At 65.8% G+C, this 56,424-nt stretch carries 52 protein-coding genes and 2 tRNA genes (2 of these 54 running past the window's edge); 21 read left to right on the top strand and 33 right to left on the bottom strand.

Annotated features, from left to right (window positions below; all coding sequences use genetic code 11):
• Positions 1-138 carry the final stretch of a DUF2971 domain-containing protein gene (locus tag ATO6_RS12305; protein ID WP_088624312.1) on the top strand. 819 nt of this gene lie to the left of the window's left edge, so only the last 138 of its 957 coding nucleotides appear in the window; its start codon lies beyond the left edge, outside the window; its stop codon occupies positions 136-138.
• 11 nt (positions 139-149) lie between these two features.
• Here the strand turns inward: ATO6_RS12305 and ATO6_RS12300 are convergent, their stop codons facing one another.
• Together ATO6_RS12300 and ATO6_RS12295 are read right to left on the bottom strand one after the other, a co-directional pair.
• Positions 150-1,730 carry a site-specific integrase gene (locus ATO6_RS12300; RefSeq protein ID WP_176440912.1) on the bottom strand — a complete coding sequence of 527 codons (1,581 nt, stop codon included), beginning with the start codon at positions 1,728-1,730 and terminating at the stop codon, positions 150-152.
• Between the two features lie 90 nt (positions 1,731-1,820).
• A tRNA-Val gene (locus ATO6_RS12295) sits at positions 1,821-1,896 on the bottom strand.
• A 47-nt stretch (positions 1,897-1,943) separates the two neighbouring features.
• Between ATO6_RS12295 and ATO6_RS12290 the strand changes: the two genes are divergently transcribed.
• Both ATO6_RS12290 and ATO6_RS12285 read left to right on the top strand, forming a co-directional pair.
• Positions 1,944-2,741: a mannosyl-3-phosphoglycerate phosphatase gene (locus tag ATO6_RS12290; protein WP_088624311.1), complete on the top strand. Its 798-nt coding sequence runs from the start codon at positions 1,944-1,946 to the stop codon at positions 2,739-2,741.
• Positions 2,742-2,759: 18 nt separating this feature from the next.
• Entirely contained in the window at positions 2,760-3,989 is a 1,230-nt protein-coding gene (locus tag ATO6_RS12285) for a glycosyl transferase (protein ID WP_088624310.1), read from the top strand.
• A 46-nt stretch (positions 3,990-4,035) separates the two neighbouring features.
• Here ATO6_RS12285 and ATO6_RS12280 read toward each other — a convergent pair whose 3' ends face one another.
• Together ATO6_RS12280 and ATO6_RS12275 are read right to left on the bottom strand one after the other, a co-directional pair.
• Entirely contained in the window at positions 4,036-5,127 is a 1,092-nt protein-coding gene (locus tag ATO6_RS12280; protein WP_176440911.1) for a C4-dicarboxylate TRAP transporter substrate-binding protein, read from the bottom strand.
• Between the two features lie 80 nt (positions 5,128-5,207).
• Entirely contained in the window at positions 5,208-6,482 is a 1,275-nt protein-coding gene (locus tag ATO6_RS12275) for a cytochrome P450 (protein ID WP_088624308.1), read from the bottom strand.
• A 174-nt stretch (positions 6,483-6,656) separates the two neighbouring features.
• On the opposite strand from ATO6_RS12275, the gene ATO6_RS12270 reads away from it, so the two are divergent.
• On the top strand, positions 6,657-6,977 hold the full coding sequence (locus tag ATO6_RS12270; protein ID WP_088624307.1) for a 2Fe-2S iron-sulfur cluster-binding protein: 321 nt from the start codon (positions 6,657-6,659) through the stop codon (positions 6,975-6,977).
• Between the two features lie 102 nt (positions 6,978-7,079).
• Positions 7,080-7,661: a TetR/AcrR family transcriptional regulator gene (locus ATO6_RS12265; RefSeq protein ID WP_088624306.1), complete on the top strand. Its 582-nt coding sequence runs from the start codon at positions 7,080-7,082 to the stop codon at positions 7,659-7,661.
• Here ATO6_RS12265 and ATO6_RS12260 read toward each other — a convergent pair.
• Positions 7,658-9,403 carry a sugar phosphorylase gene (locus tag ATO6_RS12260; protein ID WP_088624305.1) on the bottom strand — a complete coding sequence of 582 codons (1,746 nt, stop codon included), beginning with the start codon at positions 9,401-9,403 and terminating at the stop codon, positions 7,658-7,660. The genes ATO6_RS12265 and ATO6_RS12260 overlap by 4 nt on opposite strands.
• Positions 9,404-9,723: 320 nt before the next feature.
• Complete coding sequence (locus ATO6_RS25070; RefSeq protein WP_176440910.1) at positions 9,724-10,299, bottom strand: histidine phosphatase family protein; 576 nt, start codon at positions 10,297-10,299, stop codon at positions 9,724-9,726.
• 636 nt (positions 10,300-10,935) lie between these two features.
• On the opposite strand from ATO6_RS25070, the gene ATO6_RS12250 reads away from it, so the two are divergent.
• Genes ATO6_RS12250 through ATO6_RS12230 form a run of 5 tightly spaced genes read left to right on the top strand, consistent with a single transcriptional unit; the run spans position 10,936 to position 15,911 of the window.
• Complete coding sequence (locus ATO6_RS12250) at positions 10,936-11,748, top strand: glycosyltransferase family A protein (protein ID WP_088624303.1); 813 nt, start codon at positions 10,936-10,938, stop codon at positions 11,746-11,748.
• Positions 11,745-12,929 (top strand): glycosyltransferase family 4 protein, encoded by a 1,185-nt coding sequence (locus ATO6_RS12245; protein WP_088624302.1) that lies wholly within the window; start codon positions 11,745-11,747, stop codon positions 12,927-12,929. Before ATO6_RS12250 ends, ATO6_RS12245 begins: the two co-directional genes overlap by 4 nt.
• On the top strand, positions 12,926-13,885 hold the full coding sequence (locus ATO6_RS12240; protein ID WP_088624301.1) for an NAD-dependent epimerase/dehydratase family protein: 960 nt from the start codon (positions 12,926-12,928) through the stop codon (positions 13,883-13,885). The genes ATO6_RS12245 and ATO6_RS12240 overlap by 4 nt, the downstream gene beginning before the upstream one ends.
• Positions 13,885-15,129: a glycosyltransferase family 4 protein gene (locus ATO6_RS12235; RefSeq protein ID WP_088624300.1), complete on the top strand. Its 1,245-nt coding sequence runs from the start codon at positions 13,885-13,887 to the stop codon at positions 15,127-15,129. Before ATO6_RS12240 ends, ATO6_RS12235 begins: the two co-directional genes overlap by 1 nt.
• A gap of 2 nt (positions 15,130-15,131) precedes the next feature.
• Positions 15,132-15,911: a hypothetical protein gene (locus ATO6_RS12230; RefSeq protein WP_088624299.1), complete on the top strand. Its 780-nt coding sequence runs from the start codon at positions 15,132-15,134 to the stop codon at positions 15,909-15,911.
• On the opposite strand, the gene ATO6_RS12225 is transcribed toward ATO6_RS12230, so the two are convergent.
• The 6 genes from ATO6_RS12225 to tgt form a co-directional block, all read right to left on the bottom strand.
• The gene (locus ATO6_RS12225) at positions 15,845-17,665 is read right to left on the bottom strand and encodes a DUF2194 domain-containing protein (RefSeq protein ID WP_088624298.1); all 1,821 of its coding nucleotides are present in this window, start codon (positions 17,663-17,665) and stop codon (positions 15,845-15,847) included. The two genes, ATO6_RS12230 and ATO6_RS12225, sit on opposite strands and share 67 nt — an antisense overlap.
• Positions 17,666-18,063: 398 nt before the next feature.
• A tRNA-Val gene (locus tag ATO6_RS12220) sits at positions 18,064-18,138 on the bottom strand.
• A 19-nt stretch (positions 18,139-18,157) separates the two neighbouring features.
• Positions 18,158-18,583: an HU family DNA-binding protein gene (locus tag ATO6_RS12215; RefSeq protein ID WP_254919135.1), complete on the bottom strand. Its 426-nt coding sequence runs from the start codon at positions 18,581-18,583 to the stop codon at positions 18,158-18,160.
• Between the two features lie 205 nt (positions 18,584-18,788).
• Positions 18,789-21,200: an endopeptidase La gene (gene lon / locus ATO6_RS12210; protein ID WP_088624297.1), complete on the bottom strand. Its 2,412-nt coding sequence runs from the start codon at positions 21,198-21,200 to the stop codon at positions 18,789-18,791.
• 201 nt (positions 21,201-21,401) lie between these two features.
• Positions 21,402-23,576 carry a transglycosylase domain-containing protein gene (locus ATO6_RS12205; RefSeq protein ID WP_088624296.1) on the bottom strand — a complete coding sequence of 725 codons (2,175 nt, stop codon included), beginning with the start codon at positions 23,574-23,576 and terminating at the stop codon, positions 21,402-21,404.
• A 71-nt stretch (positions 23,577-23,647) separates the two neighbouring features.
• Positions 23,648-24,778, bottom strand: a complete 1,131-nt coding sequence (gene tgt / locus ATO6_RS12200; protein WP_088624535.1) for a tRNA guanosine(34) transglycosylase Tgt — start codon at positions 24,776-24,778, stop codon at positions 23,648-23,650.
• 105 nt (positions 24,779-24,883) lie between these two features.
• On the opposite strand from tgt, the gene ATO6_RS12195 reads away from it, so the two are divergent.
• From ATO6_RS12195 to ATO6_RS12150, 10 genes are all read left to right on the top strand, one after another.
• Positions 24,884-25,672, top strand: a complete 789-nt coding sequence (locus ATO6_RS12195; RefSeq protein ID WP_088624295.1) for an enoyl-CoA hydratase-related protein — start codon at positions 24,884-24,886, stop codon at positions 25,670-25,672.
• A 76-nt stretch (positions 25,673-25,748) separates the two neighbouring features.
• Complete coding sequence (locus ATO6_RS12190; RefSeq protein ID WP_088624294.1) at positions 25,749-26,639, top strand: SPFH domain-containing protein; 891 nt, start codon at positions 25,749-25,751, stop codon at positions 26,637-26,639.
• Positions 26,640-26,643: 4 nt separating this feature from the next.
• Positions 26,644-26,919 carry an NfeD family protein gene (locus tag ATO6_RS12185; protein ID WP_088624293.1) on the top strand — a complete coding sequence of 92 codons (276 nt, stop codon included), beginning with the start codon at positions 26,644-26,646 and terminating at the stop codon, positions 26,917-26,919.
• A 66-nt stretch (positions 26,920-26,985) separates the two neighbouring features.
• Complete coding sequence (locus ATO6_RS12180) at positions 26,986-27,348, top strand: SUF system Fe-S cluster assembly protein (protein ID WP_088624292.1); 363 nt, start codon at positions 26,986-26,988, stop codon at positions 27,346-27,348.
• A gap of 163 nt (positions 27,349-27,511) precedes the next feature.
• Positions 27,512-29,092 (top strand): mechanosensitive ion channel family protein, encoded by a 1,581-nt coding sequence (locus ATO6_RS12175; protein WP_217898996.1) that lies wholly within the window; start codon positions 27,512-27,514, stop codon positions 29,090-29,092.
• Between the two features lie 83 nt (positions 29,093-29,175).
• A complete protein-coding gene (locus tag ATO6_RS12170) occupies positions 29,176-29,550 on the top strand; it encodes a hypothetical protein (RefSeq protein ID WP_088624290.1) in 375 nt (124 codons plus the stop codon).
• Between the two features lie 79 nt (positions 29,551-29,629).
• Positions 29,630-29,980 (top strand): iron-sulfur cluster assembly accessory protein, encoded by a 351-nt coding sequence (locus tag ATO6_RS12165; protein ID WP_088624289.1) that lies wholly within the window; start codon positions 29,630-29,632, stop codon positions 29,978-29,980.
• Complete coding sequence (locus ATO6_RS12160) at positions 29,980-30,378, top strand: TfoX/Sxy family protein (RefSeq protein WP_088624288.1); 399 nt, start codon at positions 29,980-29,982, stop codon at positions 30,376-30,378. The genes ATO6_RS12165 and ATO6_RS12160 overlap by 1 nt, the downstream gene beginning before the upstream one ends.
• A 69-nt stretch (positions 30,379-30,447) precedes the next feature.
• On the top strand, positions 30,448-31,197 hold the full coding sequence (tpiA, locus tag ATO6_RS12155; protein WP_088624287.1) for a triose-phosphate isomerase: 750 nt from the start codon (positions 30,448-30,450) through the stop codon (positions 31,195-31,197).
• Between the two features lie 13 nt (positions 31,198-31,210).
• Positions 31,211-32,548, top strand: a complete 1,338-nt coding sequence (locus tag ATO6_RS12150; protein ID WP_254919134.1) for a phospholipase D-like domain-containing protein — start codon at positions 31,211-31,213, stop codon at positions 32,546-32,548.
• Positions 32,549-32,606: 58 nt separating this feature from the next.
• On the opposite strand, the gene ATO6_RS12145 is transcribed toward ATO6_RS12150, so the two are convergent.
• The 5 genes from ATO6_RS12145 to ATO6_RS12125 all read right to left on the bottom strand — a co-directional run bounded on the left by ATO6_RS12145 (position 32,607) and on the right by ATO6_RS12125 (position 38,974).
• Positions 32,607-34,001 carry a TRAP transporter large permease gene (locus ATO6_RS12145; protein WP_088624286.1) on the bottom strand — a complete coding sequence of 465 codons (1,395 nt, stop codon included), beginning with the start codon at positions 33,999-34,001 and terminating at the stop codon, positions 32,607-32,609.
• Between the two features lie 3 nt (positions 34,002-34,004).
• Entirely contained in the window at positions 34,005-34,673 is a 669-nt protein-coding gene (locus ATO6_RS12140; RefSeq protein ID WP_088624285.1) for a TRAP transporter small permease, read from the bottom strand.
• Between the two features lie 106 nt (positions 34,674-34,779).
• Positions 34,780-35,781: a DctP family TRAP transporter solute-binding subunit gene (locus ATO6_RS12135; protein WP_088624284.1), complete on the bottom strand. Its 1,002-nt coding sequence runs from the start codon at positions 35,779-35,781 to the stop codon at positions 34,780-34,782.
• A 233-nt stretch (positions 35,782-36,014) separates the two neighbouring features.
• The gene (locus tag ATO6_RS12130) at positions 36,015-37,244 is read right to left on the bottom strand and encodes a sigma-54 dependent transcriptional regulator (RefSeq protein ID WP_088624283.1); all 1,230 of its coding nucleotides are present in this window, start codon (positions 37,242-37,244) and stop codon (positions 36,015-36,017) included.
• Entirely contained in the window at positions 37,241-38,974 is a 1,734-nt protein-coding gene (locus ATO6_RS12125; RefSeq protein ID WP_088624282.1) for an ATP-binding protein, read from the bottom strand. The genes ATO6_RS12130 and ATO6_RS12125 overlap by 4 nt, the downstream gene beginning before the upstream one ends.
• 58 nt (positions 38,975-39,032) lie before the next feature.
• On the opposite strand from ATO6_RS12125, the gene ATO6_RS12120 reads away from it, so the two are divergent.
• Entirely contained in the window at positions 39,033-40,223 is a 1,191-nt protein-coding gene (locus tag ATO6_RS12120) for a cytochrome P450 (protein WP_088624281.1), read from the top strand.
• A gap of 99 nt (positions 40,224-40,322) precedes the next feature.
• On the opposite strand, the gene ribD is transcribed toward ATO6_RS12120, so the two are convergent.
• The 16 genes from ribD to ATO6_RS12040 form a co-directional block, all read right to left on the bottom strand.
• A complete protein-coding gene (gene ribD / locus ATO6_RS12115) occupies positions 40,323-41,420 on the bottom strand; it encodes a bifunctional diaminohydroxyphosphoribosylaminopyrimidine deaminase/5-amino-6-(5-phosphoribosylamino)uracil reductase RibD (protein ID WP_088624280.1) in 1,098 nt (365 codons plus the stop codon).
• Between the two features lie 10 nt (positions 41,421-41,430).
• Positions 41,431-41,907, bottom strand: a complete 477-nt coding sequence (nrdR, locus tag ATO6_RS12110; protein WP_088624279.1) for a transcriptional regulator NrdR — start codon at positions 41,905-41,907, stop codon at positions 41,431-41,433.
• Between the two features lie 94 nt (positions 41,908-42,001).
• Complete coding sequence (locus ATO6_RS12105; RefSeq protein ID WP_088624278.1) at positions 42,002-42,424, bottom strand: secondary thiamine-phosphate synthase enzyme YjbQ; 423 nt, start codon at positions 42,422-42,424, stop codon at positions 42,002-42,004.
• Between the two features lie 73 nt (positions 42,425-42,497).
• A complete protein-coding gene (locus ATO6_RS12100) occupies positions 42,498-42,800 on the bottom strand; it encodes a hypothetical protein (RefSeq protein ID WP_088624277.1) in 303 nt (100 codons plus the stop codon).
• Between the two features lie 95 nt (positions 42,801-42,895).
• Positions 42,896-43,168, bottom strand: coding sequence for a hypothetical protein (locus ATO6_RS12095; protein ID WP_088624276.1), 273 nt, complete (start codon positions 43,166-43,168; stop codon positions 42,896-42,898).
• 105 nt (positions 43,169-43,273) lie between these two features.
• A complete protein-coding gene (locus tag ATO6_RS12090) occupies positions 43,274-43,888 on the bottom strand; it encodes a DUF4166 domain-containing protein (RefSeq protein ID WP_176440909.1) in 615 nt (204 codons plus the stop codon).
• Positions 43,885-44,349: a thiol-disulfide oxidoreductase DCC family protein gene (locus tag ATO6_RS12085; RefSeq protein WP_088624274.1), complete on the bottom strand. Its 465-nt coding sequence runs from the start codon at positions 44,347-44,349 to the stop codon at positions 43,885-43,887. Before ATO6_RS12085 ends, ATO6_RS12090 begins: the two co-directional genes overlap by 4 nt.
• Before the next feature lie 237 nt (positions 44,350-44,586).
• Positions 44,587-46,557 carry an RNA polymerase sigma factor RpoD gene (gene rpoD / locus ATO6_RS12080; RefSeq protein ID WP_088624273.1) on the bottom strand — a complete coding sequence of 657 codons (1,971 nt, stop codon included), beginning with the start codon at positions 46,555-46,557 and terminating at the stop codon, positions 44,587-44,589.
• A gap of 136 nt (positions 46,558-46,693) precedes the next feature.
• Positions 46,694-48,637 carry a DNA primase gene (dnaG, locus tag ATO6_RS12075; protein WP_088624272.1) on the bottom strand — a complete coding sequence of 648 codons (1,944 nt, stop codon included), beginning with the start codon at positions 48,635-48,637 and terminating at the stop codon, positions 46,694-46,696.
• A 136-nt stretch (positions 48,638-48,773) separates the two neighbouring features.
• The gene (locus ATO6_RS12070; RefSeq protein WP_088624271.1) at positions 48,774-49,325 is read right to left on the bottom strand and encodes a sarcosine oxidase subunit gamma; all 552 of its coding nucleotides are present in this window, start codon (positions 49,323-49,325) and stop codon (positions 48,774-48,776) included.
• Complete coding sequence (locus ATO6_RS12065; RefSeq protein ID WP_088624270.1) at positions 49,318-52,251, bottom strand: sarcosine oxidase subunit alpha family protein; 2,934 nt, start codon at positions 52,249-52,251, stop codon at positions 49,318-49,320. The genes ATO6_RS12070 and ATO6_RS12065 overlap by 8 nt, the downstream gene beginning before the upstream one ends.
• Positions 52,248-52,505: a sarcosine oxidase subunit delta gene (locus ATO6_RS12060; RefSeq protein WP_088624269.1), complete on the bottom strand. Its 258-nt coding sequence runs from the start codon at positions 52,503-52,505 to the stop codon at positions 52,248-52,250. The genes ATO6_RS12065 and ATO6_RS12060 overlap by 4 nt, the downstream gene beginning before the upstream one ends.
• Positions 52,506-52,650: 145 nt before the next feature.
• A complete protein-coding gene (locus ATO6_RS12055; RefSeq protein WP_088624268.1) occupies positions 52,651-53,904 on the bottom strand; it encodes a sarcosine oxidase subunit beta family protein in 1,254 nt (417 codons plus the stop codon).
• 203 nt (positions 53,905-54,107) lie between these two features.
• Positions 54,108-55,358: a multidrug effflux MFS transporter gene (locus ATO6_RS12050; RefSeq protein ID WP_088624267.1), complete on the bottom strand. Its 1,251-nt coding sequence runs from the start codon at positions 55,356-55,358 to the stop codon at positions 54,108-54,110.
• A gap of 115 nt (positions 55,359-55,473) precedes the next feature.
• On the bottom strand, positions 55,474-55,692 hold the full coding sequence (locus ATO6_RS12045) for a DUF2842 domain-containing protein (protein WP_088624266.1): 219 nt from the start codon (positions 55,690-55,692) through the stop codon (positions 55,474-55,476).
• Positions 55,693-55,782: 90 nt separating this feature from the next.
• A protein-coding gene (locus ATO6_RS12040; protein WP_088624265.1) for an adenylosuccinate synthase crosses the window boundary here: on the bottom strand, positions 55,783-56,424 show its final stretch. Its footprint extends 651 nt past the window's final position; 642 of the gene's 1,293 nt are visible here — the last part of the coding sequence; its start codon lies off the right edge, out of view; its stop codon occupies positions 55,783-55,785.

The following is a 56,424-nucleotide window of genomic DNA, read 5'->3' as shown; positions in this document are numbered from 1 at the left end:
GACCGCATTATTGTTGGCCCCACTGAATATCCATACATGAGCTACAAAGCATTTGCGGACGTTTTGGAAGCAGCCGGCGTTGAGAACGCCGCGAGCAAGGTCATCCTCTCTGACATACCGTTGCGCGTCAGCACGTAAAGTTCCCTCTATTAAGGCTCAAGTGTTCTTATCGAAAATTCGTAAAACTTTAGCTTTTTGACAGCATCCGCTTTCGTCTTGAGCGTCACATCCCCATAACTGTCCCCGGCAGTCTTACCAGTGTGCCCTTGGATCGCATCCACTACGCGATCCGAGACACCCAGCTCACGGCACTGCGTCTTGAACCGGTGCCGCCACGCATGACTAGGCTGCAACCCTTCCGGACAGAGCCCGTTCACGCGCAACCACGTCGCCAGTCGGTTCGAAATCTGCGTCGCAACTGCGGCGAACCGGTCGGGGTTCTTCTCTTCGTGAAACAACGGCCCATCGGGCGCGACCTTCACGAACTCGATAAAGCCCTCTTCCACGATCTGCCGATGCATTGGCACGTCACGAAAGCCCCCGGCCTTCACTGAGCCCGCTTCCGGGGTGATCCTGATCACCCATCGGCCATCCACTTCGCGCACGTCCTCTTTTCGAAGCTGCGTAATTTCGGTGATCCGCGCCCCGGTGAAAGCGCAGATGATCGGCGCCCACCGCTTTGCCGCCGTCATCCCCGGCTTCTCGCGCACCCTGCCCTTCTCATCCCTGTGCGGCTGGTAGGCGCGTGAAGCTGCAATGACCTTCCGGGCTTCCTCATCGGTGTAACCCTGTTCCCGCGCATGCTGCTTCCGTGGCTTCCTCTGCCGGACATGTGCCGCGACATTCTCGGTCAGAAGATCGTTCTCGACTGCCCATCCCAACAAGGTCCGGATCGTGGACAGGTAAACATCGCTCACCGTTTTGGCGGACAGGGTCTTCATCAGGTTGTCACGCCACTGCGTGATATCCTTCTTGGTCAGGCGCGCGGCGTCGTCGTGTTTGACGAACTTCCGCAGCCCATCCACCACCGTGTTCTGACGCCTCCCCTCAGTGCGCATGAAGCCGGCTTCCATCCGGTTGGCCTTGTAGTCCTCCCATAGCCGGGACAGGCTGACGCGCTTCTTGGGTTCCTCTGGCGGCGTGGCCTCCACGATCACCGGTGCAGTAGCCGCACCGGCGAAGTCGCCTTCATCGCGCTCAGCAACCCGCGCCAGCGCTTCCAGCTCGGCCACGCAGAGCGCACGGGCGATCACGCGCCACTCATCCGTGCCGGGCGCGGCATCGACGTTCCCTAGCGCCCTGAAGCGCTCTAGCTGCCCGCCTACCAGCTCCACCAGCTCTTCGTTCGTCGCCCTGCCCGCGACGGCCTCACGCAGCCGTTTCACCAGCACATCGTCTATCCCGACGCTGGCATAACGAGGATCGTTTCTGAGCGCGTCATCGAACGCCAGACGCTGCATGTAGTGACTGTGTGCGATCTGATCAGGCGCCAGAGGATAGCGCGCCTGCGCGGCCCGTGTGGCCGGGGCGACTTTGCGCTCTGCTAGGGCAATCTCGTGCTGAAGCTCTGCAACCGCTCCGGGTAGCAGGCGCAGTGCCTGCCGATAGTCACCACCCAACGGCTTCCTCAGCTCGGTCTTGCCCACGATCTGTTGCAGGTCTCGGGGCACCACAAGCCGGGCATGATACCTGCCCGAACGGTTCACCAGATGCCGAATCTTTCCAGCCATGTCACGCTTCAGTTTGTAACCAAAAGTGTAACCATAGAACGGTCGAACCCCCTGTGACGCAAGGGTTTTCTGAAATATCAAAGGCTTGGATGGTGGGTGATGAGAGACTCGAACTCCCGACATCTTCGGTGTAAACGAAGCGCTCTACCAACTGAGCTAATCACCCGCGACGGTTCGTCTACCCCATGACCGGCTGACGGGGCAAGAGGCGACATGAGCACACCGCCATTCATCGTGTTCAGCGATCTGGACGGCACCCTTCTCGACCACGAGGATTATTCGTGGGGGGCGGCGCTGCCGGCTCTGGCGCAGCTGCGCGGGCTGGGGGTTCCGGTGGTGCTGGCCAGTTCCAAGACCGCCGCCGAGATCGCCCGCCTGCGTGCCGACATGCGCCTCGCGCATTGTCCTGCCATCGTCGAAAACGGCGCGGGGCTGCTGGGGCCGCGCGAAACGCCGTTGGAACGTGGCGACGACTACATCCGTCTGCGTGCCTGTCTGGACGCGGTGCCGGGGCGGCTGCGCAACCACTTCGTCGGCTTCGGCGACTGGGACACATCCGAGGTGGCGCTGCAGACCGGCCTGCCCCCGGAACAGGCGCGGCTGGCAAAGCAACGGGCCTTTTCAGAACCCGGCCTTTGGTCGGGCACCGCCGAGGAACGCGACGCGTTCCTGGACGCGCTGGCCGAACAGGGTGTCAGCGCACGGCGTGGCGGGCGGTTCCTGACGCTGTCCTTCGGAGGCACCAAGGCAGACCGCATGGCCGAGGTGGTGCGGCAGTATTCCGGTGACGGCGCCGCATCGCTGCGGACGATCGCCCTTGGCGATGCCCCGAACGATGTCGAGATGCTGGAGGCCGCGGATTACGGCGTGGTGATCGAGAACCCGGCCTCGCCCGAAATGCCGACTCTGGCCGGGGAACGCGCGGGGCGCATCCGCCGCAGCACGAAACCCGGTCCCGCGGGTTGGAACGAAACGATCCTCGCGCTAGTTTCGGAACTGGCAGGGAATTAGCGGCATAGGGATCGTAACTTGGCGGACTTTCATCAGAACGGCAACATTGCCACGATCCACAATCTCCGCACCACGACGAACGAAGATCTGACCCGCGAACTGGTCACATTCGCAACCACGCGAAAGATCTCGCTGATCCTTCCGTCGCTCTATTCCGAACTCGAAGGCGACGCGCTGCCGAACATCCTCAATGAACTGGCACAGGTGCCCTATGTGCACCGGATCGTCATCGGCCTGGATCAGGCGGACGAGGCGCAGTATCGCCATGCGCGCGACTTCTTCTCGGTCCTGCCGCAGAACCACGTTGTGATCTGGAACGACAGCCCCCGGATGCTGGAGATCCAGAAGCGGCTTGAGGGTCTGGGGCTGGCGCCGGTCGAGCCGGGCAAGGGCAAGAACGTCTGGTCCTGCCTCGGCTTCCTGATCGCCTGTGCGGACAGTGCCGTGGTGGCGATCCATGATTGCGACATCGTCACCTACGACAAGGAGATGCTGGCGCGACTGGTCTATCCGGTGGCGAACCCGAACTTCCCCTATCAGGTGGCCAAGGGCTATTACGCCCGCATCGGCGGCGGCAAGATCAACGGCCGGGTCAGCCGCAACCTCGTCTCGCCCCTGCTGATCGCGCTCAAGAAGGTGATCGGCGACCGCGACTACATCGACTACCTGCGCGCCTTCCGCTACCCGCTGTCGGGCGAATTCGCGATGCGGACCTCGATCCTGCCGGACCTGCGGATCCCGTCCGACTGGGGGCTGGAAATCGGCGTGCTGTCCGAGGCGTGGCGCAACCTCGCGCCCAAGTCGGTCTGTCAGGTCGAGATCAGCGACGCCTACGACCACAAGCACCAGGACCTGTCGCCCGAGGACAAGTCAAAGGGCCTGAGCCGGATGTCGATCGACATCTGCAAGGCGATCTACCGCAAGCTGGCCGCAGACGGGACGGTGTTCAACGAAGAGGTCTTCCGCACGCTCAAGGCGACCTACTATCGCTCGGCGCTCGACCTGCTGGACAGCTACTACAACGACGCGCGGATGAACGGGCTCTACGTCGACCGGCACGTCGAGGAGGCGTCAATCGAGATGTTCGCCGAGAACATCATCGAAGCCGGGCGCGTGTTCCTCGACAACCCCGCGGAGACACCCTTCATCCCGACGTGGAACCGCGTGCATTCCGCCGACCCGGACCTGATGGCCGACATGCTTAAGGCCGTGGCGGCCGACCTGCGGGAATTCGGCGACCCGGCATGAGAAAGGGCGCGGTTTCCCGCGCCCTTCGTCCGGTCCGGAGAGCCGGTCAGAGCTTGTCGAAGATCTCGCGCTGAAGGGCAGCGATGTAGTGGTCTTTGGAGCCCTCGCCGTCGGCGACGATGCCCTTCCACTTCTCGGCCAGTTCCATGAACTTCCGCACGTTCGCTTCGGCATTCGGCACGCCGTCCTTGACGCCCTTGTCGATGGCGGCCTGCACGGCGACGGCCTTCTGCTCGTTCCAAGCGTCCTTGAAGGCCTGATCCGGCGTGGTGGCCGGGCCGTTCTTCGCCTCGAAATTGGCGATGGCCTCGCGGTCGTCCTCTTCATAGCCCCACATCACATCGCCGATCTGCTGGGCGAGGTTGTCGTGGAAGATCTGCTTTTCCTTTTCCGACAGGTCTGCCCAGAGGTCCTTGTTCAGGGTCCAGTTCATCACCCCGAAATAGGACCCGAGCGGCGTGTCCCAGAGGCCTTTCGAGAAATCGCCCAGGCTGTAGGTGTCGAGCCAGGCGATGGAGCCCACCGAACAGTCGGCCTGACCGCGGTTCATCGCCTCGTACATCTCGGCCGTGGTGATCGAGACCGGCGTCGCGCCGATGGCCTGCAGCGCGATTCCGAGACCGGAAGGCCCGATCACCTTCTTGCCCTGCAGATCGGCAAGGCCGGAGATCGGGTCGCGGCAGATCATGTGCACCGGCGCGATGCCGGTCCAGGACAGACCCACGACGTTGTTGCGTTCCAGCTCGTCCTTGCACTCGGGGCAGTTCAGCAGCTGCATCTCGTTCATCGCGCCGACCATCACCTTGGGATCGTCGCCCACCACCAGCAGGGAGCTGAGCATCGACGAGGTCGGGATCTGCGAGCTGACGTAGATGCCCACCACCGACGCCGCATCGAGGATGCCGGAGCCGACGTTGCCCAGCAGTTCCTTCGGTCCGCCCATGGACCCGCCGGTGAACAGCTCGAAGGTCAACTCGCCACCGCTTTGCTCGGTCATTCGCTTGGTGCCGGGGAACAGGCCGTGGGTGTTCGGCGTGCTCTGCGGCGAGGTATAGGCGCCGACGGTGATTTCACGGGCCATCGCCGGGGCGGCGACGCACATGGACACGGCGCAGAGTGCGCCGGCAAGGTATTTCATGATTTCCTCCTCCGTTGAAATTCGGCGCGCCCTCCTCGACGCACCACGGGGGCAGTCTTTCGACCGCCCCCGCATTGGTCTTACAGACGTTCCGGAATGATCACCGGCAGCGTCTCGTATCCCTTGATGAAACAGGAATAGGTCCGCTCGGGCTCTTCCAGCAGTTCGATGGTGGGGAACCTCTTGAGGATTTCTTCCCACAGGATCGTCAGTTGCAGTTCCGCCAGACGGTTGCCCACGCAGCGGTGGATGCCGAAGCCGAATGACAGGTGGTTGCGCACCTTGGGCCGGTCGATCCAGTAGTCGTTGGGCCGTTCGATCTGGTCATCGTCCCGGTTGCCCGAGATGTACCACATCACCACCCAGTCGCCCTTGCGGATCGTCTTGCCGTGCATCTCGACGTCGCGGGTCGCGGTCCGCGCCATATGCGCCAGCGGGGTCTGCCAGCGGATCGTCTCGGACACCATCGACGGGATGAGCGAGGGGTTCGCGCGCAGCTTGTCGTATTCGCCGGGGAATTTGTTCAACGCGTAGACCGAGCCCGACAGCGTATTCCGGGTCGTGTCGTTGCCGCCGATGATCAGCAGGCCCAGGTTCCCGTTAAACGTCTGCCGGTCCATGTTCCGCGTCATCGGGTTGTGCGCCAGCATCGACACGAGGTCGATCCCAGGCTCCGCGTTCACCCGCTGGTTCCAGAGCTCGGCGAAGGCGTCGAAACACTTCGTCGTTTCCTCCAGCTTCTGGTCCCAGCTCGTCACCGGGCCGTGGCCGGGGACGTTGGTAAAGATGTCGGACCAGTAGGTCAGCATCCGCCGGTCCTCGAACGGGAAGTCGAAGAGCGTGGCGAGGGTCATCGCCGTGAACTCCTTCGACACCCGGTCGACCCAGTCGAACTTCTCGCCGATCGGCAGGTCGTCCAGCAGCTTCTGCGCGCGCTCGCGCAGGATCGGCTCCATGTTGCGCAGGTTCGTCGGCGCGACCGCCGGGCTGACCGCCTTGCGCTGGACGTCGTGTTCGGGCGGGTCCATCGCGATAAAGCTGTTCTTCGCCGGCCGCCGGTTACGGATGAAGTCGAGGCTTTCCGGCGTCTGGAGCGAGATGCCCTCGGCGCTGGAGAACGTCTCGAAATCGCTGTCGACGGCGACGATGTCCTTGTAGCGGGTGATCGACCAGTGCGGTACGAAGTCCCCCGTGTCGCACCAGTGGACCGGCGACTCGGCCCGCAGGCGGTCGAAATACGGCCACATGGTGTTGTCGACGAACCGTTCGCGCACGGCCACGTTCAACCCGTCCAGCGGCTCGGACCACGCCGCGTGGCGCGCCTCGTCCAGCTTGGGATCGGTGATGTCTTTCATCGCGGTCTCCTCCCTTGTGCCCATCGGGCAATGCTGATCGAACCGGCCCGAACAGCGTTCCGCAAGTCCGCAGAACGGAATAACCAGGCTCGCGCAAACTTGCGCCGGGGGCTTTTAGAACAGCGTTCGGGCGGTCCACGCTGCGTTTCCGTTCAGGAGGAGAGCAAGACCACAATGCCCAGGATCATCTACCAGACATTCGACGGCACCCGGCACGAGATCGAGGTCGCGGAGGGAACAAGCGTGATGGAGGGCGCCGTTCAGAACGGCATTCAGGGCATCGACGGCGACTGCGGCGGCTCTTGCGCCTGCGCCACCTGCCACGTGCAGGTGCCCGATGAATGGCTCGCCAAGCTCAACCCGCAATCCGACATGGAACTGTCGATGCTCGACTTCGCCGAAGGCGTCACCGACAACTCGCGCCTCGGCTGCCAGATTTCGGTCACCGGATCGCTGGACGGTATCGAGGTCATGCTGCCCGAAAACCAGCACTGACGCTTGCCGGGACAATCCCCGGTGTTATCCTCATCTTCGCGGCGGGCCCTCCCCGTCGCGCAGCGGGAGGAGAGCGGGGTCATCGACCCCCGATAATCGCTCATGGCGACGGATCACGACATGCGGATCGGAGCCGGTGACGGCGTGCGCGGGCGGGCGCTGTCTGCCGCAAGCCATCTGCTGATGGAATACGGTGCGGACGAGATGAGCCTGCGCGGCATAGCCGAGCGGGCGGGCATCGGTCTGGCGTCGATCTATCACCATTTCTCCAGCAAGGAAGATCTGCTGCTTCACCTTGCTTTGAAAGGCTTTTCCGAACTGCGCCGCGATCTGGAGATCAGCCGCACAGCACAGGCCGACGTCGGCCCGATGCGCCGCGCCGCCCGTGCCTATCTGACCTTCGCCGACAAGCGCGCGCCGCTGTTCGCACTGATGTTCGACCCCCGCCTGCTCTCGCGCCACGAAACCCTGCGCGAGGCCGAGCGCAGCGCCTACGCCGTGTATGAGGCCGCGGTGCAGGACGATACCCGGATCGACGCCGACCACCGCGCGCAGACCGCCACGGCGATCTGGACACTGGGGCGCGGCATTTCGGCGTCGAACGCGTCCTATCCAGGCGGGCGGATGCCCGACGACATGCAGGAACGGCTGGCACAGGGCATCGCCTGGCTGCTGGACCGTTAACCCCGGTTGGTGATCCAGCGGCACTGGTAGGGGCCGAAGGCAATTGGCGGCCCCGCCGGGTCGATCGCCTCGCCCGTCAGCAGGTCGGTCCATTCCTCGCCCTCGATCAGGTTGATCGCCAGCGGGTCGATTTCCAGCGCCTCGGCGCTAACGTTGTGCAGGGCGAATATCGACTGGTCGCGGTCAAGGCTCTGCCGCCACAGGCCGAAGATGCGGTCGTCCAGCTGCAGCGTGAACTGCGTCGCGTTCGGATGGAACGCCCGCTGCCGCCGCCGGACACCGATCCGCCGCAGCATCTCGCCCAGCACCTGCGCCTGCGGCGTGGCCGGATCGTCCAGCAGCGCCTGCAGCCGGTCATAGTCCCACCGGTGCCGGTTGATCGCGCGATTGTGACCGCTCTTCTCCACCCCTTCCCGGTCGTTCGGGGTCGCCAGAAGCGAATGGATGTAGAAGGCGGGAATCCCCTCCAGCGCCATGACGAGGGTCTGGCTGCACAGGAATCGCGGGATCTGGTGCCCGTCCGGTCCGGCGAAAGTGCCCTTCATCGCCTCGAACCACGTGATGTTCAACTCATAGGGCGACTGCCGCCCGTCCGGAAGCGCGCGCATGGACACGGCCCCGCCGAAGTCGCGGATCGTGCGGATGACCTCTTCGGTATCCTCGATCTTGAGGATACCCTCGGCCGGCCGCATCCCGATGCCGTCATGGCTGGCGGTAAAGTTCAGATAGGCGCAACCGAGCTGCGCCGGCGGCATCGCCCCCTGCCATCGGATCAGCTTCTTCGCGGTGCCCGACAGCATCGCGTGCAGCACCAGCGGCGGCAGCGAGAAGTTGTAGACCGCATGCGCCTCGTTCCGGTTGCCGAAGTAACTCAGGTTCTCGGCGTTCGGCACGTTGGTCTCGGTCAGCAGGATCAGCGGCTCGACCGCGTAATCCGCGAAATGCCGCATCAGCCGGACGATGGCGTGGGTCTGCGGCATGTGGATCGACTTGGTCCCGATCTCCTTCCAGATGAAGGCGACGGCATCGAGACGCAGGATACGGACCCCGTTGTCGACATGCAGCCGCATGATGCGCAGGAATTCCAGCAGCACCTCGGGATTGCGGAAGTCGAGATCCACCTGATCGTGGCTGAAGGTGCACCAGACGTGACGGATGCCGCGCGACGTCTCGACCTCGCGCAGCAGAGGATGCGTGCGGGGTCGCACGACGTCGGACAGGTCATCCTCGGGCGAGGCCTCGAAGAAGAAGCCGTCGTAGGGTTCATGCCCCTGCAGGTATTCGTTGAACCACGTCGACTGCGACGACACGTGGTTCAGCACCAGGTCGGACATCAGCAGGAATTCCGACCCGATCCGCTGGATGTCGGCCCAGTCCCCCAGCACAGGGTTCACCGCGCGGTAGTCCGTCACCGCGAAGCCGTCGTCCGAGGTGTAGGGAAAGAACGGCAGGATATGCACGCCGTTGATCGCGCCGAGGAAATGGCTGTGCAGGAAGTCGCGCAGCAGGTCCAGCGGCTTGTGTTGTCCGTCGACGATGGAATTCCCGTAGGTGATGCACACCGCGTCGCGTTCCGACCACTGCCGGTTGCCGGGCACCCTGCCCCGCTTGCGCATGGTGCTGCCCTCGGGCCAGAACGCCCCGACCATCCGCTGCCCGAGGTCGGCGGCATTGGCATCCGGGTATATCTGCTGGATCAGGCCATTGAGTTTGGCCCAGAAAGGCGATCCGGCGTCTAACATGTGGGGGCACCTTGTGGTTTCCCGGAAATGTCCCGGATCGGCCGCCGGGATTCAACCCTTGGCACCGATCCGGCTGTGCGCGCCCGGTGAGTGGGTATCGCCGCGGCTACTTGCTGGTCAGTTTCCCGCGCAAACTCGGCTCAACCGCCATGCATGGGGACCAGCCCTATGGCACCCGACACAGGCCCTAACGCAACCCTGCGCGGCTAACGACGCCATATCCCGATACCGGTCTGCCGCGAGAGTGCAGACCGACGCACGCCGCATCCTGCCATCGGTCTTGGCCTTGAGGCGAACTAAGCGAGCAACGCCCCGCAGGCTCAGAGATGTGCCCTTTCGCCGCCATCCGACAACTCGGTGACGATGCCCTGCCCCCTGTCCAGAGCCCGCATTCCGTCCCGGTCCAGACCGAGAGCCAGCCCTCGGATCATGCTCAGTGCGATGCCGTGCGACACGACGATTGCCGGTCCGGTCATGTCATTCAGGAATGACAGACACCTCGCCCGCAGCTCTGCCTCGGATTCGCCCGGACTTTCGAGGCACAGGTCAAAGACATCCGCGGCCTCCGCGACTTGCCCCATCCGGGTGCGCAGATCGGTCCAGGACCCGCCTTCCCACGTCCCCAGTGCGATCTCTTTCAGCCGGTCGTCGAAGAACGCCGGCACGTCCAGAGGCGCCACCGCCAGCGCGGCAGTCTGGCGGGTGCGGCGCAGCGGGCTGACAAAGGCGCGAATCCCGTCCGGCAGCAGCAGCGTTGCCAGGATCTCGCCCTGCCTCCGCGCCTGCGCCTGCCCCTTCTCGGTCAGGTCTGATTCCGTCTGGCCCTGGATACGGCGGTCGCGGTTCCAGTCGGTCTGACCGTGACGGAGCAGGTAAAGCGGCGGAAGCGTCATCATGGCAGTGTCCCCGTCTGCAGGGGCCCAAGCCCCCAGGCTGTTGGTGAGAGGCCAGAAAGATACCGCGCTGCTGTGTTCGTCAAGCCTGAGCCGTGTCGCGACCGCGGCCAGTGATCGGCACCGACGGCAACCCCGGACGGTCAAGGTTCCGGCCGTTTTCGATTTCCGGTCTGACAGGGTGGCCATCACAAAGGACGAATTGCCGATCAACGATGGGTTGTGGGATGCACCCACCTGTCCCATACGCAGCCCCATCCCGCTGACCATTTTTGACACGCCCCACAAAAGGCAGGCCGCGCCGAAAGCGCCGGGCTGTTGCGAAGGCATTTTCTTGGCCGGCGTCATGCGGCGCAGCTTCTCGACGGAGGTTGTCAGCGAAGAGCACCCGGTCGCCGGAGTTTGTGAGCTTGATCGGGATGTTTCGCCCGGACAATCGGCTCTGCGGTCGCGCCGGCTTGACCAGCCGAAAGGTATCCGTCGTCGGTGTCGCACAGTTTGGCCGCGGGCCTGAAAGCCGTAGCGGGAAATGTACCAAACGGATTCTGCGGACTTGACCGAACCCGCGAAACCGAGTCACCTTACGTTAGTTTTTTTGACTTTTTTTAATATGATATTTGGACGGATGAGTTTGATGTCATGGACCTTATCACTTGCGGATCGACGCGGGCCCAGGCCCCTTTGATCACGACCATAATCCCTTGCTTCAATTCGGCTGATACGCTTCGTCGAACACTGCAATCCGTCCACATACAGTCAACGCCCACACAGATCGTGATCGTCGATGACGGGTCCGAACCGGGTCAGGCACGCCAAATTCTGCGTCTTGGCCAAAAAGCCGGAGCAAAGGTTTTGCGCATTCCGGACCGGCAGGGACCCGCGGCAGCTCGGAATGCGGGCATTGAGAACAGCGATACGAAGTATGTCGCGTTCCTGGATTCCGACGATGTCTGGCTTCCCGGCAAACTGGCGATACAGGTCTCGGAAATGGAGCGGAAGGAGCTGGATTTCACATATCTTCCCTATGCGAACGTCTCCAGGGACCGCGTGTCGCGGATGCCAGTGCGCGATGCGATCCGGCGAAAGGAACTGCTGGGCAATACGGTGATCGGGTGCTCCACCGTCATGCTTCGCCGGGACTTCATCGGCGACCGGCGATTTGCCGACGCGCCGTGCGAAGACCTCGCCTTCTGGGCCGAATTGCTGGGCGGGGATGGCCAGGCGCATCTTGCGACAGACGAGGTGATGGTGTTGCGCCACGCCGGCGGGCGTTCGCGGAACAAGTTCAAAGCTGCATTCCGCTATTGGCGAACCCTGCGCCGGTCCATGAGGCTGAGCCTTGCGGAGACAACCAGGCACTTCATCCCTTATGCCGTGCACGCGATGCTGAAGCACTGGGGTCCGCCGAACAGGCGCCCGGTTCTGCCTGAATCGGACAAGATTCCAGCATGATCGCGAACCCGCACATCGCCTTGTTCTACGATATCCCGAACTGGGCATTTCACAACGTGGCACGGAATGTTGCGCGGATCGGCGCACGCAATACGCGGTATACATTGCTGGGGCGCGACGACTGGTTCGGAAAACCCGGCGTCGCTTCGAGCGTGGCACGAAACGCGGACGTCCTCGTCTTCCTGTGGCGGTTCGACCTGCTGGCTTTCCTCGATACACTGGATCACGCCGCACGACGCCACATGACCGGGAGCGATCGTCCGGGGATCGTCACCATAGTCTACGACCATATTTTTCAAAGCCCCGCCGAGCTGAGCGAAATGGGCAATCCCTTCCATTATTCCGACGCAGTGGGTGCGGCTTCGAGCCGCCTGAAACGTATCTATGACCGGGCCGCACATCTTCCCGACGTGGACGCGGTCCTGCCTGATGGCGTGGACCTGACTGAGTTCCCCGCGGTCGAGGACACGTCTGCCCGGTGCGGACCCATTCGCATCGGTTGGGTCGGCAACAGCGCGTGGGGCAGCACGGTGGGCCGTGACCTCAAGGGCAAGGCGACGATCTTTGACCCGGCGGTTGAGACACTGAAGGCAGCGGGAGCGGCCATTGATATCCGCGTCGCCGACCGTGCGAGGGCCTTTGTTCCCAAAGCCGAAATGCCGGCCTTTTACGCCGATCTCGACGTCCTTGTCTGCAGTTCCGCGATGGAGGGAACGCCCAATCCGGTGCTCGAAGCGATGGCCACGGGCGTTGCCGTGGTCAGCACCGATGTCGGGATCGTGCCCGATGTCCTCGGACCGCTTCAGAAACGGTTCATTCTGCCTGAGAGAAGCGCCCACGCCTTGGCCAGGGCCCTGAATACGCTGGTTGATGCGCCTGAGGTGTTGGCAGAATTGAAGGCCGAGAACCTGAGCCGTCGCAACGATTTGTCATGGGGCCATCGCGCGCCGGTCTGGGATGCGCTCTTTGAACAGGCTCGCAAGGACCGCCTTGCATCGGCCGGACAGAAGCGCACCGCGCTCATCCAAGAGCGATATTCGCGAAAGGGCACGGCCACGGAACGCGCGCGCCGGTGGATCGCCAGAAATCGTTTGGCCTATCGCCTCTATTCCATTTCACTTGAAAGGTTTCCTGCCTTGATCCGGTTTTCAAAGTACCTGCTTGCGCGGAGCGCCCGATGAGCCCGCGCTGGCTGGTGACAGGCGGCGCCGGTTTTATCGGCGGGCATCTGGTGCGCCGGCTTGCCGATCTGGACGTACAGATCACGGTGTTGGACGACTTCTCGACGGGAAGCCGCTCCAATCTTCCGCGAAACAGTCAGGTGCGCCTGATCACCGGAGACGTGGCCGATCCGATCACGCTGGGACGCGCGATGGAGGGCGCTTCGGGTGTATTCCACTGTGCAGCTACGGTCAGCGTTCAGAGGTGCATCACCGATTGGTCGGAGGCTCATCGGGTGAATGCTTTTGGCACGGTTCAGGTCTTCGATGCCGCCCGCCGACACGGACGCCTCCCGGTCGTGTATGCGTCGTCCGCTGCGGTGTATGGCGATCGGTCAGGCGAGGCCTGCCACGAGGACCTGGCGGAACGGCCGCTGTCGCCATATGGCGCCGACAAATTGCTGTGCGAACATCAGGCGCGGGCCTTTTGGCAGATCCATCGCCTGCCCAGTGCCGGCCTACGGCTGTTCAATGTCTACGGACCCGGCCAGCGCGCGGATTCCCCGTATTCCGGCGTCATCGCCCGCTTCCTGCGCAACGTGGAGGAAGGCAGGCCGCATGTCATTTTCGGGGACGGCAAACAGTCGCGGGATTTCATCCACGTCGACGACATTGTGACGGCGATGACGGCCGCGATGGTGCGGTTGAACGATCGGCCGGACGCGCTGTTGAGCAATGTCTGTACGGGCCGCTCAGTGTCATTGCTTCAGCTCGCCGCGCTTGTGGACAAGCTGGCGGGTCGACCAGTGCGCAAGACTGACTTTCAGGCCGCACGGCACGGCGACATCCGACATTCTGCGGGCGATACCTCCCGCATGCGTGAGTTGCTTGGCCTGACCCGCATGACCCGGCTGGAAGACGGACTGCTCCACTATTACTCCGCGTCGCCAGCACTCGAAAGGATTGGGCAGGTCTGATGACCAAACCGCGGGTTCTCCTGTGCCTCGACACGCCGAACTGGGCCTACGACAATATCTGCGACCAGATCGAGCGCTTTCATGGCCATGATTTCGAGTTCGAGCGCTACTACATGGCCGGCGTGGTTGGCTATCCGCAGGTCTTTCTGAACCAAATCTTCAACCTCAAGCCGCCTTTCGATCTGATCCATTTCTTCTGGCGCGAGGATGTGCAGCATCTTCTGAACCCGGAGGCACTCTATACCGCGGCGACCCGGTTCCGCATTCGTCCCGAGGATCTCTTTGACCGGATCAGCAGGCCGGTCATCACGGCCTCGGTCTATGACCACCTGCATCTTGAGCCCGAGGCCTTCCCATGGCGCGAGCGGGCGTTCTGGTTCACCGATGGATATGCGGTCTCGTCCTCACTGCTCGAAGGCATCTACAGGGACATCGACTCGTTCCCGGACCCGATCACGATCCTGACCGATGGTGTCGATCTGGACCGGTTCGGGCCGGTGGGGCTGGAGCGGCTGACCGACCACAACCGCCCCTTGCGCGTCGGCTGGGTCGGGAATTCTGCCTGGGGCGCCGAAGTCAGGGACGATCCCAAGGGCCTGCATTCAATCCTTAATCCGGCAATCGAAGCGCTGGCCGCAGAGGGTGTCACGGTCGAGCCGTATTACGCCGACAGTTCGGTTGCGCGCCGCACACGGGACGAGATGGTGGCCTATTACGGCGACATCGACGTACTCGTCTGCTCTTCCGAAATCGAGGGCACACCGAACCCGGTTCTGGAGGCTATGGCGTCGGGCGTGCCGGTCATCTCGACCCGCGTGGGAATAGTGCCTGAAATCTTCGGACCGAAACAGCAGGGCTACATTCTGCCCGAACGGTCGGTCGAAGAGATGGCTGCCGCCCTGCGGCGTCTGGCCATGGACCGCGCGAAACTGGCCGAGCTCTCGGCCGAGAACCTGATCGAAATCCGAAAGTTCTCATGGGAGAAGACGACGGCCGGCTGGCCGGACTTCTGGCATGCCGCGACGGTCCGAAACAGGGAAGGCCAACGCACGCCGCTGAAACGCTACATGCTGCAGGAACGCTATGCCGCGTGGTATTCGGACACGGTCAAACAGACTGCGAAATGGCGCGTGGCGTCCGGGCCGGCCCGGATCAGGCGGTCCCTCCATCAAAGTGCCGTCGACTGGATCTACCGCACGCCTGAACGCGCGGCGTTCATCAACCGGCTGCGCGGACGGGCTTGACCGTGAACAGCGCCGAAGATGACAAGTCGCCCGTGCGTTTCCTGTTGCTGATGCCCTGGGGCCGGGTGGGCAGCAACCTCGTCTCGGCCGCGCTTTCGCGCACCCAAGGGATCATGATCGAGAATGAACCGACGACGGCCATTCGCACAATCGGCCACCGCAACGGGTTGTCAAAGGACCAGATAGGAGAGGCGCAGATCGCACAACTCGATGCCTTCCTATCTCGCCCGGTCGAGGGAGTTGCCGCGGGATTGAAACTGTCCTTCCGCTCGCTCATCACGCCTGAAACCTACCTTGCAAGACTGGCGGCGGCGAACACGCGGCCTGTCCTGATAACACGCGAAAACGTGCTGAAGTGTGCAGTGTCCCAGTTGCGGGCCCGCGCATTGGCCGTGGGGAGTGCGCCCGAGTCCGGCCATTGGCGCAGCCCCTGGGCGGTCCGAAGGAACGAGCCGAAACCCGGTGCCATGCCCATAGACGTCGCGGACGCGATCCGTCTGGCCGGCGTCTTTCAGGACGCCGAAGATCAGATGATGGACCTGGCGCACCGCGTGTTCCCCGGCGGCTGGCACAGGGTGGAGTACCGCGATCTCGCGGCCCGGCCCGAACATGTCCTGGCCAGCGTCTTTGCCCATCTTGGATTGACCCCGCCAGACCCGATCCCCGTGATCTATCGAAAGTCGACCTCGGACGATCTGACCACCGACATCACCAACTACGGAGACTTCGAGGCCGAGGTCAAAGCTGCGGGGCTGGGGCGCTTTCTGTCCGACATTGTCTGACCCCGCCGCCAAAGCTGCGCGGCCAGAGATGCCAGTCGCGAACGGTCGATCAGGCGCAGTCTGGCCTGCTCTGCTGAGAACCGAAGAACATAGAGCGTATAATCCTCCGCCACGGTCCGGTGTACGATCTCGCAGCCGACGGCAGTCTCGATCCGTCGCCACGGCCTGTGGTTCAGGCGCAGACGGGTCCACCCACCCACCGGACCCCGAATGTCGAGATCGGCGCCCGCCTGCCCTACCTGCCAAGAACGCTCGAGATGCGCTTTGACTGCGTCGGCGGCCTCGCGCGTGCTCACGAAGCGCAGCCAGGGTGCCAACCGGCGGACGGCCTTGAAGATGGCGTCGAGCTGACCCAGCAAACCACCTTCGCGGTCCGTGCTGTGCCAGGGGCGGTCTTCGGGATTACGCAGCCCAATTTTTCGGGCGTTCGGTCCGGGCGTATCCGCGACATCGTCGGGGTGAATGAAGTGGGTCCACACGCCCATGGTGGCAATCTGGCTTGCCGCATCGAAGAGTGTCTCGTCACTGCACTCGTGACCCGCTGTCACGCGTGGAAGGCAATACAGCGATGGCGCCCAAGGCTCGGGACCAAACTCGCGCCCCTGGCCGTTCTCCACATCGCCGAAAAAGCTGCCGCTCAGCACCCTGAGCGAGGGGAGTTCCGATGCAAGGCAACGTGCGCCGTATGCGTCATAGACGTTGTTGGGCGGGACATAGCAGACCGGGCTCTCTCCAAGCCCTGATGCGGACCAGGCCGTCCGCACCGCGCCGAGCGATGTACGCATAGCCGCTTCATTCGACCAATCCGCCAGACGCAATGATCTGTGGTCGAACCCGTGCAGACCGATTTCCGCAGGAGCAATTTCGCTGATAACGTCGAAGCTCTCCGCCCGCGGGGCCGCCTCCAGCTGTTTGTCCCTCTCGACATGATAGTTGAACACGGCAAAACAACTCAGGCCAATCCCATGGCGTTGCGCAATCCTGACGACATCGGGATACCAGACGCGGGCATAAAATGTTCCGGGGTCCGTCATATCGTGACGGGCCATCAGGTCGCTGGACAGGTTGCCCCCCAGAGGCGCCGGAAAGTCGTCGATCTGCACAACTGCGACGTTTGCAATCGGTTGAACCGATACGGCTTCGACGGCCTGCACGCTTTCGATAATCAAGCCGCGTGCCCGCCGCTCGGCAAGAAACGCCGTGTTCCAGAAGATGACCGCGCCACGGCCCGTCACGGTCCTCCAGGCGACAGGTTTTCCGGATGTTGCGGTCGCCACGATTTCCGCGGACGGAACCGGACGAATGTCGAACCCGGAATGTGGGATCATATCGGCCTCGGGCAAATGGATGCCCTCGAAGGAGGGTAGCGCACGGCCCGGAAAACGCAGTCCGCCACTTGGATGGCTGGGCGGGATCGAGGCGATGTAGGCCTCGGACCCAACGACTCCGAACAGCGCGTTCAATCTGGGGTGACGCGCGCGGAACGCCACGACAAGACCACCCCCGTCGTCCACGAAATCCTCGAGTGCAGATACGGCCCCCGTGCTCAGACGATCGAGGCTTTCGGTCACCATCAGAACAGCGGAATACTGCAAGAGCTCAGGCAGGTCGCCGCTGCTTGCCAAATCCGCTTGGTCAAACGAAACCCGAGCGCAACGCATTGCTTCCCGCACGTTCTGCCAGGCAAGTCGTGACACCTGTTCCTGGCTATGCGCGATGACCAAAATGCGTTCTGCGGACCTCGTTTCGTCCATCTATGGTGTCTGTTCCTTCAATCGCGTTCAGCTCTTCCGCCCTGGTCAAACCGGGCAAATGGCCGCTTCCACTCCATTTTCACTTAGCGCATCGTCATTTCCAATCCTCCCTGGCTTCACATGCCCTGAAAATCCGCGACCCCGGACGGCCGGAGGGCAGCTGAACAATGGGTCAGAACGAACTGTAGGCTCCGCATCAGTTTCTCGAGCGTGGCAAGTTCGGGGCATTGGTCTCGGCCAAAGCAACCCGGCGGTGCCCTTCACGAGCTATGGCCGACAAAGCGGAAAAGGCCGTCAAAATGTGGAAGAAGTACCACGACGCGAACCCGGAAAATTGAACACCAGGTTCATGGAACCGGGGGGCGCGTCGCAAGGTGGCCGCAGGCCATTGGAAGTAATGGTGGGTGATAAGGGATTTGAACCCCTGACATCTTCGATGTGAACGAAGCGCTCTACCACTGAGCTAATCACCCAACGGAGCGTTGTCTAACCTCACTCGTCCCCTTCTGCAAGCGCGTCTTTTCCATCCGTGTCGACAAGATCCGAGGCCTCTGCCGGCACTTCGTTCTGACGGATGCGGGCGTTCATGACGGTGCCGCCATTGCTCTGCTTGATCCGGTTGACCTTGAGCTTGCCCAGTGGCTTGACGTTCAGGTCACGGCCTTCGGCGATCACCTCGCCCATCACCTGCAGGGTCGCTTCGACCACCAGCTTGGCGTCCTTCTTCTTGACGCCGGACAGTGCGACGACCCGGTCGATCAGTTCCCGCTTCTTCAGCTCGGGTCCGGTGACCGTCGGCACCGCTTCCGTCACCAGGGAAAGGTCCGGTGCGACGGCAGCCTTGGCCGCCCGCGCCCGCGTTTCCGATCCGGTGCTTTCCGGGTCATCCGTGCCGGTGGAGGTGTGGGTCTTTGCCATTGGAGCCTTCCGTTTCTGGCCGGAGTCCGGACGCCGTCAGGCCCGCGGCGCATTCGGGCAGGAAAACCGTCCGGTTTTCAGAATGTTGGAGATGCGCGCCTGCATTCACGCTAGCGGATCGCGGCAAGCCCTGCAATCGGACCGGCGAACCAACAAGAAAGGCGCGCCCCCGAAGGGACGCGCCTGATCATTGATGCGCCGGTGTTCAGTGCGCGACGGCTTCGGACGATCCGCCCTTGTCTTTCGACATCGCGGCGGCAGCGGCGGCCTCTTCGGCCTCCTCGTCCCACTCGACCGGCTCGGGCTTGCGGATCAGCGCCTGTTCCAGCACCTCGGAGACGTGGGTGACAGGGATGATCTTGAGCCCCTGCTTCACGTTGTCCGGGATGTCGGCCAGGTCTTTCTCGTTCTCCTCGGGGATGAACACCGTGGTGATCCCGCCCCTGAGCGCCGCGAGAAGCTTCTCCTTCAGCCCGCCGATCGGCATCGCATTCCCGCGCAGGCTGACCTCGCCGGTCATGGCGATGTCCTTGCGCACGGGGATCTGCGTCAGCACCGAGACGATGGAGGTCACCATCGCCAGACCGGCCGAGGGGCCGTCCTTGGGCGTGGCACCATCCGGCACGTGGACGTGGATGTCCCACTTGTCGAACCGCGGCGGCTTGACCCCGATCTCGGGCGCGATGGAGCGGACGTAGGACGATGCGGCGTCAATCGACTCCTTCATCACGTCGCCCAGCTTGCCCGTGGTCTTCATCCGGCCCTTGCCCGGCAGGCGCAGCGCCTCGATCTGCAGAAGATCACCACCGACCGACGTCCAGGCCAGCCCGGTGACGACACCGATCTGGTCCTCCTTCTCGGCCAGGCCATAGCGGAACTTCTTGACGCCCAGGTATTCGTCGAGGTTGTCCTCGGTGATCTTCACCTGCTTCTGCTCGCCCTTGATGATCTGAGTCACGGCTTTCCGTGCCAGCTTGGCCAGCTCGCGTTCGAGGTTCCGCACACCGGCTTCGCGGGTGTAGCGGCGGATCATCTCGTTCAGCGCCTCGTCGGTGATCTCGAACTCGCCCTTGCGCAGGCCGTGGTTCTTGATCTGCTTGGCGATCAGGTGCTGCCTTGCGATCTCGCGCTTTTCGTCCTCGGTGTAACCGGCGAGCGAAATGATCTCCATCCGGTCCAGAAGCGGGCCCGGCATGTTGTAGGAGTTCGCGGTCGTCAGGAACATCACGTTCGACAGGTCGTATTCCACCTCAAGGTAGTGGTCGACGAAGGTCGAGTTCTGTTCCGGGTCGAGCACCTCGAGCATCGCCGAAGCCGGGTCGCCACGGAAGTCCTGACCCATCTTGTCGATCTCGTCGAGCAGGATGAGCGGGTTCGTGGTTTTCGCCTTCTTCAGCGCCTGGATGATCTTGCCGGGCATGGAGCCGATGTAGGTCCGGCGGTGGCCGCGGATCTCGGATTCGTCACGCACGCCACCCAGCGAGATGCGGATGAACTCGCGTCCCGTGGCCTTGGCGACCGATTTGCCGAGCGAGGTCTTGCCGACACCCGGAGGGCCGACGAGGCAGAGGATCGGGCCCTTGAGCTTGGCCGACCGCTGCTGCACGGCGAGGTATTCGACGATCCGTTCCTTGACTTTCTCAAGCCCGTAGTGGTCCTGATCCAGCACGTCCTGCGCGTTGTGCAGGTTCTTCTTGGTGCGCGATTTCACGCCCCACGGAATGGACAGCATCCAGTCGAGGTAGTTGCGGACGACGGTCGCCTCGGCGCTCATCGGGCTCATGTTCTTGAGCTTCTTCAGCTCGCCCTCGGCCTTTTCCTTGGCTTCCTTCGACAGCTTGGTGTCCGCGATGCGCTTCTCCAGCTCGGCGACCTCGTTCTGGCCGTCCTCGCCGTCGCCGAGTTCCTTCTGAATGGCCTTCATCTGCTCATTCAGATAGTACTCGCGCTGCGTCCGCTCCATCTGCGACTTGACGCGGGTCTTGATCTTTTTCTCGACCTGAAGGACGGACATTTCGCCCTGCATCAGGCCATAGACCTTCTCCAGCCGCTCGCTGACGCTGAGCGTTTCCAGCAGGTCCTGCTTCTGGTCCACCTCGATGCCGAGATGCCCGGCCACGAGATCGGCGAGCTTCGCCGGTTCGGTCGTCTCGGCCACGGCACCGAGCGCCTCTTCGGGGATGTTCTTCTTGACCTTGGCATAGCGCTCGAACTCGGCCGCGACGGACCGCAGGAGCGCCTTGATGGTGTCCAGATCGCCGTCTTCCTCTTCCAGCAGTTCGGCGCTGGCTTCGAAGAAGTCCGGGTTCTCGATGTAGTTGACGATACGCACACGCGCCTGCCCTTCGACCAGCACCTTCACGGTGCCATCGGGGAGCTTGAGCAATTGCAGCACGTTGGCCAGCACGCCGGCCTTGTAGATCCCATCGGTGTCAGGGTCGTCCTCGGACGGGTCCACCTGGCTGGACAGCAGGATCTGACGGTTGTCCGCCATCACCTCCTCCAGAGCGCGCACGGATTTCTCGCGACCGACGAAGAGCGGCACGATCATGTGCGGGAAGACCACGATATCCCGAAGCGGCAGCACGGGATAGGACGGGTTGAGGGATTGGGTCATGCTCTATCCTTGGCTTTGGCAGAAAGCTCCGGCCCCGATTGCGGCGGCCACGGCTTCCTCCGGTTTATGGAAGTTTAATCTGGGGCGCGCATGCCACGGATTCAACCTCGGTTGCCTTAGCATGCCTGTATCGCTGCGGGAGTCGCAAGGCGGATATGGGTTAACTTAACCTAAAAACCCCGTGTCAGAGCCGCGCGGCCCTCAGCGGGTGCAGATCTCGCGCGGCCGGTTGCCGTAGGGCTGGAACGTGCAGTCCGATGCCCGGAACGACCGGTAGAACCGCGCGCAGACCTCGACGTTGCAGCTCTGCGCCGTGCGCTCGCCCCTGGACATGAGACGCTCGCTCAGCCGCTTGGCGAGTTGATTGACCGTGATGCCTTCGGGACCCGCATTGTCGATGATCTCCTGCGCGACCCGCAGCTTCTCCTCGGGGCTTTCCGGATTACGCGTGCGACCGGCTTCTTCTGCACTGACGATATCACGCTCGTCGAGGTTGCGGCTCTCGGACACCGCGATGATCTGCGGCTCGGGCGCGTCTTCCTCGGTGCGGATCGGCGCGGCCTTGCGGTTGGTCATGAAGGCCGCCCAGATTTCCGCCGGGATGCTGCCGCCGGTGACGCCGTCCATCGGACTGTTGTCATCGTTGCCGACCCAGACGCCGACGATCATGTTCTCGGCCCAGCCCACGAACAGCGCGTCGCGGTTGTTCTGGCTGGTCCCGGTCTTGCCGACCGCGCGGGGCACCTCTGCCACCGCCTTGCCTGTACCATGCGTCACGGCCAGCCGCAGCATCGCGGCCATCGGACGGCGCGCCATCATCAGGTGCTGCGCAAGCGCGCTCGGCCGCGGTTCGCGCCAGTCGACGGGCGTGTACTCGCCGCCCGGACGGGTGATGCCGGAGATACCGCGCGCATCGAACGGCGCGCGGCCGGTGGCGATGGCGGCATACATCTCGGTCAGGTCCAGCAGGGACATCCCGTTGGCCCCGAGGCCGATCGACGGGGTCTCGCTCATCTCGGCCTCGACGCCGAGCGCGCGGGCCGCCTCGGCCACCCGGTCGAAACCCAGTTCGGCGGCCAGACGCACCGTCGCGACATTCATGGATTCCGAAAATGCCTCGGCCAGCGTCACGGTGCCATGGTTGCGACCGCTGAAGTTCTCGGGCTCGTAGCCGTTGATGTCGATCGGGTCGTCCGAGATCCGCGTCTCGGGCGTCATGCCGTCCGCCAGCGCCGTCAGGTAGACCACGGTCTTGAAGGTCGAACCCGGCTGCCGGATCGCATCCGTCGCGCGGTTGAACTGGCTTTCGTTGTAATTCCGCCCGCCGACCATCGCCGCAATGGTCCCGTCAGGACGCAACGCCACCAGCGCGCCCTGCATCGAGGTGCCCGCCAGCCCGTCGGCGATCGCGGCCTCGGCCCGGCGTTGCAGGTCGGGGTCGAGCGTCGTGCGCATCGTCACCGGCCCGCGCAGGCGCGTCGCCAAGCCGTCGGCATGGGGCGCGACCCAGTCGGCGAACCAGCCGCCGTAGGTGGGCGCAGAGCGATGAAACCGGAGAGTCGCGAGGTCGAGGCGCGCGTCGTTGGCCGCACCGGCTTCGATCCGTCCCTGCCCTTCCATCAGATCAATGACCATCCGCGCGCGGTCCAGAAGCGGTTCGGGATTGCTGAACGGGTTCAGCCCCGAGGGCGTGCGGATCGTAGCAGCCAGGACGGCGGATTCCGCCAGCGTCAATTCCGATACGGCTTTGTCGAAATAGGTCCGCGCCCCGGCGCCCACTCCGTGCGCACCGCTGCCGAGGTAGACCTTGTTCAGATAGGCTTCGAGGATCTCGTCCTTGCTGTGCGTCGCTTCCAGCTCGCGCGCCAGCATCGCCTCGTGGATCTTGCGCGAATAGGTGCGCGCGGGGTCGAGGAAGCTGATCTTGATCAGCTGCTGCGTGATCGTGCTGCCGCCCTCGACGATCCCGCCCGAGGTCAGGTTGCGCCCGAAGGCCCGCGCGATCGAGCGGAAGTCGACACCGCCGTGTTTGCGGAACCGGCGATCCTCCAGCGCGATGACGGCGTCGGTCAATTCGGCCGGCATCTCGGCAAGCGGCACATAGGTGGCCGTCCGACCCAAGGCCAGCTTCAGGCTGTCGCCCTTTGCGTCCTCGTAATAGAGGTCGCTCTTGGCGTTGGCGCGCACATGCGACAGGTCGGGCCGGGTGCCGACCCAGGCGCCCGCGCCGATGGCCGATGCCATCACCACGCCAAGCGCGCCGAGGAATATCCACCGCCGTCTCGGTCTGCTCGACCGCGGGGACCTCTCGGTGTTGTACGTCTCGCTGGGTTGACCCTGTGACTGCTCGTCGGTCGGGGAAATCTGATCACTCATTGCTCTCACCACCTCGCTGCCCGTTCAATGCGAAGCGGGGGCATGGGGTTCCGACAATGTGAAGTGCGGGTTCAGACCGGCGGGATGTCGCCTTCGGCCCAGCCTTCGCGGGTGGCGCTCTGGAATGCCTCGAAACGGCCCGCCGCGATGGCCTCGCGCATGCCCGCCATCAGCTCCTGGTAGTAGTGCAGGTTGTGCCATGTCATCAGCATCGAGCTGATGATCTCCTGCGCGCGGAACACGTGGTGCAGGTAGGCGCGCGAGTAGTTGCGGCAGGCGGGACAGGTGCAGTGCGCGTCCAGCGGGCGCGGGTCGTCGCGGTGGCGGGCGTTCTTGATGTTGACCACGCCGCGCCGGGTAAAGACCTGCCCCGTCCGGCCCGAGCGCGACGGCAGCACGCAGTCCATCATGTCCACCCCGCGCGCGACCGCGCCGAGGATATCGTCCGGCTTGCCCACGCCCATCAGATAGCGCGGCCTGTCCTCGGGCAACATTGCGGGGGCGTAGTCCAGCACGCCGAACATCGCCTCCTGCCCCTCGCCGACCGCCAGCCCGCCGATGGCGAAGCCGTCGAAGCCGATGGCCTTCAGCGCCTCGGCACTCTCGCCGCGCAGCTCTTCCGTCACGCCGCCCTGCTGGATGCCGAACAGCGCATGTCCCGGACGGTCGCCGAAGGCATCGCGGGACCGCTGCGCCCAACGCATCGACATGCGCATGCTCTCGGCCACGCGCGCCTCGTCGGCGGGCAGCGCCGGGCATTCGTCGAAACACATCACGATGTCGGACCCGAGCTGGCGCTGGATCTCCATCGACGTCTCGGGGCTGAGGAAATGCTTCGACCCGTCCACATGGCTGCGGAAGGTCACGCCGTCCTCGGTCAGCTTGCGCAGTTCGGCGAGGCTCATCACCTGGAACCCGCCCGAGTCCGTCAGGATCGGCTTGTCCCAGTTCATGAACCCATGCAGCCCGCCGAGCCGCTCGACCCTCTCCGCGCCGGGGCGCAGCATCAGGTGGTAGGTGTTGCCCAGCAGGATGTCGGCACCGGTCGCGGCCACGCTTTCCGGCATCATCGCCTTGACCGTCCCGGCGGTGCCGACGGGCATGAAGGCGGGCGTGCGGATCTCGCCCCGCCTGGTGTGGATCACACCGGTCCGGGCCGCGCCGTCGGTGGCGCCAAGGGTGAAGCTGAAGCGGTCGGTCATGGCCATCTCTCCTGACCGGCCCCCTCTAGTCCCGGCGCGGGCGGAATAGCAAGCCTTGCCACTTCCCCGCGACAGGTTCACCATTGCGCCAACGGAGGAGCCCCCATGAACCAGATGACCCCGCCCGACCTCGTCGCCACTTCGCTGGAAGACGGCCTGTTCACCATCACGCTCGGCAACGGCAAGGCGCATCCGCTGTCGATGGCTATGATCCGCGCGGTCCACAGCGCGGTCGACACCGCACGGGCCGACGACGCGGCGCGGGTGATCCTGCTGCACGGGCCCGGCCCGATCTTCTGCGCGGGGCATGATCTGAAAGAGATCAACCGCCACGCCGACGACCCCGATCAGGGCGTCGCGTTCCTGGGCGAGCTGTTCGACGCCTGCGCGGACATGATGCTGTCGATGGCCACCTCGCCCAAGCCGGTGATCGCGCTGATCGAGGGCATCGCCACGGCGGCGGGCTGCCAGCTGGCGGCGACCGCGCATCTGGCCTTCGCCTCGGACGCCGCACGGTTCCAGTTGCCCGGCGTGAACAACGGCGGCTTCTGCACCACGCCCTCGGTCGGCGTCAGCCGCTCGGTCTCGCGCAAGCACCTGATGGAACTGGCGCTGTCGGGCGAGATGCTGAACACCGACTGGGCCTTGCGCGCGGGACTGGTGAACCGTGTCTACCCCGCCGACCGCGTGGTCGAGGAGGCGACGACCTTTGCCCGGACGCTGGCCGGCCGCAATCCCGGCCCGATCCAGCGCGGTATCGAGACGATCAACGCGCATCAGCCGATGGGTCTGGAAGACGCCTATGGCATGGCGCGCGACGTGATGATCAGCCACTTCCAGGACCCCTACCGGCGCGAACGCGCGGCGCAGAGCAAGTTCGCCGCCAAGGGCTGAGACACAGCTTCGCCGTTGACCGGAACCGGGTTACGGGCCACGCTTTGCGCGGCCCGTTTCATTTTGCCCGGTCGATATGGAAAACATAGATTTCGAGACGCTCCTGACGGAGAACATCCTCTACATCCTGATCGCCGTCCTGCTGATCGTCGTGATCGTCAAGGGCGTGCGGATCGTGCCCCAGTCGGAAAAGCACGTCGTGGAACGCTTCGGACGGCTGCATGCGGTGCTGGGGCCGGGCATCAACTTCGTCGTGCCGTTTCTGGACGTGATCGCGCACCGGATCTCGATCCTCGAACGGCAGCTGCCGACCATGAGCCAGGACGCCATCACGCTGGACAACGTGCTGCTGCAGGTCGACACCTCGGTCTTCTACCGCATCATCGAACCGGAAAAGACCGTCTACCGCATCCGGGACATCGACGCCGCGATTTCGACCACTGTCGCCGGCATCGTCCGGTCCGAGATCGGGCGGATGGAACTGGACCAGGTGCAGTCCAACCGCTCGGCCCTGACCGGCACGATCAAGGATCAGCTCTTCGCCGCCGTGGACGACTGGGGGATCGAGGTGACGCGGGCCGAACTCCTGGACGTGAACCTAGACCAGGCCACCCGCGCCGCGATGCTGCAACAGCTGAACGCCGAACGCGCCCGCCGCGCGCTGGTGACCGAGGCCGAGGGCAAGAAGCGCGCGGTGGAACTGGCCGCCGATGCGGAGCTCTACGCGTCGGAGCAGGCCGCCAAGGCGCGCCGCATCCAGGCCGATGCCGAGGCCTACGCGACCGAGATCGTCGCGCGCGCCATCGCCGACCACGGGATCGAGGCGGCGCAGTATCAGGTCGCGCTGAAGCAGGTCGAGGCGCTGAATGCCCTCGGGCATGGCGACGGCAAGCAGGTGGTGATCCTGCCCGCCAACGCGGTCGAGGCCTTCGGCAACGCCTTCGCGATGCTCAAGGGACGGGTCTGAGCCGATGGCGGTCCTCTACTGGCACCTGTGGTGGGTCTGGGTCGCGGCGGGCATCGCGATGATGATCGTCGAGGTCGCGATCCCCGGTTTCATCTTCCTCGGCTTCGGGATCGGCGCGGTGCTGGTCGGGGTGCTGGTCCTGACCGGGCTGGCCCTGTCGCTGCCGCTGATGCTCGTCGAATTCGCGGCGCTGTCGCTGGTCACATGGCTGATCCTGCGGCGCGTCTTTGCCAGACCGGGCAGCAACGCCCGGATCGTGCGGCGTGACATAAACGACTGACCTCTGCCTCTGGACCCGGCGGGCTTAAATTCCTATATATTCGGTCAGGAAACGCGCGAGAACCCAATGCCCAACTCTGCCGAACCCCTCGAGGGTGCGCCCCTCATCGCACCGTCCAGCACGGACCACCCGCTGTATGACAGCGTGGTCGAGGCCTGCCGCACGGTCTACGACCCCGAGATCCCGGTGAACATCTACGACCTCGGGCTGATCTACACGATCGACATTTCCGACGACAACGCCGTCAAGGTCATCATGACCCTGACCGCCCCCGGCTGCCCGGTCGCGGGCGACATGCCCGGATGGATCATGGACGCGGTCGGTCCGATCGGCGGCGTCAAGGATGTCGACGTCGAACTGACGTGGGATCCGCCGTGGGGCATGGACATGATGTCCGACGAGGCCCGGCTGGAGCTTGGCTTCATGTAAGGGAACCGGGACGGCCCGACGGCGTTTGATCCGCATGTCCGTGTTGCCGTTCCAGTGTTCCAGCCGTTTCGGCCGGGGTTTGCGCCCCGGCCTTCTTGCTATCTGCCTGACCCTGATATCCCTCGCCCTGACCGGCGCCGGCACGGCGCAGGACGGCGGCGGAATGCAGTGGTTCGAGGCCGACACCCTGAACCCCGGCCTGCCCGATCCGCCGTCCGACGTGCTGCGCGACACGCCGCAGGCGACGATGGAAAGCTTCCTCGCCCTCAGCCGCGACGGCAGATACGAGGACGCCGCGCACCTGCTGGACCTGACCGGCGTGCCGGAGGCGGAACAGGTCGAACGCGGCGCCTCTCTGGCGCGGATGCTCGAGACGATCATCGACCGCCGCGTCGTGGTCGACTGGCATTCCCTGCCCGATGTGCCCGACGCCGTGGATGCGACGCCCTCCAGCAACGACCCGTTCGCCGCTCAGCCGCGCCGCTCGCTGCGACTTTGGCTGGTGGACCTCGACAACCGCCCGGTGTCGATCCGGCTGAACCGCATCGCGCCCGAAGGTGCCGAGCCCGTCTGGGTCTTTGCCCGCCAGTCGGTCCAGAACCTGCCGGCCCTGTTCGCGATTTACGGCCCCTCGGAGTTCGAGGAGGCGCTGCCCGATGTCCTGCGCACCGACGCGCTCTGGGGGCTGATGACGTGGGAACTGATCGGCCTGCCGCTGCTGGTGATCGGGGCACTGGCACTCGGCCTGCTGATGCGCCGCTACATCATGCGCCTTGCCGACTCGCGCGAGTCGGAGCTGTCACGGCTGGTGATCCGCAGCCTCTGCACGCCGCTGCTGTTCTTCGTGATCACCTTCGTCGTCGGCACCGTCACCACCAACGTCTTCGTCTTCTCGGGCCGGATCTCGGCCGTGCTGTCGCCGCTGGTCATCATCGGCTACGTCCTCGCGGTCATGATCCTGCTGATGAACGTGGTCGATGCCGTCCTCGACCAGCTTGTCGTCAAGCAGGACGAAGACCTCTCCGCCAAGGAGCAGGAGGCGCGGCGCGGCTTTGCCACGCAGGTCACCGCATGGCGGCGGGCGCTGATGGTCATCGTCTTCCTTGCCGGCGCGGGGTTCGTGCTGACCTCGGCCAACGTGTTCCGCACGCTCGGCTTCTCGCTGATCGGGGCGGCCGGTATCGCGACGGTGGTGCTGGGCTTTGCCGGGCGGGACATCCTGTCGAACATCCTGTCGTCGATGCAGATCGCGCTGAACCAGTCGGCGCGGATCGGGGACACGATCCTCTACAAGGACTACTTCTGCGTGGTCGAGCGGATCAATTTCACCTACGTCCAGCTGCGGGTCTGGGACCGCACCCGGCTGATGGTGCCGGTGCGCGAATTCGTGGCCGAGCCTTTCGAGAACTGGACCGCGATGACGCCGGAACTGCACCGCGTCATCAAGCTGCGCCTCGGTCACGGCGCGGATGTGGAGCGGCTGCGCGAGGCGTTCTACGGCATTGCGGTCGACCTCGATGAGGGCGACATGACCGAGGACACCGATGCGCTGGCGGTGCGGGTGGCGGATCAGGACACGCTCGGGATCGAGGTCTGGTTCATCCTGCCCTGCAACGACGCCAACTCCGCATGGACTTACACCTGCCGCGTCCGCGAGGCGCTGATCGCCGAAATCGCCCGGTGGGACGCCGAGGAGGACGGCGGGCGCTACCTGCCAGAGATCGCGGCTTCCGAGGCCGCCTGAACGGAAGGGAAAAAGTGAGTGGCCATATGGCGCCACCGCGGTAAGGTTGTCGTATTCAACGGACCAATACCGGGACTATTCAGATGAAAGCCATTGTCGCCGCCCTCACCGCGGGCCTTATGATCCTGTCTTCCGCCGCGTGGGCCGAGGATTTCCGGATCGCAACCTTCCCCAAGAAAGCGGGCCGCGCGCTGATCGAAAGCGCCTCGGACCCGGTGAAGCTGAGGCGCGGGATGCAGGAAATCCTGCCGGAATTCAAAGTCCCGGCGCGCGCCGTTCTGAAATGCCGACTGTTCGACGACGGGATCATCTGCGGCGCGTTAGACAGCATCATGGAATGCCCCGAGGTGATCCCCCTCGAGATCGAGGGACAGAGGAACACGGTCGAGGTTCCCGTCGACTGCGTCGGCCCAGACAAGGACGGCAACTGCGAATGCGAGGTCGCCGGGTCGAAGTGATCGCACAGGCACGACCGATCCACGCCGGGCTTGCCTGCGCCCGGCGTGACGCCTATCTGTGAGGCAAAGGAGACCACTCATGTTCGGCATTCCCGGCAAGCAGGCCGTCACCATGACATCCGCAGCGGCGACCCAGATCGCCCGGCTCATGGCCAAGGACGGCCATCAGGGCCTGCGCATCGGCGTCAAGAAGGGCGGCTGCGCGGGCATGGAATACACGATGGACTACGTGACCGAGGTCGATCCCCATGACGAGGTGGTCGAACAGGACGGCGCGCGGGTGATGATCGCCCCGATGGCGCAGATGTTCCTGTTCGGGACCGAGATCGACTATCAGACCTCGCTGCTCGAAAGTGGCTTCCAGTTCAACAACCCCAACGTGGCCGAGGCCTGCGGCTGCGGCGAGTCGATCAAGTTCAAGGACGCCTGATGGCCGTCGACCCCGAGTTTCTCGAGCACGCGCTCGAGTTGTTCTCGGGGCTTGGGCCTCTGCGCACCGGGCGGATGTTTTCGGGCGTGGCGCTCTATGCCGAGGAAGATGTCATGTTCGCCATGATCGCCTCGTCCCAGGTCATCTACATGAAATCCGACGATGCCACGCTGGCCGACTACGAGGCCGCGGGCTCGGTCCCCTTCACCTACACCCGCGCGAATGGCGAACGGCAGGTTACATCGCTGATGTCGCTGCCAGACAGCGCGATGGACGACCCGTCCGAGGCGCTGGACTGGGCGCGCCTGTCGATGGGCCCCGCCCGGATCGCGGCCGACAAGAAGCGCGCGGAGAAAGCCCGCAAGGCGGCGCGCAAACCCCGGAAAACCAAGGCCTGACAGCGGGCGGCGCGGTTGACTTGCCCGCGCCGGTCGGAAAAGTTGGGCCGGATTTTGAAAGAGGCACAGATGCGCAGAAAACTGGCGGCGGGTAACTGGAAGATGAACGGGCTCGGCGCCTCTCTCGCGGATCTGCGTGTGCTGGCCGACAGCCACCCCGAGCCTTCTGTCGATCTGCTGATCTGCCCGCCCGCCACGCTGCTGCATCCGGCCCGCGCGATCACCGAGGGCACCGCCATCGCGCTCGGCGGTCAGGACTGCCACACCGAGGTCAGCGGCGCATTCACCGGCGACCTCTCGGCCGAGATGCTCGGCGATGCGGGCGCGACGGCGGTGATCCTCGGCCATTCCGAACGGCGCGACAAGCATCGCGAGACTTCCGAGGAGGTCCGCGTCAAGGCGCGCGCGGCCCATGCGGCGGGGCTGATGACGGTCATCTGCCTTGGCGAAAGCATGTTCCAGCGCGAGGCGACGAACACGCTCGACATCATCGGCGCGCAGCTGTCGCTGTCGGTGCCCGACACCTCGACCGGCGAGAACCTCGTGATCGCCTACGAACCGGTCTGGGCCATCGGGTCCGGCATGACTCCGACCCCCGAACAGATCGGCGAGGTCCACACCTTCATGCGCGCCCGGCTGGAGAAACGCTTCGGCCCCGGTGTCGGCCGGTCGGTGCGGCTGCTCTACGGCGGGTCGGTCAAGGCGGCGAACGCGGCCGAGATCTTCTCGATCCCCGACGTCGACGGAGCCCTCGTCGGCGGGGCGAGCCTGAAGGCCAGCGACTTCAGCCCGATCATCGAGGCGCTGGAATCCGCCTGACCGGCATACTCCCATGATGGCGCTTCTGTCGCAGCATTTCCTGATCGTTCTGGCGGGTCTCGCCAACGCGCTGATCGTCATTCTGATCCTCCAGCAGAAGCGGACGCCTCAGTCCGCGCTGGCGTGGATCCTCTTCGCCTTCCTGCTGCCCTACCTCGCCCTGCCGCTGTGGTTCGTGCTGGGCATCCGCAAACGCAACCGCAAGATCACGCCGCTGGCCTTTGACGAAACGGTGGACGACGATCCCGACCTTCACCCGCTGGCGCGCACCTTCGCGCGGCTCGGCGGGCCGCCCGCGTCGCATGGCAACGGGCTGACCCTGCACGAAACCGGCGAGGAAGCGCGCGAGGCGCTGCATGAGACGATCGACGGCGCCCGCCGGTCCATCGACGCCCTGTTCTACATCGTGGACGACGACGAGGCCGGGCGCGAGTTCGTGCGCCGCCTGACGGCCCGCGTGCATGACGGGGTGAGCGTCCGGCTGATCCTCGACCGGCTGGGCACCCTGACCCGCCCCAGGGCCGAGCTGGAGAATTTCACCGCCGCTGGCGGACACCTCAAGTTCGTCTCGCCCTTCCTGTGGGGCGGCGACAACAGCCACCTGAACCTGCGCAACCACCGCAAGATGGTCATCGCCGACGGCGAGGTGACATGGGCCGGCGGCCGCAACATCGGGCAGCAGTACCTGACCGGCGACGAAACCTCGTGGACCGACCTGAGCTTCACGGCCACCGGCCCGGTCGTCCACCGCTTCTGCGAGGTCTTCGCCTCGGACGGGGACGCGCCGGTGATCGAGGAACCGGCGGATCACTGGACCGGCCCCGCGAACCTGCAGCTGCTGGCCGCCGGACCGGACGAATCCCGCGACGTTCTGCATGACGGGCTGGTCAACGCGATCCACGCGGCGCAGGACCGGGTCTGGATCTCGACCCCCTATTTCGTGCCGACGGAACATCTGGCGCAGGCCCTGAACACCGCCGCCCGGCGCGGCGTGGACGTCCGGGTCATCGTGCCCCGCCGGTCCAACAAGCGGATGACCGACTTTGCGCGCGGGGCCTACCTGCGCGACATCCAGCGGGCGGGCGGACACGTGCTCTGCTACGACGGGATGCTGCACGCCAAGGCCGGGATGATCGACGACGCGGGCTGGGTCGGATCGGCGAATTTCGACGTCCGCTCGATGCTCCTGAACTTCGAACTGGCGCTCTTTGCCTATGACGAGGACACGGTAGAGACGCTGGCAAAGTGGTTCGCCTCTGTCGAGGCGCGCACGACCGAGGGCGTGCCGCAGGTCGGCCCGTTCCGCCGCACGGTCGAGGGGCTGTTCCGCCTCAGCGCGCCGATGCTGTGAGCCGGAAACGGAAACGGCGCCCGCGTGGGGCGCCGTTCCGAAGCGTGAAGGCTTCGCCTTACTTCGTGATGATCTCCGGCCCCATCAGCAGGGTCGGCAGCCATGTCGAGATGATCGGGACATAGGTCACGATGATCAGGAACACGAACAGCACCCCGAGGAACGGCAGCGCGGCCTTGACCACCCGCATCATCGGCATCCCCGCCACGCCGGACGTGACGAAGAGGTTCAGACCGACCGGCGGTGTGATCATCCCGATCTCCATGTTCACGACCATGATGATCCCGAGGTGGATCGGGTCGATCCCCAGTTCGATCGCGATCGGGAAGACCAGCGGCGCGACAATGACCAGCAGGCCCGACGGCTCCATGAACTGGCCGCCGATCAGCAGGATCACGTTCACGACGATCAGGAAGACCACGGGGCCGAAGCCTGCGTCCAGCATGGCCGAGGCGACCTTCTGCGGGACCTGCTCGTCGGTCAGCACGTGCTTGAGGATCAGCGCGTTGGCGATCACGAACATCAGCGTGACCGTCAGCTTGCCTGCCTCGAACAGCGTCTTCTGGGTGTCGCGGTGGAACCATGCCGTCACCAGCGCGATCGGCTTCTCGATCAGCGACAGGTTGCGCGCCTGACCCGGACGGGACAGCGGGCCCATGTCGCGGTAGATGAAGACGGCCGCGATGAAGGCGTAGACCGAGGCGACGGCGGCGGCTTCGGTCGGCGTGAAGATCGCGCCGGTGATGCCGGGGATGCCGTAGATCCCGACCATGATAATCACGATCAGCATCAGGCCCCAGAAGGCATCGCGGAAGCTGTCCCAGATCTCGCCCCAGCCCAGCCATTCGCCGGCGGGCATGTTGCGGATGCGCGCCATGATCCAGATCGCGACCATCAGCATGGTTCCCGCCATCAGGCCCGGAATGACGCCCGCGAGGAACATCCGGCCCACCGACACGTCGGTCGCGGTGGCGTAGACCACCATCACGATGGACGGCGGGATCAGGATTCCGAGCGTGCCGGCGTTACAGATGACGCCTGCGGCGAAATCCTTGGTGTAGCCCGCCTGCGTCATCGCGCCGATGACGATGGAGCCGATGGCGACCACGGTCGCCGGAGAGGACCCCGACAGCGCCGCGAAGATCATGCAGGCAAAGACGCCCGCGATGGCCAGACCGCCGCGCAGGTGCCCCACGCAGGCGATGGAGAAGCGGATGATCCGTTTCGCCACCCCGCCGGTCGACATGAAGGACGACGCGAGGATGAAGAACGGGATCGCCAGCAGGGTGTAGTGCCCCACGAAGGCTTGCATCAGAGTCTGTGCGATGGAGGCCAGCGAGGTCTCCGAGAACATCAGCAGGAACAGGATGGACGAGAAGCCCAGCGAGACGGCGATCGGCACGCCGATCAGCATCAGGCCAACGACCATCACGAAGAGAAGTGCGACTTCCATGGCTCAGACCTCCCCCCGCTGCGCGCGGACTTCGGCGAGTTCGTCCTCGACCTCGTGGCTGGCGACGATGCGGTCGATCTTGCCGGTCCAGACCCGGACCGCGACCTGGGTGAACCGGAACAGCAGCAGCGCCATCGAGATCGGCAGCACCGCATAGGGAATGAAGCGCGGCAGTTTCTCGTAGGGTTCGCCCTCGTTCATCATGTCCTCGAGGAACTTCAGGAACCACGGATTGGGGATGTCATTGACCTCGTACCAGCCGTTGGCCCGGAACTTCTCCTGGAAACCCAGCGGGAACCAGCGGCCCTCGGTCTGGGGCAGGTTGGCGAAGTTCGCCCAGTAGTCCCATGCGCCCTTGAGCAGCAGGAAGGCGAACATGATGCAGACGGCGATGGCCATCAGGCCCAGCACCTTGCGCGCGCCCGGGCCGACCATTTCGAGCAGGGCGTCGACGCCCAGATGTGCGCCCTTCTTGACGGCGTAGGACGCGCCCAGAAGAACCATCCAGCCGAACAGGAACACGGTCAGTTCCAGTGCCCACAGGATGTTCGAATTGAAGACGTAGCGGGCGACCACGTTCGCGAATGTCACGAGTGTCATGACGCCCAGGATGACCGCGATGAGGGTTTCCTCGATGCGGTCCATGAAATTGTCGTCCGGTGCTGGATGCATCGGCCTATCCCCCTTCTGACGATCCCCGTCGGCCGGTTTGAGAAGGGGGCGCGGGCTTCTGCGTCCCGCGCCCCCCGTCTGGCGTGTCTATACCACGTTTCCGCGGTCAGTGCGTCGCGTTGATCTTCTGCGCCGCTTCGATGGCGTCCGCGCCAACGTCGCCTTCGAACTGCGACCAGACCGGCTTCATCGCGTCGACCCATGCCTGGCGCTGCGTCTCGTCCAGTTCGCGGATGACGGCACCGGCGTCGAGGATCGACTGACGGGCTTCCAGGTCGACTTCGTTCACCGCGGCGTTCCGTTCGTCGGTGACTTCGGTCAGGATGGTCATGAACTGGTCGCGCACGTCGGCGTCGAGGCTGTCCAGCCAGTCGACCGAGGCGACGACGAGGTAGTCGATCACACCGTGGTTGGTTTCGGTGGTGCCGTCCTGAACCTCAAAGAACTTCTGGCCGAAGATGTTGGACCAGGTGTTCTCCTGACCGTCCACAACGCCCTGCTGCAGCGCGCCGTAGACTTCCGAGAAGGCCATTTTCTGCGGCGAGCCGCCGATGGCTTCCATCTGGGCGACCAGCACTTCGGAGGGCTGAACGCGGAACTTCAGGCCCTGTGCGTCGGAGGGCAGCAGCAGCGGCTTGTTGGCCGACATCTGCTTCATCCCGTTGTGCCAGTAGGCCAGACCCTGCAGGCCGCGGCGCTGCATGGAGTCGAGCAGCGCCTGCCCGTCGTCGGATTTCTGGAACGCGTCGACCGCTTCGATGTTCTTGAACATGAAGGGCAGGTCGAACAGGCGGAACTTCTTGGTGAAGGTTTCGAACTTGGACAGCGACGGCGCGGCCAGCTGGACGTCGCCCTGCAGCATCGCCTCGAGAACCTGGTCGTCGTTGTAGAGCGTGGAGTTCGGGTAGACCTCCATGCAGGCCTTGCCGTTCATCTCTTCGTTCACGCGGTCCTTCAGCATCTCCGCGGCAATGCCCTTCGGGTGCTTGTCGGTGTTCGTCACGTGCGCGAACTTGATGACGGTCTCGCCTGCATCGCAATTGGCCAGCGCGGCGCCAGCCGAAACGGTCAGGGCCAGCGCGGTGGCGGCCGTGGTCAGGAATTTCATCGGTGTCTCCTCCCGGTATCCGGACGATTCTCGGGCTCAATCAGCCCTCGATCCGGGAGGTATGGGATGGGGAAGAAGGCGACAAGCGAATGTGATGACGTCACGGCGTCAGGCAATTTTCCATTTTATTACAATTGATTAAACAGAGACGCCTGACCAGCCGTCAATCTTCACCGGCCGGGCTGTGCGAAATCCCGCACGTCCCTTCAGCCAGCTGTGCGGATTCCCGCACACTACCGGAAGTCCTCCGGTTTCAGCCCGTAGCGCGCCAGCTTGTCGTAGAAGGTCTTGCGCGGCAGTTTCAGGGCCACCGCCGCCGCGCTGGCGTGTCCGTCGTGCCGCCGGAGCGCCGCAGCCAGCAGCGACCGTTCCACCTGCGCCATCTGTTCGGCCAGCCCGGTGTCCGCGCCCTCGTCCTGCCCGCCGGCCTTCATCCCCAGAACGAAGCGCATCGCCTCACTCATCAGCGCCCGCGCGTTGCCGGGCCAGTCGCGCGCCATCAGCCCCGCGACGACCTCTTCGGTGATCTCGGGCGCGGGCAGCCCGGCCTGCTCGGCCGCCTGGGCCACATATTTGCGGAACATGACCGGGATGTCCTCGGGCCGTTCCGAAATGGCCGGGATCCGCACCCGCATCACGTCCAGCCGGTAATAGAGGTCCGGGCTGAACGTCCCCTCCGCCACGGCCTTTTCCATATCCACCGAGGCGCCCGCGATCAGCCGCACGCCCGCCCCCTGCTCCAGCCGTTCCGTCACGGCGAACTGGGTGTCCTGCGGCATCGCCGCCACCTCGTCCAGGAACAGCGATCCGCCCTTGGCCTCGGTGCATGCGGCCTCGAACGCCTCGCGGGTCAGGCCTGCCGAGGGGCGCTTGACGAAGGGCAACCGCGCGGCGGCGGACATCATGTGGATGACTTCGGCGATCTTGGACACGCCCGCACCCGGCGCGCTGGTGATCAGCACCTCGGCCGCCGTGCCCGCCGCCTGCCGGACCTGTTCCCGCAGCCGGTCCGACAGCTCCGACGTGCCGAAAATCAGGCGCGACGCCGGATCGCCCGCCCTGAGCTCGGCCTTGAGCCTGCGGTTCTCCAGCACCAGGGCGCGGGTCTTGAGCGCGCGTTCCACCACCGGCAGCAGGTCTGCCGTTGCGCAGGGTTTCTCCAGAAACCCGAAGGCCCCCTTGCGCATCGCGTCGACCGCCATCGGGATATCGCCCTCGCCGGTCAGCAGGATGACTGGCAGTTCCGGGTCCATGTCCTGCGTGTAGGTCAGCAGGTGAAACCCGTCGCGCCCCGGCATCCGGATGTCCGACAGGATGATGCCCGGAAACTCCGGCAGGATGTGATCCTTTGCCTCTACGAAACTGCCCGCCGTCAGCGGATCGAGATCGGCCAGTTCCAGCGTCTGGCCAAGCGCCTCGCGCACGGCCGCGTCGTCGTCGACCAGCAGGACACGCCGGATCATGCCGCCTGCTCCCCTCGCCACGGCTCAAGCTCCACGGTGAACTCGGCCCCGCCGCCCTCAGCGTTCTGGCCACGGATCGCGCCGCCGAAACTCTGCACCAGCCCGTAGGAGATCGACAGGCCGAGCCCCATCCCCTCGGAGGCCCCGACTTCCTTGGTCGAATAGAACGGATCGAAGATCTTCTCCGGCGCAGCGATCCCCGGCCCGGTGTCGCGCACGCGGATGACAGGGCGCGGCGCCGCCTCGATCACGACACTCAGCTTCCGCATCTCGCCACCCGACATGGCATCGGCGGCATTGGCGATCAGGTTCACCATCACCTGCCCCAGCCGGACCTCGCCCCCCATGGCCCAGACCGGCGCGCCCGGCCGCTCCCATTCCAGTATCACCCCGTCCTTGGCCAGCCGCGCCTCGGTCATCTCCAGCGCCGTCTCGACCACCGCGACCACGTCGATCCGCCGCACGGGCTCGTTCTCCTGCCGCGCGAAGGCGCGCAGGTTCCGGATGATGCGCCCCATCCGCCCCGCAAGCTCCGCGATCCGCCGCAGGTTGCCCGCCGCCGCATCGGTCTTGCCGCGCTCGAGGAACAGCCCGCCATTCTCCGCGAACTGCGAAATCGCCATCAGCGGCTGGTTCAACTCGTGGCTCAGCCCCGCCGACATCTGGCCGAGCGCCGACAGCTTGCCCGCCTGCACCAGATCGGCCTGCGCCTTCTTCAGCGCCGCCTCGGCCTCCTGCCGCTCGGCCACCTCGCGCCTGAGCGCCGCGATCGCGCCCGACAGCTCGGTCGTCCGCTCCATCACGCGGCTTTCCAACGTGGCGTTGGCCACCGCCAGAACCCGCCGCCGCTCCATCGCCCAGAACAGGATCGCCGCGACCACCAGCCCGACCAGGCCCACCACCGCCGCCTGCAGCCAGGCCAGCCGCCGCGCCGGGGCGACGTCCACCAGCGCCTCGGCGCGCATGTCGATGGTCGGCAGGTCGCGGACGATGTGCAGACCGACCGCAGGCAGGTAGGGCCCCCACTGCATCCGCCAGACCTCGTGCCCGCCGCTGTCCGAGCGCGCGCGCGGCATCGCCTCGCCCACCGAGGGCTGCAGCCCGGCCTCCGACCTGCGCCAGAACAGGATCTCGGACCGGTTCGAAATGAAGACCTCGCCCACCTCGTCGGTGAAGAACACCGCCGGCCGGTCGCCGCGCCATTCCCGCTCCAGCGCCTCGACATCCACCGCCACGACCAGCGCGCCCTGCACGCCGCCGCCCGGAAAGAAACGGGGCGCGGCGACGTAGAACGCCCGCAACCCAGTCGAGGGGTCGATCCCGTGCCCGGTCCCGAGCGCCCCGTCGAAGGCGCGCCCGACAAAGCCGCCGGCGATCAGCGCCGCCTCGGCCTCGGGCTGGCTGCCATGGGCTGCCGCCTGCACCCGCCCCCGCCCGTCGAGATAGAATATGTTCAGCACGCTGGTCCGGTCCGCCGCATGCTGCAGGACCTCGTCCGCGCGCGGCCCGGTCAGCTCAGGATGCACCGCCATCAGCACGGCCAGGTCGCGATAGCGCTGCAGCTGTCCCGTCAGCCGGTCCGAGGCCAGCGCCAGGTCCGCTTCACCCCGGCGCGCCAGCCCGTCCAGTGCCTGATCGTAGCCGTAGCGCCAGACCCCGGCGGCCACCAGAGCCACCGCGGCCACCACGGCCAGCACCGCACCCGCGCGTCTGGTTGCCTTTCCGATCATGGCGGGCAATCTAGCCGCGCCCCCGTGCCTTGCAAAGCCCGCAGCCCGACAGGACGCCATGACCGACCTCACACAGTCCCCGACCGAGCCCGCTTTCGTGCAGGACCCCTATCCGTTCTACCGCGCCGCGCGCGAACAGGGCCCGATCCACCACTGGACCGATTACGGCATCCGCTGCGCCTTTTCCCACGCCGCCGTATCGCATTGCCTGCGCGACCGCCGGTTCGGCCGCGAGGCGCCGCCGGAATGCGCCCCCGCGATCCCCGACCGCCTGCGGCCCTTCTATGACATCGAGGCGCATTCGATGCTCGAGCTCGAGCCGCCCCGCCACACCCGCCTGCGCCGCCTCGTGCTGGCCGCCTTCACCTCGCGCCGGATCGCGGAAATGGGCCCCGAGATCGCGGCGCTGGCCCGTGATCTGGCAACTGCCCTGCCGCGCGACGGCACCGCCTTCGACCTGATCCCCGCCTTCGCGAACCGGCTACCGATCGCGGTGATCTGCCGCCTGCTCGGCGTCCCCGAAGAGATGAGCGACCAGCTCCTGCGTTGGTCGAACGACATGGTGGCCATGTATCAGGCCCGCCGCACACCCGAGATCGAGGCCGCCGCCTGCGACGCCGCCACCGCCTTCTCCGACTTCCTGCGCAGCTACGTGGAGGAGCGCCGCAGCCGGCCCGCCGACGACCTGCTGACGCAGCTCATCGCGGCCGAGGAGGATGGCGAGGCGCTTTCGACAGACGAGCTGATCTCGACCTGCATCCTGCTGCTGAACGCGGGGCACGAGGCGACGGTCCACACCATCGGCAACGGTGTGAAACTGCTGCTCGACCACGGCCACGGGCCAGAGGTTCTGACCCCCGACACCGTCGACGGCACCGTCGAGGAGATCCTCCGCCATGACCCGCCGCTGCACATGTTCACCCGCTGGGCATACGAGGACATCGACGTGATGGGCCACCAGTTCCGGCGCGGCGACCGTGTGGGCCTGATGCTCGCCGCCGCCAACCGCGACCCCCGGGTGTGGGAAGACCCCGACCGCTTCGACCCCACCCGACCGGTGCGCCCCAACACCAGCTTCGGCGCCGGGCTGCACTTCTGCATCGGTGCCCCCCTCGCCCGGCTGGAACTGCGGATCGCTCTCCCGGTCCTCTTCGAACACCACCCCGGCCTGCGCATCGCCGAGCCGCCGGCCTACGCCGATCTCTACCACTTCCACGGTCTCGACAGCCTCGTCCTCGCCTCCGGCTGAGGCAGACGCCGCGCACCCTGCTTCTTCTGGTTCCAAATACCTCGGGGGAATCGGGCCTTCAGGCCCGATGGGGGCAGAGCCCCCGAACCGCCCGGCCCGTCAGGCGCGCGCCCAGACCGCCAGCACATCGCCCCCCACGGGGCGCAGCTCGCGCAGACGGAACCGCGGCGCCTCGGCCAGATGGTCGAGCCCGAGCGCGCCGATCGCAGGCCAGCCCTCGGCCCCGATCACCAGCCCCGCGCTCATGCCGACCAGCTCATCGACCAGCCCCGCCTGCAACAACGCGGCCGCCAGCGCCCCGCCGCCCTCGCAGAACACCCGCGTCAGGCCGGCCCCGCCAAGCGCTGCGAGCACGCTCTCGGGATCGAGGCTCCGCCCCGTCACCCGGCAGGGCAACAGCCGCGCGCCCCGCGCCTCCCATGCCGCCAACCGGTCCGCCGGGGCGTCGTCGCCGTGGCACAGCCAGACCGGCACCTCGCCGGCGGTCCGGGCCAGCACACCGTCCTCCGGCAGGTCGAGATGGCGGCTGACGATTACCCGCACCGGCTGATGCGGCGCGCCCATGTCGCGCACGGTCAGCGAGGGATCGTCGGCCCGCGCCGTGCCCGCGCCCACCATCACCGCGTCATGGCGCATCCGCATCGCATGTACCATCCGCCGCGCCTCGGGCCCGGTGATCCACTGGCTTTCGCCCGTGGCCGTGGCGATGCGCCCGTCAAAGCTCGACGCGAGTTTCATGGTGACGAACGGCCGCCCGTCCCCGACCTTCAGAAAGAACCCGGCGTGATCCCGCGCCGCCTCGTCCGCCATGATCCCGGTCGTGACCTCGATCCCCGCCGCCCGCAGCATGGCAAAGCCCTGCCCGGACACACGCGGATCACTGTCGCTGAGCGGGGCCACCACCCGCGCCACACCCGCAGCGATCAGCGCCTCGGCGCAGGGCGGGGTCCGTCCGTGATGCGCGCAGGGTTCCAGCGAGACATAGGCCGTCGCGCCGCGCGCGGCATCACCGGCCTGCGTCAGCGCAACCACCTCGGCATGGGGCCTTCCGCCCGGCTGGGTCCAGCCGCGTCCGACGATGCGGCCGCCCTTCTCGATCACGCAGCCGACCGCAGGGTTGGGCCAGGTGTTGCCCATGCCCCGCCGCCCCAGCGAAAGGGCAAGCGCAATGTATCGGAGGTCGTCCGCCCCGGCCATCGCCGGGGGCCTAGTCGTCGTGCTCGGCGGTCTTGCCGTCCGGGCGCAGTTCGCTCACGAACTTGTCGAAATCGTCGGCCGCCTGGAAGTTCTTGTAGACGCTGGCAAAGCGGACATAGGCCACGGTGTCGATCCGGGCCAGGGTCTCCATCACGATCTCGCCGATCGCCTTGGAGGGAATGTCCGTCTCGCCCATGCTCTCCAGCCGCCGGACGATGCCCGAGATCATCTGGTCGATCCGCTCGGGATCCACGGGGCGTTTCTGCAGGGCGATTCGGATCGACCGTTCCAGCTTGTCGCGGTCGAAATCCTCGCGCCGCCCGTTCGACTTGATGACGACGAGGTCGCGCAGCTGCACCCGCTCGTACGTGGTGAACCGCCCGCCGCAGGCCGGACAGAACCGCCGCCGCCGGATCGAGACGTGATCCTCTGCCGGACGCGAGTCCTTTACCTGAGTGTCGACATTACCGCAAAACGGACAACGCATTGTCCTGTCCCCTATCCCTACATACCTGTGGGGTCGGGCCCCACTTGTCCACAGCCACTATAGGCGGTCCACTGAGTTTTGGGTAGAGCGGAAATCAACGACCCAGATATACTGCGACCCGCCTGACATGAGGCGCGCGGCGGTGTTCGACCAGGTAAATTCCCTGCCATGTCCCCAGCACCGGCGCACCGCCCGCGACCGGGATCGACAGCGACACCGGCAACAGCGCCGCCTTGATATGGGCGGGCATGTCGTCCGGGCCTTCGTAGGTGTGGGTGAGGTAATCCATCGAAGGATGGTCCGATGGGGGAACGAGGCGGTGCAGGTATTCGGTCAGGTCGGCCCTGACCTCCGGATCCGCGTTTTCCTGTATCAGCAGCGAGGCCGAGGTGTGACGGACGAAGAGCGTGAGCAACCCTTCCCGCTGGCCGGTTCGGCTGACCCAGCCGGTCACGTCACGGGTGAACTCGTAAAGACCCGGACCGGATGTTTCGATGCTGAATTCGGTCGAGGACATGCGTACCGCTCCGCCGGACATGACTGCGCCCCCGGTTAGACCGGGGGCGTGCAGCGGCGCAAGTGGCGCGGTGTCAGTCGCCGCTGGCCGATACGTAGGGCATGCTGTCCGGCAGAACCGCGCAACGCGGCCCGAAACCATAGGGCACACCCGGCAGCGTGGGGCCGAAGCCCGCGTCGTCGTCAGGCAGGTTGAAGGCCCACTGGAACACCGCGGCACAGCGGCTCAGCTCACCCGGACCGACTTCGACGCGGATGGCGTCGGTCAGAACGACACGCTGCGGCTCGGGTCTCGGGACTTCGACGGTTTGTGCAGCCAGCGGTGCGGCGGTCAGGATGACGGCAACGGCGGCGGCAAGTCTTGGAAAGCTGGTCATGAGCGTTCCCCCCTGTTCTTCAAGGAGGCAACGCCCGAACGGTCAGTTTGGTTTCAGAAAACCTTCAACCTCTGCGCGAAATGTGGCCGCGCAGGTTATTCCGCAACGCACCGGGCCGTCGGGCCGCTGGCACCATGCATTTTCACATCGGCGACGAAGGCGCTGTCGACCGGCGGCTGCATGACCTGCATCAGCGTGGCGATACAGCGCGACAGATCCTCGGGCGCCACGCGGATCAGGATTTCCTGGTTCGCGCTGCCCGGATCGGGGCGCGTCAGGTCATTCATGGGCAGCGAGGAATAGGCGGCCCAGGCCGCAGAAGCGGTGGCGATCGTGATGGCAGTAACCAGCGTGGCAGCGCGGCGCATGTCGTGTCCTCCTTGGCTGGGGAAACAACGCGGTGCAGCCACAAAAAGTTGCACCGGGCATCCCGCCTCGGACTCACGCTAGCAAAGCGGGCGAATCTGCGGCAGTCAGGTATACCTGACCTCGGGCCCCGCCCGGTGTGACGTGCGCGCACCACCCGCGCGATGAAGAACGCCGCGATACCGGATCATCGGACCCAGAAAAGGCAGCGTGGCCGAGACATCGAACTCGACCCCGCCATCCGGCCGGGCGACCTCGCGCGTCGCGCTTTTCGGCCACAGCAGCCGGGGCAGCGGCACGCCCCAGACCCGCAGCCCCGCGATCTCCAGATGCAGCGCACCGCGCCGGATATCGGGCACCATGCGCACACTGAAGGGGCCGAAACTTTCGTCCACCGCTGACCGGTCCGCATCATAGGTCAGCACCGATTCCGTCACGTGCCGCCCGAACTCGCGCCGCCACGTGACCCCGTCGCGCCCTCGGAACATGCTGAGCCGGATCGGCACGTTTTCGTCCGCGTCGGGGAAGCCGCCCAGTTTCAGCAACAGGCCGATCAGCGGTCCGGAACCCCGGCGGATCGCACAGGTGCCCTCCCAGACCCGCGGCCCTGTCCCGCCCTGCCCTGTCGCACTCTGGCCCGTCCCGCCATGAAACGCCCGCAGCACGGGGTCGAGCGTCAGCCCCCGCGCATCCGCAGCCTGCAGGAAAGGGTCCGCCGTCATGCCCATCCCTCCGGGAGGAAACGGGCCCGGACCGTGGCATCGGGGATCATGCAGGTGTCATACCGCCCGAACCACCGATACCGGTTTCTCGCGATCAGGTGGTAGATCGGGTCGGAGATTGCGGGCGGCACGAACCGCAACGGCCCGAGGATCGCCCAAGGCCGGCCGATGGCGCGCATGGCCTGCGCGAAGGCCCGGCCCTTGCGGTTGATTTGCCCGTCCACGATCACGAGGTTCGTCTCGTAATCGCGCGTCGGCAGGCCGAGCGCCTCGTAGATCCGCGTTCCGAGTGGAGACTGTGCGATCACGAAACGGAAGCGTTCCGACCTGTCGTGACGCAACATGAAGCGGAAGAAGCCAGAGCAAAGCACGCATTCGCCGTCGAAGACGATTATGTCCTGACCCGCAAGGCTTGCCCGCAGGTCGGGTGACAGGTCGTCCGTTGTTGCGCCGGTCGGCATATGTGCTGCCTTCAGATTGCTAAGCTGAAGATGGCCCCGACCGATGCGGAAGGAAAGCCGGACGGTTTGTCTCAGTGCCGCGATGCCGCGAAAGCAGCGACAGCTGCACCACATCGAACATATTCGCCGTCTCGTCGGCCACGGCTTTCATTCCTGCTACAAGTCGCGAAAAAGATACGCCCGGCGGAGGGCATCCGCCGGGCGACATCAAAGCAATCTCGCTGGTTCGCAGACCGCTTACTGATCGAGGAACGACCGCAGCTTCCGGCTCCGGCTCGGATGCTTGAGCTTCCGCAGGGCCTTGGCCTCGATCTGGCGGATACGTTCGCGGGTCACGCTGAACTGCTGGCCGACCTCTTCCAGCGTGTGGTCGGTGTTCATGCCGATGCCGAAGCGCATCCGCAGAACCCGTTCCTCGCGCGGGGTGAGGCTGGCCAGAACCCGCGTCGTCGTCTCCTTCAGGTTCTCCTGAATGGCCGAATCGAGCGGCAGGATCGCGTTCTTGTCCTCGATGAAATCGCCGAGTTGCGAGTCTTCCTCGTCCCCGATGGGGGTTTCGAGCGAGATCGGTTCCTTGGCGATCTTCATCACCTTGCGGACCTTCTCGAGCGGCATCTGCAGCTTCTCGGCCAGTTCCTCCGGCGTCGGCTCGCGACCGATCTCATGCAGCATCTGGCGGCCGGTGCGGACCAGCTTGTTGATCGTCTCGATCATGTGGACCGGGATACGGATCGTCCGGGCTTGGTCGGCGATCGACCGGGTGATGGCCTGACGGATCCACCAGGTCGCATATGTCGAGAACTTGTAACCGCGGCGATATTCGAACTTGTCCACGGCCTTCATCAGGCCGATGTTGCCTTCCTGAATGAGATCAAGGAATTGCAGCCCGCGGTTCGTGTATTTCTTGGCGATGGAAATCACGAGACGCAGGTTCGCCTCGACCATTTCCTTCTTGGCCTGCCGCGCTTCCTTCTCGCCCTTCTGGACCTGGGCGACGATGCGGCGGAATTCGCTGATGTCGAGGCCGACATACTGGCCGACCTGCGCCATGTCGGCGCGCAGGTCCTCGACCTTGTCGGCCGAGCGTTCGATGAACATCTGCCAGCCCCGGCCCGATTTCTCGGCCATCCGGTCCAGCCAGTTGGGGTCGAGTTCGCGGCCCCGGTATTCGTCGATGAATTCCTTGCGGTTGATGCGGGCCTGGTCGGCCAGCTTCACCATCGCGCTGTCGATCTGCATGATCCGGCGATTGATGCCGTAGAGCTGGTCGATCAGCGCCTCGATCCGGTTGTTGTGCAGGTGCAGTTCATTCACCAGCAGCACGATCTCGTTCCGGATCTTCTGGTACTTCGCTTCCTGCGCGTCGGAAAAGCTGTTGTCCTCGTTCAGCGTCGCGCTGATCCGGCTGTCCTGCAATTCCGACAGAAGCACGTAGTCGTTCGCGATCCGGTCCAGCGTTTCCAGCACGCGCGGCTTCAGCGCCGCTTCCATGGCCGCGAGGCTCATGTTGGCCTGATCGTCGTCCTCGTCGTCATCGTCACGGGCAATCGGGTTGCCGTCGGCGTCGAGTTCGGGATCGTCGTCCTGCTTGGGCGCGGAGGAGACGTTGGCGGTTTCGACCACCGGCTCCTCGTCATCGAGCTGGCCCGAGAACGTGGTTTCAAGGTCGATGACATCGCGCAGGAGGATGTCTTCGTTCAGAAGTTCCTCGCGCCAGATGGTGATCGCCTGGAAGGTCAGCGGGCTTTCGCAGAGCCCGGCGATCATCGTGTTCCGGCCCGCCTCGATCCGCTTGGCGATGGCGATCTCGCCCTCGCGGCTCAGCAGTTCGACCGAACCCATCTCGCGCAGGTACATCCGCACCGGGTCGTCGGTGCGGTCGAGCTTTTCGTTCCCGGCGGAACCGAGCGCCACTTCGCGGTTCGAGGTCGTCTCGACCACGGCGGTGGATTTGCCCTCCTCCTCCTCGGCCTCTTCGTCCTCGATGATGTTGATGCCCATTTCGGACAGCATCGACATCACGTCCTCGATCTGTTCGGACGACACCTGATCCGGCGGCAGGACCTGGTTGAGCTGGTCATAGGTGATGAAGCCCCGCTCTCGCGCCTCGGCGATCATCTTCTTGACCCGCGCCTGGCTCATGTCGAGCGAGACTTCGTTGTCCTGATCGTCGGTCTGCGGAGTTTCTTCCGTATCCTTGGCGGCCATAAGTTAAGCTCCTGCTCAGGTGCCAGATCCAGCCCGACAGCGAATCACTTCGGGATGACCCGAATCAATAGCGCGATTCGCGGGCTGGGACACCCGTTTACCCGGTTTCCTTTAGACTTTCGTCACCAAGCGCGCCCTATTTGCGCGGCTTGGAGAAGCGAATCGCCCCGAGAAGGCTATCCAGCGCCTCCCGTTCGGCACGATTGATTCGGGCGCCGTTGTCGCCCCGGTCGTATTCCGCCCGGTCTTCGCCGAAGCCCCGGCCGGCACTGTTGCGTGCCTCGACGGCCTGTCCGAGACGCCAGGTCACCGCCTCGTCGGCCACGCCCTGCAGTTCTTCCTCGGCCTCGGCCACCTCGTCTGCCAGCCCCCGCGCCGCCCGCAGCTTGGCGAGTTCCTCGGCCAGACACAGGCGGGCCGCCTCTTCGTCGCCGGGCCGCCGGACCGGGGGGATGAGCGCCACATGGGGGTCGGACATCAGCTGTTCAAGCGCCTCGGCCCCGACCGTGCCGGAAATTTCCGCGCGCAGGTCCTCGGCGCCCTCGCCCGCATGGGCCAGGACGGCGGCCAATACCGTCCGGTGCAACTGGTCGCGGCAGTCCAGCCGCTCCAGCTCGCTCTCGAACTCCGGCAACACGGCGGGGGTGGAAATCAGCGCGGCGAGGATGACCGCCTCGCGCAGATGATCCTCGGCCCCGTCGCCCGCCGTGACGAGGCGAGAGGCGCGGGTCGTTGCAAGAGACGGCAGGATCGGCGGCTGCCCCTTCACGAAAGCCCGCCGCGCCGGGCTGCGGCGTTGGCGGAAGAGCTGCCACTTCAGGTCCTTGAGCGCGTCGTCGTAATGCCGCTTGAGCCCCGGATCGCGGATCGTCCCGGTCCGGTCCGCCAGCGCCTTGTCCAGAGCTGCGCGGCGTTCGGGGCTGTCGAAGGTCTTGCCCTCGGTCTCCTGTCGCCACAGCAGATCGACCAGCGGCAGCGCACTGTCCAGCACCGCCTGCATCGCCCCGGCCCCGTCCGAGCGGATCAGGTCGTCAGGGTCCTTGCCCTCGGGCAGCAGCGCGAAGCGCAGCGAGCGGCCCGCCTCAAGCATCGGCAGGGCGAGGTCGATCACCCGGTAGGCCGCGCGCAGGCCGGCGGTATCCCCGTCGAGGCAGACCACCGGCTCGGGCGCGATGCGCCAGAGGAGGTTCAATTGGTCCGGCGTCACAGCAGTGCCGAGCGGCGCGACCGCGCCACCGAACCCGGCCTCGGAGAGCGCGATGACGTCCATGTAGCCTTCGGCGAGGATCAGCGTCGCGCCCTTGCCTGCCGCTTCGCGCGCGGGGGCGTGGTTGTAGAGCGTGTGGCCCTTGTCGAAGAGCGGTGTCTCGGGCGAGTTGAGATACTTCGCCCGCGCGTTCGGATCCATGGCCCGCCCGCCGAAGGCGATGGCGCGGCCACGTGCGTCGCGGATCGGGAACATGATGCGCCCCCGGAACCGGTCGTAGGGCGCGCCGCCGTCATCGGGTCGCGCACAGATACCGGCCTCGACCACCTGGCCCGCCTCGATCCCCTTGCCGGTCAGCGCCTGGAACGCGCCCTGCCGGGTGTCGGGGGCGAAGCCGATCTCGAACCGCTCGATCGCCGCCGCGTCCAGCCCGCGCCGGGTCAGGTAATCCCGCGCCGCACCCGCCGCCTGCGTGCCCAGCATCATCCGGTAATGGCGGACCGCGGCCTCCATGACATCCACGAGCTGGGTCCGGCGGTCTGCCTTTTCCCTGGCGCGCGGATCGCGGGCGGGCATCGTCATACCGGCCTCGCGGGCGAGGATCTCGATCGCCTCCATGAACTCGACGTTCTCGGTCTCGCGCACGAAGGAGATGATATCGCCCTTCGCGTGGCAGCCGAAGCAGTAGTAGAAGCCCTTGCGGTCATCGACGTGGAAGCTGGCCGACTTTTCCTGGTGGAACGGGCACGGCGCCCACATGTCGCCCTTGGCCTGGTTCGACTTGCGCTGGTCCCACATGACCTTGCGCCCCACCACCTGGCTGAGCGAGGTGCGGCTGCGCAGTTCGTCGAGGAATCCGGGGGGCAGGGCCATTGCGGGAGATTACCGGGATTCGGTGTGCCTGTGCCAGATGGCGCGAGGGGTGTCGGTGAACGGCAGCGAGGGGCCCTGCCCCTCGCACTCCCCGGAGTTTATTCGGCCAGATGAAGCAGGGGACCCTGCGTCTGCGTCAGACCTCGGCGCGGGCGGCCACGGCGCGGGCGGCGGTGGTCAGGTCATGGACCAGCGTCCCCGCCATCGAGCGGAAGGTGAGGACGAGGAAACTTGCGGGGCCGGTGCGGGCGATGATGGCCTGCATGTGGAAGATCTCGCTCCGCGTCGCGGTGCCTTCTGGGAAGGCCGTATCCCGCAGGTCGAGCGGGCAGAGCCGGGCCAGCACAAGCGCCGCGCCGGGACCCTCGATCGTGACCGCGACCCATGCGTCGGACTGGTCGGTCAGCGCCGCCGTCTCGGCCAGCCCTTCGGGCGCGGGGGCGCCGATCAGCATCCAGCGGTTGCGGCCGGTCCAGAGCGCCATGGCATCGCCGCTGCGTGTCAGGCGGTTCGGCGCGGGCAGGTCGCAGCCGGTCGCCTGCTTCAGCAGCGCCGAGGCCTGTGCGACCTCGCCGGTGTGGGGGCTGATCCCGGTCATCATGGCGTGGGCCGGTTCGGACAGGGTCAGTCCGCCGATGGTCACCGGCAGCAGGCCCTTGGCGGGGGAGGTTGCGACAAGCTCAGCCACGGACACGCTCTCCTTCCGGGTCGAAGAAACAGGGCGGGCAGACCTCGCAGATCGTGTCGATCCCGCGCAGATGGTCGACGAAGCGCACGCGCTCACCGTAGCGGTCCGGGCCACCCTTGAGGAAGCCGAGCGCGATGAAATGCCCCAGCGTCGGGGAATAGCCGACCGAGGTGACATAGCCCTCGTCGTTCTCGCGCACCGGCTCCGCATCCTCGGCGAACAGGTGGGCCCCCGCCGTCAGCTGCTTGACCGCGCCGACGGGCTTCAGCCCGACCAGCCGCTCGCGTTCGCTGTCCAGCAGCCCCTCGCGGGTCGCCGCAGCCCGGCCGATGTAGTCCTTCTTGGACGACATCATCCCGGTCATGCCAAGGTCGAAACCGGTTGTCCGCCCGTGCAGCTCGGCATGGGTCAGCAGGCCCTTCTCGAGCCGCATCACGTTCAGCGCCTCCATCCCGTAGGCCCCGCCGCCGAGACCCTCGGCCCGCGCGACCAGCTCGCGGAACAGGCTCTCGCCATAGCGGGCGGGCACCGCGATCTCGTAGGCATGTTCGCCCGAGAAGGAGATCCGGAACAGCCGCGCCGCGACCCCCATGACCGAGACATCGCCGCAGGCCATGAAGGGCCAGGCCGCAGGCTCAAGCGGCGCATCCAGCAGCCCGTCCAGCAACTCGCGCGACTTCGGACCGGCGACCGCGAACTGCGCCCATTGCTCGGTGACCGACACCATCTGCACATCGTATTCCGGCTTCAGCACCTGCGCCACGAACTCCAGATGCCGCATCACCAGCCCCGCCGCGGCGGTGGTCGTCGTCATCAGGTAGTGATCGGGCGCGAGGCACGCGGTCGTGCCGTCGTCCATCACATGCCCGTCCTCGCGCAGCATCATGCCGTAGCGCACGCGCCCCGGCTTCAGCGTCGAGAAGGTGCCGGTGTAGACGAAATCGAGGAACGCCCCCGCATCCGGCCCCTGGATGTCGATCTTGCCCAGCGTCGAGACGTCGGAGACACCGACCGCGTTCCTCACCCAGCCGACCTCGCGGTCGCAGGACTGGCGCCACGTCTCCTCGCCCGGTGCCGGGAAGTAGGAGGGTCGATACCACAGCCCCGCCTCGATCATCGGCGCCCCCATGGCGACGCTGGCGGCATGGCTCGTCGTCTTCCGCTGCGGCGCGAACCCCGCGCCCTGCGCCCCTGCCCCCATGGCCGCGATCGCGACCGGGCTGTAGGGCGGACGGTAGGTCGTCGTCCCGGTCTGCGGGATCCCGCGCCCGGTCGCATCCGCCAGCACCGCCAGCGCGGCGATGTTCGAAGTCTTGCCCTGGTCCGGCGCCATGCCCTGCGTGGTGAACCGCTTCATGTGCTCGACCGAACGGAAGTTCTCCTGCGCGGCGGCCTTCACGTCCTTCACCGTCACATCGTTCTGCAGGTCGAGCCATGCCCGCCCCTTGCCCGGCACATGCCAGACGGGACGCAGGCTGTAGGCCGCATCCTCCGCCTCGGGCATCTCGACCGTGCCGGTCGCAATCCCGAGCGCCTGCAACGCCTCGCCCGCCGCCCGCGCCCCGTCGGCAAGGCACCCGGAGGTCGCGAATATCCCCTTGGCCGCGCCCGCCGGGATCAGCCCCGGCACAGCGCCCGCTGCGGGCACGAAGGACGCGATCCCGTCGTCCCACACGGGCCGTCCGTTAAGATGGCAGGTCAGGTGCACGTTCGGGTTCCAGCCGCCCGACACCGCCAGGCAATCCGCCCCGATCCGCTGTGTCCCGGCGCCGGTCTCGACCCGCACCGCCTCGACCCCCATGCGCCCGGATACGCTCGACACCACCGCGCCCGGATAGAACGGCACCGACAGGTCGCAGCGCGCCTCGGGCCGCGCGTCGATCAGCGCGGCCACATGCACACCCGCCGCCAGCAGGTCCGCCGCCGTCCGGTGCGCGTCGTCGTTGTTGCCGAACACCGCGACCCGCCGCCCCGGCGCCACGCCGTAACGGTTCACATAGGTCCGGACCGCGCTCGCCAGCATCACGCCGGGGCGATCGTTCCGCCCGAAGGCCACCGGCCGCTCGATCGCGCCTGCCGCCAGCACGGCGCGCTTGGCCGCGATCCGCCAGAAGCACTCCAGCGGCAGCCCCTCGGGCCGCCGGTCCAGATGCCCGCCGACCCGCTCGACCGCGCCGAAGGAGCCCTGGTCGTAGACCCCGGTCACCGTCGTCCGCCGCATGACCCGCACGTTCGGCATCGCCTCCAGCCGCGCGACGGTCTCCGCCGCCCAGCCCTGTGCGGACTGCCCGCCGACCTCCATCCGCTCACCGTTCAGCCGCCCGCCCGGCAGCGCATCCTCGTCGGCGAGGATCACGTCCGCCCCGGCCTCCGCCGCCACCAGCGCCGCCATCAGGCCCGCAGGCCCCGCGCCGATCACCAGCAGGTCGCAATGGGCATAAGCCTTCTCGTAGAGATCGCCGTTGTGTTCCCCGGACAGCGATCCCATCCCCGCCGCCCGCCGGATCGCGGGCTCATAGACCTTTTCCCAGAATTTCTTGGGCCACATGAAGGTCTTGTAGTAGAACCCCGCGCCCAGGAACGGCGCGAAGAGGTCGTTCACCTCCATCACGTCCCACTGCGCCGAGGGCCAGCAGTTCTGCGCCCGCGCCTCCAGCCCCTCGTGAATCTCGACCATCGTCGCCCGCGCGTTCGGCTCCTGCCCCGCGCCGCGCCCGAGCGTCACCAGCGCGTTCGGCTCCTCGCTGCCTGCGCTGAAGATGCCGCGCGGACGGTGATACTTGAACGACCGCCCGACCACGCGGATGCCGTTGGCCATCAGCGCCGAGGCGAGCGTGTCGCCCCGGAACCCCGAATACACATGTCCGTCGAACCGGAACGAAACCGGCGCGTCCCGGTCGATCAGACCGCCCTGCCCCAGCCTCATGACCGCCCCCCGGCGGCCAGCCGCACACCATGGATCTCGTGTGTCACCGTATCCCGCTCGACCACCAGCCACGCCGTGCAGCCGGTCTCATGATACCACAGCTCCCGCGACCGCCCCGCCGGGTTCTCGCGCAGGTGCAGGTAATCGTCCCACTCCGCCGACCAGTCGGTCCCGACCGGTCGCGACAGCGCTGTCCCGCCATAGTAGAACTCCCGCCGGTCCCGCTCTCCGCACATCGGACAGTTGATCCTCACGCCGCGATCCCCCGCTTCATCTGGCCCGCAAAACTCCCCCCGGAGGGCCGCTCTCCGCCCATGCCTCGGTCAGGTCTCATCTCAAAGGCCCCTGCTTCATCTTGCCAAAAATATGCGCCCCGCAGGGCCGCTCTCCACCCGACACTCAGTGCAGGTTGTGCTGCGCCCCGGTGCCTTCCTCGTCCATCAGCCCGACGCCGGTGCGGAACCGGTCCAGCCGGTATTTCGCCGCCGGCGCGTGGTGGTTGCCGGTCGCGATCAGATGCGCGAAGCTGAACCCCGATCCCGGCACCGCCTTGAACCCGCCGTAGCACCAGCCGCAGTCGATGAAGAGCCCCTCGGTGTCCGTCCTGTCGATGATGGGCGAGCCGTCGGGCGTCATGTCCATGATCCCGCCCCAGGACCGCAGCACCTTGGCCTTGCCGATCATCGGCATGAGCGTCATTGCCGCCTCCATCACGTGCTCGGCCATCGGCAGGTTGCCGCGCTGCGCATAGCTCGGGTAGAAATCCAGATCGCCGCCGAAGACCAGCCCGCCCTTGTCGGACTGGCTGATATAGAAGTGCCCCATGCCGAAGCTGACGACATGGTCGATCACCGGCTTCAGCCCCTCGGTGACGAAGGCCTGCAGGATGTGGCTCTCGATCGGCAGCCGCATGCCCGCCATCGCCGCCACCTGCCCGGACCGGCCCGCGACCACGATCGCCACCTTCTTGGCCCGGATCGCCCCGCGCGTCGTCTGCACGCCCCGGACCTTGCCGTTCTCGATGTCGATCCCCGTGACCTCGCAGTTCTGAATCAGGTCCACACCGCGATCCGACGCGCCCCGCGCATAGCCCCAGGCGACAGCATCGTGCCGCGCCGTGCCGCCGCGCGGATGCAGCAGACCGCCGAAGACCGGGAAGCGGATGTTGTCGAAATCGAGATAGGGCAGATGCTCGCGCACCCCGTTCCGGTCCAGCAGCACCGCGTCGTCGCCCTGGTTGATCATCGCGTTGCCGCGCCGGGCAAAGGCGTCGCGCTGGCCGTCCGAGTGGAACAGGTTGATGAGACCCCGCTGCGAATGCATCACGTTGTAGTTGAGGTCTTCTTCCAGCCCCTCCCAGAGCTTCAGCGAATGGGAATAGAACTCCGAGTTGCCGGGCAGGAAGTAGTTCGCCCGCACGATGGTCGTGTTCCGCCCCACGTTCCCGCCGCCCAGATAGCCCTTTTCCAGCACCGCGACATTGGTCAGCCCGTGTTCCTTGGCAAGGTAATAGGCCGTCGACAGCCCGTGACCGCCGCCGCCGATGACCACGATGTCATATTCGGACTTTGGCTCGGGATCCCGCCAGTGGGCGGTCCAGCCCCGGTTCCCGGTCAGACCTTCGTGCAGCACCCGCAGGCCGGAAAAACGCATCTCGATCCTCATTCCCTTGGGGAAATTATGATTCCATACAGGAATCAACATCACCTCACTGGAGTGAAGCAAGTCGCGGCCAGAATGTCCATGCAGGACGCCCGCGGCTGACAGCTTCGCGACATCGGGCGGCGGGTTTTCGACCACTGTGCCGGACGGTCACGCCGCCGTCGCGGCGACAGGCCGCAGGTCTGCCGCTCGGATCACTCGGCCGCGGCGGGCACCCCGTCGCCGGCGGCCGCAGCAGCGGCGCGCGCGGCCAGCGCCTCGCGGATGTTGACGTGGCGCACGTAGAGCGCCGCGATCAGGCCCAGCACGCAGGCGATCACCATCAGGACCGGCGTCATCACGAGACCGTTCGCCTCGGTCACCAGAGCGCCGGTGATCGTCGTGGTCACGGCCCCCATTCCCACGATCAGCGCCGACGACAGACCCGAGGCGCTGCCGGCCAGATGCGGCCGGACCGAGACCGACCCGGCATTCGCATTGGGCGAGGTCAGCCCGTTGCCGAGGCCGGACAGGATCATCGCGCCGAAGAACAGCGGAACCGAGACATAGCCCGCCGCGATGAACAGCGTCGGAATGCCGATCCCCACGATCGCGAATGTCCGCCCGGTGATCATCATCGTCGTCAGCGGGTAGCGCCGCGACACCCGGCTCGAGATGCCCGAACCGATCATGAAGCCCAGCGTGATCGATCCCATCCACATCCCCAGTTCAGCCGTCCCCATGCCGAAGGCGGCGGGCGCGATCAGCGGGGCGGCGGTCACGAAGATATGGAAGGTCGAGACCGAGAAGGCCGCGCAGAAGGCATAGCCCCAGAACCGGCGCGACTTCAGCAGCTCCGGATACTCCCGGAACTGTGCCCCGAAACTGGCCGAGCGCTTGTGATGCGTCTCGCCCGCGTCGAAATAGCACAGCAGGAACAGGAACGCCCCGCCCGCCGCATAGGCAAAGAAGTTGGCCCGCCAGCCGAAGACGCTGTCGAGGAAGCCGCCGATCATCGGCCCCATCATCGGGGCGACCGCCATCAGGGTCGAGATCAGCGCGAGCTTGGACGCGCTTTCGCGCTCGTCGAACTGGTCCCGGATCGCGGCGCGGCTCAGCGCCATGCCGGTCGCCGTGGCCGACTGCATCATCCGCCCTACGATGAACCATGTGAACGAGGTCGTCGTCGCGCAGATCATCGAGGCGACGAAAAAGACGAACATCCCGACCAGCACGACGGGGCGCCGCCCGTAACGGTCCGAAATCGGCCCCACCACGATCTGCGTCAGTGCCGTCATCGCAAGGTAACCGCCGATCGCCAGCGACATGACGCTGTAATCCACCTCGAAATACTCGGCCATGTGACCGAGCGAGGGGAGGAACATATTCATCGTCAGGACCGACGTGGCGGTCAGGAAGACAAGCGTCGTGATATGCGGGGGAGTTTGGGCGGCGCGAAAGGCCATGGGAACCATGAATCGAATGGGCTTTCGCAGCAGTATAGCGCAATGGATGACGACGTCATCCTTTTACCTGCCGGTCAGCCGGCAATTCAGCCATGCGTATCGCGCATGCCTGCCATTATTCGTCCTCGGGCGCCTCGCGTCCGACGCCCTTGAACACCGCCTTGAACGGCAGCGCCCAGACGATCCCCAGCAGGACATAGACCAGCAGCTCCACCAGGATCGAAGGCCGGTCCAGCCAGTTCACCACCGACACGGCCACCACGATGTAAAGCGGCAGGCCGACCAGCAGGATCACCAGCGCCCACCTCCGCCTCGCCTTGTGAGATAGCGCCATGGTGTCCTCTTCATCTTGCCAGAAATATGCCGGGGGGTGCGGGGGGCTGGCCCCCCGCCTGCGGCGCGGGCCCCGCCCGCGCAACCTCGTTCAGTCCGCGAACGGATCGGTCACGAGGATCGTGTCCTCCCGCTCGGGCGAGGTCGACAGCAGCGCCACCGGGCACTCGATCAGTTCCTCGACCCGGCGGACGTACTTGATCGCGGCGGCGGGCAGGTCCGCCCAGCTCCGCGCGCCCTCGGTGGACTCGCTCCAGCCCTCCATCTCCTCGTAGACCGGAACGCAGCGCGCCTGCCGGTCCGAGGCGGTCGGCAGATAGTCCAGCCGTTCGCCGTCCAGCTCGTAGCCCACGCAGATCTTCAGCGTCTCGAACCCGTCCAGGACATCGAGCTTGGTCAGGGCGATGCCGTTCACGCCCGACACCGTGCAGGTCTGCCGCACCAGCGCCGCGTCGAACCAGCCGCAGCGGCGCTTGCGCCCCGTCACGGTGCCGAACTCGTGCCCCCGCTGGCCCAGCCGTTCGCCGGTCTCGTCGGTCAGTTCGGTCGGGAACGGCCCCTCGCCCACGCGGGTGGTGTAGGCCTTGACGATCCCCAGGACGAAGTCGATGGAACCTGGCCCGACTCCCGACCCGGTGGCCGCCTGTCCGGCGATCACGTTCGACGAGGTGACGAAGGGATAGGTGCCGAAGTCGATGTCCAGCAGCGAGCCCTGCGCGCCTTCGAACAGGAT

It is taken from the genome of Oceanicola sp. 22II-s10i, from assembly GCF_002210105.1.
GTDB lineage: Bacteria > Pseudomonadota > Alphaproteobacteria > Rhodobacterales > Rhodobacteraceae > Pseudooceanicola.
Note: the sequence above shows the minus strand (reverse complement) of the source record. Positions and strands in the feature narration are given on the sequence as shown.

What these genes read in the sequence shown, in the direction of transcription:
- ATO6_RS12160 (WP_088624288.1), top strand. Translation starts at nt 29,980, where the DNA reads ATGGCCGTCGACCCCGAGTTTCTCGAGCACGCGCTCGAGTTGTTCTCG.
- ATO6_RS12275 (WP_088624308.1), bottom strand. Translation starts at nt 6,482, where the DNA reads ATGAAAGACATCACCGATCCCAAGCTGGACGAGGCGCGCCACGCGGCG.
- ATO6_RS12050 (WP_088624267.1), bottom strand. Translation starts at nt 55,358, where the DNA reads ATGGCCTTTCGCGCCGCCCAAACTCCCCCGCATATCACGACGCTTGTC.
- dnaG (WP_088624272.1), bottom strand. Translation starts at nt 48,637, where the DNA reads ATGGCCCTGCCCCCCGGATTCCTCGACGAACTGCGCAGCCGCACCTCG.
- ATO6_RS12055 (WP_088624268.1), bottom strand. Translation starts at nt 53,904, where the DNA reads ATGCGTTTTTCCGGCCTGCGGGTGCTGCACGAAGGTCTGACCGGGAAC.
- ATO6_RS12240 (WP_088624301.1), top strand. Translation starts at nt 12,926, where the DNA reads ATGAGCCCGCGCTGGCTGGTGACAGGCGGCGCCGGTTTTATCGGCGGG.
- lon (WP_088624297.1), bottom strand. Translation starts at nt 21,200, where the DNA reads ATGACCCAATCCCTCAACCCGTCCTATCCCGTGCTGCCGCTTCGGGAT.
- ATO6_RS12120 (WP_088624281.1), top strand. Translation starts at nt 39,033, where the DNA reads ATGACCGACCTCACACAGTCCCCGACCGAGCCCGCTTTCGTGCAGGAC.
- ATO6_RS12260 (WP_088624305.1), bottom strand. Translation starts at nt 9,403, where the DNA reads ATGTTAGACGCCGGATCGCCTTTCTGGGCCAAACTCAATGGCCTGATC.
- ATO6_RS12280 (WP_176440911.1), bottom strand. Translation starts at nt 5,127, where the DNA reads ATGAAATACCTTGCCGGCGCACTCTGCGCCGTGTCCATGTGCGTCGCC.
- ATO6_RS12130 (WP_088624283.1), bottom strand. Translation starts at nt 37,244, where the DNA reads ATGATCCGGCGTGTCCTGCTGGTCGACGACGACGCGGCCGTGCGCGAG.
- ATO6_RS12290 (WP_088624311.1), top strand. Translation starts at nt 1,944, where the DNA reads ATGAGCACACCGCCATTCATCGTGTTCAGCGATCTGGACGGCACCCTT.
- ATO6_RS12195 (WP_088624295.1), top strand. Translation starts at nt 24,884, where the DNA reads ATGAACCAGATGACCCCGCCCGACCTCGTCGCCACTTCGCTGGAAGAC.
- ATO6_RS12085 (WP_088624274.1), bottom strand. Translation starts at nt 44,349, where the DNA reads ATGCCGACCGGCGCAACAACGGACGACCTGTCACCCGACCTGCGGGCA.
- ATO6_RS12180 (WP_088624292.1), top strand. Translation starts at nt 26,986, where the DNA reads ATGCCCAACTCTGCCGAACCCCTCGAGGGTGCGCCCCTCATCGCACCG.
- ribD (WP_088624280.1), bottom strand. Translation starts at nt 41,420, where the DNA reads ATGGCCGGGGCGGACGACCTCCGATACATTGCGCTTGCCCTTTCGCTG.
- ATO6_RS12135 (WP_088624284.1), bottom strand. Translation starts at nt 35,781, where the DNA reads ATGAAATTCCTGACCACGGCCGCCACCGCGCTGGCCCTGACCGTTTCG.
- ATO6_RS12100 (WP_088624277.1), bottom strand. Translation starts at nt 42,800, where the DNA reads ATGACCAGCTTTCCAAGACTTGCCGCCGCCGTTGCCGTCATCCTGACC.
- ATO6_RS12090 (WP_176440909.1), bottom strand. Translation starts at nt 43,888, where the DNA reads ATGACGGCGGACCCTTTCCTGCAGGCTGCGGATGCGCGGGGGCTGACG.
- ATO6_RS12145 (WP_088624286.1), bottom strand. Translation starts at nt 34,001, where the DNA reads ATGGAAGTCGCACTTCTCTTCGTGATGGTCGTTGGCCTGATGCTGATC.
- ATO6_RS12215 (WP_254919135.1), bottom strand. Translation starts at nt 18,583, where the DNA reads ATGGCAAAGACCCACACCTCCACCGGCACGGATGACCCGGAAAGCACC.
- tgt (WP_088624535.1), bottom strand. Translation starts at nt 24,778, where the DNA reads ATGACCGACCGCTTCAGCTTCACCCTTGGCGCCACCGACGGCGCGGCC.
- ATO6_RS12045 (WP_088624266.1), bottom strand. Translation starts at nt 55,692, where the DNA reads ATGGCGCTATCTCACAAGGCGAGGCGGAGGTGGGCGCTGGTGATCCTG.
- ATO6_RS12170 (WP_088624290.1), top strand. Translation starts at nt 29,176, where the DNA reads ATGAAAGCCATTGTCGCCGCCCTCACCGCGGGCCTTATGATCCTGTCT.
- ATO6_RS12185 (WP_088624293.1), top strand. Translation starts at nt 26,644, where the DNA reads ATGGCGGTCCTCTACTGGCACCTGTGGTGGGTCTGGGTCGCGGCGGGC.
- ATO6_RS12205 (WP_088624296.1), bottom strand. Translation starts at nt 23,576, where the DNA reads ATGAGTGATCAGATTTCCCCGACCGACGAGCAGTCACAGGGTCAACCC.
- ATO6_RS12265 (WP_088624306.1), top strand. Translation starts at nt 7,080, where the DNA reads ATGGCGACGGATCACGACATGCGGATCGGAGCCGGTGACGGCGTGCGC.
- ATO6_RS25070 (WP_176440910.1), bottom strand. Translation starts at nt 10,299, where the DNA reads ATGATGACGCTTCCGCCGCTTTACCTGCTCCGTCACGGTCAGACCGAC.
- ATO6_RS12105 (WP_088624278.1), bottom strand. Translation starts at nt 42,424, where the DNA reads ATGTCCTCGACCGAATTCAGCATCGAAACATCCGGTCCGGGTCTTTAC.
- ATO6_RS12065 (WP_088624270.1), bottom strand. Translation starts at nt 52,251, where the DNA reads ATGAGGCTGGGGCAGGGCGGTCTGATCGACCGGGACGCGCCGGTTTCG.
- ATO6_RS12245 (WP_088624302.1), top strand. Translation starts at nt 11,745, where the DNA reads ATGATCGCGAACCCGCACATCGCCTTGTTCTACGATATCCCGAACTGG.
- rpoD (WP_088624273.1), bottom strand. Translation starts at nt 46,557, where the DNA reads ATGGCCGCCAAGGATACGGAAGAAACTCCGCAGACCGACGATCAGGAC.
- ATO6_RS12140 (WP_088624285.1), bottom strand. Translation starts at nt 34,673, where the DNA reads ATGCATCCAGCACCGGACGACAATTTCATGGACCGCATCGAGGAAACC.
- ATO6_RS12300 (WP_176440912.1), bottom strand. Translation starts at nt 1,730, where the DNA reads ATGGCTGGAAAGATTCGGCATCTGGTGAACCGTTCGGGCAGGTATCAT.
- tpiA (WP_088624287.1), top strand. Translation starts at nt 30,448, where the DNA reads ATGCGCAGAAAACTGGCGGCGGGTAACTGGAAGATGAACGGGCTCGGC.
- ATO6_RS12175 (WP_217898996.1), top strand. Translation starts at nt 27,512, where the DNA reads ATGCAGTGGTTCGAGGCCGACACCCTGAACCCCGGCCTGCCCGATCCG.
- ATO6_RS12225 (WP_088624298.1), bottom strand. Translation starts at nt 17,665, where the DNA reads ATGGACGAAACGAGGTCCGCAGAACGCATTTTGGTCATCGCGCATAGC.
- ATO6_RS12150 (WP_254919134.1), top strand. Translation starts at nt 31,211, where the DNA reads ATGATGGCGCTTCTGTCGCAGCATTTCCTGATCGTTCTGGCGGGTCTC.
- ATO6_RS12125 (WP_088624282.1), bottom strand. Translation starts at nt 38,974, where the DNA reads ATGATCGGAAAGGCAACCAGACGCGCGGGTGCGGTGCTGGCCGTGGTG.
- ATO6_RS12235 (WP_088624300.1), top strand. Translation starts at nt 13,885, where the DNA reads ATGACCAAACCGCGGGTTCTCCTGTGCCTCGACACGCCGAACTGGGCC.
- ATO6_RS12165 (WP_088624289.1), top strand. Translation starts at nt 29,630, where the DNA reads ATGTTCGGCATTCCCGGCAAGCAGGCCGTCACCATGACATCCGCAGCG.
- nrdR (WP_088624279.1), bottom strand. Translation starts at nt 41,907, where the DNA reads ATGCGTTGTCCGTTTTGCGGTAATGTCGACACTCAGGTAAAGGACTCG.
- ATO6_RS12250 (WP_088624303.1), top strand. Translation starts at nt 10,936, where the DNA reads ATGGACCTTATCACTTGCGGATCGACGCGGGCCCAGGCCCCTTTGATC.
- ATO6_RS12270 (WP_088624307.1), top strand. Translation starts at nt 6,657, where the DNA reads ATGCCCAGGATCATCTACCAGACATTCGACGGCACCCGGCACGAGATC.
- ATO6_RS12190 (WP_088624294.1), top strand. Translation starts at nt 25,749, where the DNA reads ATGGAAAACATAGATTTCGAGACGCTCCTGACGGAGAACATCCTCTAC.
- ATO6_RS12095 (WP_088624276.1), bottom strand. Translation starts at nt 43,168, where the DNA reads ATGCGCCGCGCTGCCACGCTGGTTACTGCCATCACGATCGCCACCGCT.